Genomic DNA, 57671 nt, shown 5'->3' on the forward strand with positions numbered 1-57671 from the left:
TGTCGCCCCGGATTCCGCGACCGTCGTGCGCGACGGTCAGCAACAGGAGGTTCCTGCCGCGCAGGTGAGAATGGGCGAGATCGTGCTGGTCAAGAACGGCGCGAAGGTCCCCGTCGACGGGCAGGTCGTCTCGGGTACCGGCGCCATCGATGAGGCATCGATCACCGGCGAGTCGATCCCGGTGGAGAAATCCAAGGGCGGACAGGTCTTCGCCGGCACCGTCTCCCGCGGCGGTTTCCTGCAGGTGCTGGCCACCGGCATCGGTGCCGATACCACCCTAGCCCGGATCATTCACCGGGTCGAGGAGGCCCAGGACGCCAAGGCCCGCACCCAGGCGTTCATCGACCGCTTCTCCGGCTGGTACACCCCCGCGGTGATGGTGCTGGCCCTGGCGGCCGGACTGATCTCCGGCGACGTGGTGCTGGCCCTGACCCTGTTGGTCATCGGCTGTCCCGGCGCCCTGGTGATCTCCATCCCGGTCGCGATCGTGGCCGGCATCGGCCGCGCCGCCCGCAACGGCATCCTGATCAAGGGCGGCGAATTCCTGGAGACCTCGGCGAAGATCTCCGCGGTCGCCGTGGACAAGACCGGCACCCTGACCGAGGGACGCCCGCAGCTGACCGACGTCGTCGTCCTGGACTCGGCGTTGGAGCGCAGCGAGGTGCTGCGCTGGGCTGCCGCCGCTGAGGCCGGCTCCGAACACCCGCTGGCCCGTCCCATCCTGGACACCGCCCAGGCCGAGGGAGTAGGCCCGCACGGCATCCCCGGCACGGTCACCCCGGTCCCCGGCAAGGGCATCGTGTCCGATGTCGACGGTCGGCGGGTGCTGATCGGTAACCCGCCGCTACTACTCCAGTACGGCGTTGTCGATGACGGCAGCGCCGCCCAGGCGGCGGAATCGCTGGCCGCCGAGGGCAAGACGCCGATGATCGTGGCGGTCGATGACAAGGTGATCGGCGTCGTCGCCGTCGCCGATCAGGTCCGACAGGATGCACCCGAGATGGTCGCCCGCCTGCACCGGGCCGGCGTGGAGAAGGTGGTCATGCTCACCGGTGACACCCGGCTGGTGGCCGAGGCCATCGGGAAGGCGACCGGGATCGACGAGATCCACGCCTCCCTGCTTCCCGAGGACAAGCTGGACGTGGTCGCGCAGCTGCAGCAAGAGGGCCACACGATCGCCATGGTCGGCGACGGCGTCAACGACGCCCCGGCCCTGGCCACCGCGAACATCGGCGTGGCGATGGGGGCGGCCGGCTCGGCCGTAGCCGTGGAGACCGCGGACATCGCCCTGATGGGCGACAACCTGCTCAAGCTGCCGGAAGCTATCGGATTGGCCAAGCGGACCGTGTCTGTCATGCGGCAGAACATCGCGATCGCCCTGATCACCGTGGTGCTGCTGCTGGCCGGCGTCTTCGCCGGCGGAGTGACCATGTCGATCGGCATGCTCGTCCACGAAGCCTCCGTACTGGTGGTCATCGCCAACGCGATGCGACTACTGCGCAACGCCCGCGGCTCCACCACGATGCCGAAGAGCGAGAGGACCACCGGAACAGCGGCGCAACAGGTCAACGCCTGACATCGAACCCGCGTAAGCGGCAAACAGGTACCCAGCCGCTACCGCTCCCGGCGCGGGACACACCGACAAATTCACAACAACGACCCGAACATCGAAAACGAAAAACGCAACTGGAGGAGAGCAATCATGAACGGAAAGAACTTCACCCTGGGAGACAACGTCGAGCATTTCACCATCGCGGACGTGGCCCGGGACAACCCCGACTTCCGGAAGGTGCTGTGGACCGGTGAACACGCCCAGATCGTGGTGATGACCATCCCGCCCGGCGGCCAGATCGGCGACGAGGTCCACGAGCACACCGACCAGATCCTGACCTTCGTCTCCGGCACCGGCGAAGCCGATCTCAACGGCCACACCCACCCCATCGATGCCGGTGACCAATGCGCGGTACCGGCCGGAGCCCGGCACAACTTCCGCAACACCGGCGACGAGCCGCTGGTGCTCTACACCATCTACAGCCCACCGGAGCATGCTGCCGGCGCCGCCTTCGCGACCCGGGAGGAAGCCGACGCCGCCGAAGCCGCCGGTGAGGACGAACCCCCTCGGCTCTGACCCCCATCGTCACGTTATCTAGCCCCGGTCTTTCATGACGGTGCCGACGACGGCATCGCTGCGTGGGGTGAGTCGATGACGGTGCGCGGGTACGACGTTGGGCCGGCTGGCGCTGCCGGGCTGCGGTTCTCCGGGTCGTGATGTCGTGGGCGGACGGGGGGTCAGGCGGGTTGTGGGATCGCGGCGATGTTGGCGAAGACTGCGACGATCGCGGCCGCCCATGGCCACGACTCGGGTATCCGCAAGCGTCGTCGGCGGGCGCTGTGAGTCAGCCGGGCTGGGACGTGAAGGAAGCGGTAGCGCAGCGCTTTCGGCTCACACGCCGCCAGCGACTTCGCGTCTCCGGTCAGTGCGAGGAGCCGGGTCCATGCGGTCAGGTCGGCAGCGATCTGCACCAGCATCAGCCACACCCGGTTGATCTCGAACTCCCGCGACGGGAACCGCCCCAGCCCCGAGTCCTTGGCGTGCCGGATCCGGTCCTCGACCCGAGCGTGCGCCCGATGCCGGGCCTCGAGGAAAGCCAGTTGTCCGGTCGTGGTGTTGGTGACGAAGGCTTGGTAGCGCCAGCCGTCACGTTCCTCGAACAGCGACAGTTGGGCGCCGGGATGGGGTCGTTCGCGGCGCACGATGACGCGCATTCCGGTCGGCCAGCTGCTCAGGTCCAAGAGCCCGGTGAGCTCGGCGACGTCACCTCCTTCGCGGATCCCACCGTCGGCGTCCAGTGCCGGGGTCCAGACCTTCTTCGGGACCAGGTCGATGGCGTCGCGGATCTTCTCGGTGACCGCGAAACCCACGCTGGATCGCCCCGGGTTCAGTGGAGAGCGGGTTGTGCCGGGCCGGTGGTTGTCGGCGCGGTGGTCAGTTCAGCGTAGTAGATGCTCTCGAACTCGACGGGCGGGATGTCGCCGCAGTATGAGTGCAGGCGGGTGTTGTTGTACCAGTCGACCCATTCGAGGGTGGCGAGCTCGACGGCGTCCAGGCCGCTCCACGGTCCACGACGCCAGATCAGTTCCTTCTTGTACAGCTTGTTGAGCGCTTCGGCGGCAGCGTTGTCGTAGGAATCACTGAATCGCACTGGGTCTGATGGAGGCTCGGGCTATTGGATTCCGACCAGGAGTTGGTCGGTCCGTTTCGTAGCGTAGAACGTCGCCTCGAACTCCGCTGGTGGGACGTCGGCCAGGTAGCCGTGGAGTCGGTCGTGGTTGTGCCAGTGGACCCAGCTCAGGGTGGCGAGCTCGACGTCCTCGACGGTCCTCCACGGCCGTCTCTCGCGTGCGGGACCGCGGATGAGCTCGGCCTTGTAGTAGCCGTTCACGGTCTCGGCCAGGGCGTTGTCGTAGCTGTCGCCGACGGTGCCGATCGACGGCACGGCACCGATCTCTGCCAAGCGCTCGCCGTAGCGAATCGACGTAAATTGACTGCCCGCGTCGCTGTGACACCGCAGACCGGTGAGCTGGGTGCCGCGTGACCAACGGGCCATCTCGATGGCATCGAGGACCATCGTGGTCCGCATGTGGGATGCGACCCGCCACCCGACGATCGCGCGTGAGTAGGCGTCGATGATGAAGCAGACGTACGCGACGCCGGCCCAGGTCGGCACATAGGTCAGGTCGGTGACCCACAGCTGGTTCGGCGCGGAGGCGGTGAAGTCGCGGCCCACCAGGTCGGGGTGGCGAGGCACGTCCGGATCGGGCTTGGTGGTGCGGACCCCCTTGGTGCGCCCGACACCCTCAATGCCTGCGGTGCGCATCAGCCGGGCGACCTGGTCCCGGCCGATGTCGTGACCGCCACGCCGTGCAGCCTTCCAGACCTTCCGGGCGCCATAGACCCGATAGTTGTCGTCCCACAGCTGCCGCACGATCGGGCCCATCACCTCATCGCGCTGGGCGCGAGCCGACGGCCGGCGGTTCTTGAACTCGTAGTAGCTGCTCGGGGCCACCTGCAGCACGCTGCAGATGAGCTCGACCCCCAGACGCCGGCCCGCGACGACATCATCGCGGTTGACGTCGATGAACGCGGCTACCTCTTGTGCTGGCGGTCGAGCTCCGCCCCGAAGAAACTGGCTGCCCTCTTCAGGATCTCGTTGGCCCGCTTGAGCTCCCGGACCTCCTGCTCGAGGGCCTTCATCCGCGCGGCGTCGCTCGTGCTGACCCCCGGCACGTGGCCCTCGTCTATGTCGGCCTGGCGGACCCAGGACCGCACCGATTCGGTGCCGTACCCGAGCTGGGACGCGACGCGCTGGATCGTGCCGTGCTCGGTGCCCAGCTCAGCACGCAGTGTCCTGACCAGCCGCACCGCAGCTGCCTTCTCTTCAGGGCTGTAGCGACGCGTGGTCGGCTTCCCCGGGGTGGTGTCCTTCGGCATGAGTCCATCCTCGTTTCCAAACGATGGAGACTCCAACCAACCCAGTGCGATTCACACCGACGGAGCCGACCGAGGCCTCGATGCCTGCCTCGGCAAGGCGCTCGGTGTAGCGAATCGAGACGTATTGACATCCTTTGTCGGAATGGTGAATGAGTTGGGATAGGTCTGAATGTTCGCGTGACCGATTCCAGAGGCCGTGCTCGAGTGCGTCCAGGGCCAGATCGGTACGCAACGATGTGGATACCCGCCAGCCGACTATTCGCCTGGAGAACAGGTCCATGACGAAGGCGACATAAACGAACCCGGCCCAGGTCGAGACGTAGACATCCCACGCGAGTGAGGTGTCAACATCAGGCTCAGGCAGCCGCGGGCAGAGCGGCTCGTGGGTGCGCTGGCCAGGCGGTCGCGTCGTCCCATTCCTGCCCGTGGGTCAGGCACCACCAGAGCTTGCCGAGGAGCTTGTTCGCGAGGTTGCGCAGAGCGGCGTTGTGATGGTCGCCGGCGGCGCGGCGGGCGTCGTAGTGGGCTCGGGCTGCTGGCGAGCGGGTCAGGGTGGCGAAGGCCCACCAGTGGCAGGCGTCGCCCAGTCGCTTGTTCCGGACCTTGCGCGCCTTGACGTAGTGGGAGCGGCCGGAGGACCTGGTCACGGGTGCGGTGCCCGCGTAGCAGCGCAGCGCAGCAGCGGTGGGGAATCGGGTGGGGTCGTCGCCGATCTCGGCCAAGACGCGCGCGGCCAGGACTGGCCCCAGTCCTGGTGCGCTGGCCACGATCGCGGCCTGGGGGTGTTCGGCGAACGCTGCTGTCAGGGCGGCTTCGAGCTCGTCGACACCGGCGCTCATCGTCTTGGCCACAGCGATCAGCTGGGCGGCTGCTGTGCCGAGGGCAGCTTCGACGGCGGGTGGCTGGGCGAGGCCGTCTGCGTGTAGTGCCGTGAGGAGCTGGTCGACCAGGGGTGGGTCGTTGCGTCGGCCGCAGCGATGCAGCGCCGCGACGAGGCGTCGGCGGGTCAGCGTCCTGGCGCTGCTCGGGCTGGAGGCAAGGCCCAGGACCTCGATCGCGGCCTTGTGCTTGAGGTTCGGGAAGGCCAGGAGTGCTTGGGGGTAGTACTCCATCAGCAGCGATCGCAGCCGGTTGAGGACGTCGTGCCATGCCCAGATCGCTTCCTGGTGCTGGCGCGCCAACGCCTTCAGCGCCAGCCCTTGCTCGCTGATCGCGGGCATCGGGCGGTGCAGGTGACGGTCGGTGCGCAACACGTCGGCGAGCAGCGCGGCGTCGCGGGCGTCGGACTTTCGCCCGGACTGGGAGTGTCTCTCCCGGTAGCGGGCCACGGCGCGCGGGTTCAGCGGGTACACGGTGAACCCGGCAGCAACGAGCGCGACAACGAGCAGGTTCTTGTCGGTCTCGATGCCGACCGGGGTCTGCTCGGGCGTACCGCCGTGCTCGGCGATCAACGCGAGCAGCTCGGTGAAACCGGCGACGCCGGTGTCGATCCGGGTCTTGCCGACGACGGCGCCGGCCTCGTCCATGACAGCGACGTCGTGATGCCCCTCAGCCCAGTCGATGCCGACGGTGACAGGTGCCATCCACTTCTCCTCGTCCCTTCCACGCGGTCCGACGGTCGGACCGGTGATGAGCATCGGGACGAGCACGGCGACCTAATGGAAGCGCTCAATGGCGCGGCATCTCACAAGCCGATGATCTGGTCCCGGGCAACTGGCAGGGCCACCGTCTACGTTGAGAAACCTCGGCACGGCCGAGCCTTGGTGAAGCACAGGTGAGTGGACACCCGCCAGCAGCTCACCACCAGCATCGACCCTACGGGTCAGTGAAATCTCAGTGGCCCCTGCCAGGAGCCGCCACCCCGGGTGGCTCCACCATTAGGTGATGTCGGCGACCCATCGCCGATCCGGGGCCGGGGCGGTGAAGTCCCGCTCCAGGCGGTCACCCGGGCTCGCCTGCGCCGGATCTGACCTGGTGGTCCTGGCGGTGCGGGAGTTGGGGACTCCGGCCAGGCCCAGGGCCCGCATCCGTCGCTCGACGGTGCACCGCGCGACCGGCTCCTGGGGCCAGGCCCGGCTGTAGGCTTTCCACAGCTTTCTTACCCCATACACGCCAAGATTGTCCGCATGGAGAACCTGCAAACGTTCATCGATCTGGGCATCCATCACTGAACGCGCCGATGCTGGACGGGACTTACGCGCGTAGTATCCGCTCGGGGCGATCTGCACGCCGGACTCGGTGAGTTCGCGACAGATCGGCTCGACCCCATGTTCATCGCGGTGCGTATCGATGAAACCATCGATATCGGTCAGCGGCGGTCGAGCTCCGCCTGCGCGAAATACGCACTCGCTTGACGCAGAATCGTGTTCGCCCGGCGCAGTTCACGATTCTCTTTCTCCAACTCGGCGATCCGAGCTGCTTCCATGGGGCTTGACCCCGGTTCTTGGACACGCTGAATCCAGCACCTGCTGGGGAAGCGAGATGATCCAGGAATCATGGCCCGGAAGAACTACTCCGAGGAGTTCCGTCGTCAGGCCGTCGACTTGTACGAGTCCACCCCGGGCGCCACGGTCCGCGGCATCGCCGAGGATCTCGGCATCGTGCGCGGCACGCTGCGGCACTGGCTCGAGGTCTACGGGACCGGCAAGAAGACCGCCGCTGACGGGACATTGACCTCCAGCCCACTGCAGTCCAAGCCGTCGCCGACAAGCCCTACGGGTCCCGCCGGTGAGACGCCTGAGCAGAAGATCGCCCGGCTCGAGGCCCGGGTCAACGAGCTCGAGGTCGAGACGACGAAGCTCACCACCGAGCGGGAGATCCTCCAGCGGGCGGCCAAGTATTTCGCTGGGGAGACGGGCTGGTGAGTCGCTTCCAGTTCGTCGCCGACAACTCCGCCACCTTCGAGGTGAAGCGACTGTGTGAGCTCGTCGAGATCGAGCGCTCGTCCTACTACGCATGGCTCAAGGCTGCCCCGGCCCGAGAAGCCAGGGCAGCTGACGACGCGGCGCTGGCAGAGCGGATCAGGGCTGTCCATGCCGAGGACAACACCCAGGGTGCGCCACGGATCACCGCCGAGCTCAACGACAGCGCGCCTGCCGGTGAGCGGGTAAACCACAAGCGCGTCGCCAGGGTGATGCGGCTGCAAGGAATCCGGGGCTATGTGAAGAAGCGGCGGGTGCGGACCACGATCCCCGAACCGTCTGGCCAGAAGTACCCCGACCTGCTCAAGCGCGACTTCACCGCCCCGGCGCCAGGGCTGCGCTACGTCGGCGACATCACCTATCTGCCGATCGCCGACGGCACGAACCTCTACCTGGCGACCGTGATCGACTGCTACAGCCGTCGGCTTGTCGGGTGGGCCATCGCTGACCACATGCGTACCGAGCTCGTCGAGGACGCGTTGAAGGCCGCCGCCGCAACCCGGGGCACCCTCAAGGGCAGCGTATTTCACAGCGACCACGGGTCGGTCTACTGCTCGAAGGACTACGCCAAGCTCTGTCGCAAGCTCGGCGTCACCCAGTCCATGGGCGCCGTCGGGTCCAGCGCGGACAACGCGTTGGCCGAGTCGTTCAACGCCACCATGAAGCGCGAGGTTCTCCAAGACGCCGCCTGCTGGAGCAACGAACTGGTCTGCCGCCGGCAGGTCTTCAGGTGGCTCGTCCGCTACAACACCAAGCGACGCCATTCGTGGTGCCGCTACGTCCCGCCGGTCCTCTACGAGACCGGCAACACCGCTACGCTGCCGACGGCTGCGTAATCACACCCCGTGTCCAAGATCCGGGGGTAGGGCCCCATACTGGGCACGCCCGGGACCTCCCCGGCATCGACGCGTTCGCGCTTGACCCAATTCCGCAACGAGTCGCCATTGATCCCCAGCTGCTCACCGACCAACCGGCACGCTCGCGAGACCGGCAGGCCCGTGTGGTTCCCCCAGATCGTGGAGGGCTTGCGGTTACGCGGCGTCCGGGACAGACGCTGCGGTGGACTGCTCGTAGGCGACCGGTGACATCATGCCAGCCGCGCTGTGGCGGCGCTGGTGGTTGTAGAAGCCGTAGGCCCAGTCGATGACGACGGCTCTGGCCTGGGCGCGAGTGTCGAACTCGTGCCGGGACAGGACTTCCCACTCCAGGGAGGAGAAGAAGGCCTCCGCGGCGGCATTGTCGAAGCAGGACCCGACCTGGCCCATCGACTGGCGTAGCCCGAGCTCGGTGCACAACCGGGTGAACGAGGTCGCCGTGTAGGTCGAGCCCCTGTCGGTGTGGAAGATGACGCGCTCGGCCTCATCCTCGCGCCAGATGGCCTCCTTGCCGCCGCGGGCGGTCACCGCCATCCGGATTGCGGCGCACGCCAGCTCGGCGTCGGGGTGCTTGCTGGTGGCCGCGCCGAGCAGGCGACGGGAGTACAGGTCGATCACGGTGGCCAGGTACAGCTTGCCCTGGGCCGTGGGGATCTCGGTGATGTCGCCGACCCACTTGCGGTTCGGCGCCGGCGCGGTGAAGTCGCGGCGCACCAGGTCGGGGAACTTCGCTGCGGTCTTGTCCTGCCTGGTCAGGCCGCTGCGCCGCTTGATGACGCGGGCCACCAGGCCCTGGCGGCGCATCGAGTCAGCGACGGTCTTCCCACTGACCTGCCATCCCGCCTCGCGCAGGTCCTCGTGCAGGCGGGGCGATCCGTGCAGCCCTTTGGCCTTCGTGAACGCGACGGCCACGGCCCGGTCGACGCTGTCGCGGCGCCGATCGGCGTCGGTGAACAACCCACTGGCCGCGCCGGGCCCGTTCGCCCGGGCGATCCACTTGTAGAACCACGCCAGCGACACCCCGAGCAGGGCACAGACCAGCGTGTGTGGCACCTGATAGTTGGTCCTCTGGTCGGCGATGAAGCGTGCCACGCTCACTTCGTCGCCTCCTTCACCCACAGGACCACGGATCGCTTGAGGACATCACGCTCCATCCGCAGCTCAGCGACCTCGGCGCGGAGCCGCTTGAGCTCCTCGACGTCGTCTCTGGTCAGCTCGCCGTGTCCCTCGCGCGCGGCCCGGGCGCGTTGAACCCAGTTGCCCAACGTGCCTTCGTTCACGCCGAGATCGCGGGCGACCTGCGCGATCGGCTTGTTCGTCTCTTCGACGATCCGGACCGCTCCCTCACGGAACTCCCGGTCGTACTTCTTGCGCTTCTCTGGCATCTCGATCCTCATTGTGGATGCCTCCACGCTCCGGGGGAACCTCACCGGCTCGTCCGCGATGCGATCCCGGACCAGCCGGATCGCCCGCTCACGCAGCTCTTCGGGGTACTTCCTTGGTGCAGGCATGACTCCATCCTCCTGGGGAGATCAAGCCCTCCACACTTCCCGGGGCGATCCACCCCTACTACCAGGGCACCGTCACCTTCCGCGGCGTCACCTACGACGGCACCCACCAGCCCCTCGTCGACGCGGAGACGTGGCTGCGCGTCCAGACCAACCTGGACGCCAACAACGCCCGTGGCGAACGGCCACAGAAGTACGACCACTACCTCAAAGGCACCCTGTACTGCGCCTGCGGAGCCAAGCTCATGATCGAACGCCCCCGCGACAAGGCCGGGGACCGCTACGAGTACTTCACCTGCTCCGGACGACGCCGCAAGACCACCCAATGCACTCGCTCCGCGATCCTTGCCGAACGCGCCGAAGCCGAGATCGAACGCACCTACCAGCGCAACTCCCTGACCCAGACCCAGGCCGAGCACGTCCGGAAGGTCCTCAACGACGTATTCGACCAGCTCGAAGGATCCAGCGAGGACGAACGCAAGCTCCTGACCGCCCAGCGCAGCAAGCTCGAAGCCGAACGCCTCAAACTCGTCCAAGCTCACTACGCCGACGCGATCCCCCTCGACCTCCTCAAAAGCGAACAAGACCGCATCCGCGCCAGCCTCGACCAAATCACCACCCGGCTCGACAACCTCACCGACACCTACGCCGAGGCCCGAACAGGCTTGGACCAGCTCGCCGAACTCCTGGTCGACCTCGACGAGCTCTACAACAAGTGCGAACCAGCCGAACGACGCATCCTCAACCGCGCCCTGTTCACCCGCATCACCATCGACGACGAAGAGAACGCCACCTACACCCCCGAGCAGACCACCGCCAGCGTCCTCGCACACACCAGCATCGATGCCCCGGCCCACGTCACCGCAGAATCAAAACTGCCCCGCCATCAGGCGGGGCAAGTTTCGATTTTCTCATCTTACGTGGAGCCTAGGGGACTCGAACCCCTAACCCCCTGCTTGCAAAGCAGGTGCGCTACCAATTGCGCCAAGGCCCCGTGGACGACGGGAGTCGTCCGTGTCGGTGTCAGTGCGACCCGACGAGATCCTGCTGGGGTGTCGTCTGCGGTGTGGCGCTCTCGCGCGGCGACGGGTCGGTGATCTCCACCCACAGTGCCCGTTCGGCCTGCCGCGCCTGCCAGCGCTGACCCACGACGGCCGCGCCGGCGGTCGCGACGAGCAGTGCCACGATCCGCTTCATGCCTGCACACCCCACCCTTCGACGAACCAGGCCGACGATCCGGCGGCCTGCACCGATGATACCGGCCGAAGCGCCCTCGCCGGTACCGGCGCCCGCCCGCCGCGCCGGAGACGGCAAGCGAAAAGGCCGACCCACCAAGGGAGTCGGCCTCATCAGCGGTGGGCCTAACAGGACTTGAACCTGTGGCCTCTTCCTTATCAGGGAAGCGCTCTAACCGTCTGAGCTATAGGCCCGCTGTCGCCCGCCACACCCGGGAGCGTGGCGGCTACCCACGTTAGCGCACGCATCGGCCAACGACCAAAACGGCTCCGGGCGGGCGCCGATCGCGCCCCACCAGGCCATCTCAGACGTCGGTGAACGTCGCCGAGACGCCGCCGACGAGCGCTGCACAGATGTTGTAGATCACGGCCGACAGGGTGGCGATCGCCGTCACGAGGATGACGTCGGCCACGCCCAGGATGATCGCCAGCGACAGCACCCGGCCGAAGCTGAGGATCTCCAGCACGTTGATCTCGCCCGTGTTCGTCGTCGACTGGGCGAGCTCGTTGAGCGTGTTGTTCAGGGTCGAGAAGACGCCCATGCCCTGCAACATCATCCACAGCGCCGCGACGACCACCACACCGGCGATCGTCACCGCCACCGACAGCAGGAACGAGATCTTCATGACCGAGAACGGGTCGACCCGCGACAGCGTCAGCCGCACCTTGCGCGGCTCGTCGCCGCGGGAGGACGGAGACGGCCGGGATGAGGACTTCGGAGAGGTGGCCGTGGCCGTCCGACCCGGCGAGGACGGGGTGGTGTACCCGCTGTCGGAGGCGCCCGGCGTACCCGGGGCCGGACGCGCCGTCCGCTGGCCACCCGTCGTCGATCCCGCGGGTCGGGGTGCTGGGCTGCTCACTCGAGACCTCCGGGCTCCTCGTCGGTGTCCACCGGGCCAGGCTCGCCGGCCGCGTTCTCCGACGGTACTGCATCGACCGGAGACTCCACGTCAGCAGCGTCCGCGACGCTGACCTCGGTGCCTTCCGCGTCGGCCGCCTCGACGGCCTCCGCGACCTCCTCGGCCGCACGCTCAGGATTGCGGGCCACCTTGACGATCGAATCCTTGGCATCGGGCTTGGCGAACTGCACACCCATCGTGTTGCGTCCGGTGCGCCGCACCTCGTCCACCCGGGAGCGGACGACCTTGCCCTTCTCCATGACGACCATGACCTCGTCGCTCTCGTCGACGACCAGCGAGCCCACGAGGTCGCCGCCACGCTCACTGATCGCCGCGACACGCACACCCAGGCCCGCGCGTCCCTTGACCGGGTAGTCCGACGCGGGGGTGCGCTTGGCCAGGCCGTTCTCGAACACGACGAAGACGTCGGGGTTCTGGCCCTCGCGGATGAGGCTCATGGCCAGCAGGTCGTCGTCGGCACGGAACTTCATGCCCGTGACACCGCTGGTGGCGCGCCCCATCGGTCGCAGGATGTCGTCGCTGGCGTGGAAACGCACCGACTGCCCCTTGCGGGAGACCAGGAGGAGGTCGTCTGCCGCGGAACACACGCGCGCACCGACCAACTCGTCGCCGTCACGCAGGTTGACCGCGATGAGGCCGCCGCTGCGGGGGAGTCGAAGTCGGACAGACGGGTCTTCTTGACCAATCCGCGCCGGGTGGCGAGCACGAGGTAGGGCTCGACCTCGTAGTTCTCCAGGGCCAGGACGCCCGCAATGTGCTCGTCGGGCTGGAAGGCCATGAGGTTGGCGACGTGCTGGCCACGGCTGTCGCGCCCACTCTCGGGCAGCTCGTACGCCTTGGCCCGGTACACGCGCCCGAGGTTGGTGAAGAACAACAACCAGTGGTGGGTGGTCGTGACGAAGAACTGCTCGACGATGTCGTCGCCGCGCAACTGCGCGCCGCGCACACCCTTGCCGCCGCGACGCTGACTGCGGTACTCCTCGACGCGGGTGCGCTTGGCGTACCCACCGCGGGTGATGGTGATGACGACCGGCTCCCGCGGGATGAGGTCCTCCATCGAGACCTCACCGTCGTAGGGCACGACCTCGGTGCGCCGATCGTCGCCGTAGCGCGCGACGACGTCGTCCAGCTCCTCCTTGACGATCGCGCGCTGACGCTCCGGCTTGGCGAGGATGTCCTGGAAGTCGATGATCTGCGCCTCGAGGGCGTCGTGATCGTCGATGATCCTCTGCCGCTCCAGCGCCGCCAGGCGCCGCAACTGCAGGTCGAGGATGGCCCTGGCCTGCAACTCGTCGACGTCGAGGAGCTCCATCAGGCCGACGCGCGCCTCGTCCGCCGAGGGGAGCGCCGGATGAGCGCGATGACCTCGTCCAGCATGTCGAGCGCCTTGAGGTATCCGCGCAGCAGGTGGATCTGCTTCTCGGCCTCGGCGAGGCGGTACTCCGTGCGTCGCCGGATGACCTCGATCTGGTGGTCGACCCAGTGCCGCACGAACGCACTGATCGGCAGGGTGCGGGGCACGTCGTCGACGAGGGCGATCATGTTCGCCCCGAAACTCGTCTGCAGCGCCGTGTGCTTGTAGAGGTTGTTGAGCACGACCTTGGCCACGGCGTCACGCTTGAGCACGATGACCAGACGCTGCCCGGTACGCCCGGAGGTCTCGTCGTTGATGTCGGCGATGCCGGCGAGCCGGCCCTCCTTGGCGAGCTCGGCGATCTTGCGGGCGAGGGTGTCCGGGTTGACCTGGTAGGGCAGCTCGGTGACCACGAGGCAGGTGCGCCCGTTGATCTCCTCCACGCTGACCCGCGCCCGCATCGCGATCGAGCCGCGCCCGGTGCGGTAGGCGTCCTCGATGCCGCTGCGGCCCATGATGAGCCCCGCGGTCGGGAAGTCCGGCCCCTTGATGATCTGCAGGCACGCCTCGAGGCGCTCCTCGCGGGTGGCGTCGGGGTGGTCGAGCATCCACTGCGCGGCCTCGGCGACCTCGCGCAGGTTGTGCGGCGGGATCTGCGTCGCCATCCCGACGGCGATCCCGGCGCTGCCGTTGACCAGCAGGTTGGGGATCCGCGAGGGAAGGACGACCGGCTCCTTGTTCTTGCCGTCGTAGTTGTCCTTCCAGTCGACGGTCTCCTCGCGGATGTCGCGCACCATCTCCATGGCCAGCGGCATCATCTTGCACTCGGTGTACCGACTCGCCGCGGCGCCGTCGTCGCCGGCGTTGCCGAAGTTGCCCTGACCGTCGATGAGCGGGTACCGCATCGCCCACGGCTGGACCAGACGCACCAGCGCGTCGTAGATCGCCGAGTCGCCGTGCGGGTGGTACTGGGCCATGACGTCGCCGACCACGCGCGCGCACTTGTTGTACCCACGGTCGGGCCGGAACCCGCCGTCGTACATCGCGTACACGATGCGCCGGTGCACCGGCTTCAACCCGTCACGCACGTCCGGCAACGCACGGCTCACGATGACGCTCATCGCGTACTCGATGTAGCTGCGCTGCATCTCGGCGTTGAGGTCGACCGGTTCGATCCTGTCGGTCTCGGTCGGCGTCATATCGGTCACGAGGTCAGTCCTTCGTCGTCGTCAACAGTCGCCGCGGCGGGCGGGGTGATTCGCAAGGGTCAGGCATCCAGGAAGCGCACGTCACGGGCGTTCCTCTGGATGAACGACCTGCGCGAGTCCACGTCCTCGCCCATGAGCACGGAGAAGATCTCGTCGGCGGCCGCCGCGTCGTCCAGCGTGACCTGCAACAACACCCGGTGATCGGGGTCCATCGTGGTCTCCCACAGCTCGTTGGCGTTCATCTCGCCCAGACCCTTGTACCGCTGGATCCCGCTGTCCTTGGGCAGTCTCCAGCCGGCGGCCTGTCCGGCCCGCAACCTCTCGTCTCGCTCACGGTCGGAGAACACGAAATCGTGCTCGTGGTTGCTCCACTTGATTCGATACAACGGCGGCTGCGCGAGGTAGACGTAGCCCGCCTCGATGAGCGGGCGCATGAACCGGAACAACAACGTGAGCAGCAGCGTGCGGATGTGCATGCCGTCGACGTCGGCGTCGGCCATGAGGATGATCTTGTGATACCTCGCCTTGGCGAGGTCGAAGTCCTCACCCACTCCGGTTCCGAAACCGCTGATCAGGGCCTGCACCTCGAGGTTGGACAGCACCTTGTCGATGCGGGCCTTCTCGACGTTGAGGATCTTGCCGCGGATGGGCAGGATCGCCTGGTTGAACGGGTTGCGGCCGTCCTTGGCCGAACCGCCCGCGGAGTCACCCTCGACGATGTAGATCTCGCTGATCGAGGGGTCCTTGCTCTGGCAGTCACGCAACTTGCCGGGCAGACCACCGGACTCCATGAGCCCCTTGCGCCGGGTCGCCTCACGCGCCTTGCGAGCCGCGAGCCGCGCCGCCGCCGCGTTGATCGACTTGCGGACGATGTCGCGACCCTCGCCGGGGTGCGCGTCGAACCAGTCGCCGAGCATCTCGTTGATGGCGCCCTGCACGAAGCCCTTGACCTCGGAGTTGCCCAGCTTGGTCTTGGTCTGACCCTCGAACTGCGGTTCGCCGAGCTTGACCGAGACGACCGCCGTCAGCCCCTCACGGACGTCGTCGCCGGTGAGGTTCTCGTCCTTGTCCTTGAGCAGGTTCTGCTTGCGCGCGAACTCGTTGATCAACCGGGTCATCGCCGCACGGAAACCCTCTTCGTGCGTGCCGCCCTCGTGGGTGTTGATGTTGTTGGCGTAGGTGTGCACCGACTCCGAGAACGCGGTGGTCCACTGCATCGCCATCTCGAGCGTCATCTCGCGAGAGGTGTCCTCCAACTCGAAGGAGATGACCTCCTCGTGCACCTTCTCGCTGCGCTTGCTGGCGTTGAGGTGGGTGACGTAGTCGACCAGTCCGCCGTCGTAGCGGTAGACGACCCGGCGCCCCTTGGCACGGCCCGACTCGTCCTTGGCGACCTCCGCGCCGCGGGCCTTCTCGACGTCCTGCTCGGCGTCCCCGGCGCCCGACGTACCACCGACCGCCTTGGCGGCGTCGGCCTCCTCGGAGTCCTCCAGCTCGTCCTCGGCGGAGGCCACGGCCTGCTCACGCTCGTCGGTCAGGCTGATGGTCAGACCCTTGTTGAGGAACGCCGTCTGCTGGAACCGGGCCCGCAGGGTCTCGTAGTCGAACTCGATGGTGTCGAAGATGTCGGAGCTGGGCCAGAACGTGATCGTCGTTCCGGTCTCGTCGGTCTCCTCACCCTTCTCCAGAGGAGCGACGGGCACGCCACGCTCGAAGGCCATGCGGAAGACGTGGCCCTTCTGACGGACCTCGGCCTCCAGCCGCGAGGACAGGGCGTTGACCACGGAGGAGCCCACGCCGTGCAGACCGCCGGAGACCTTGTACCCGCCGCCGCCGAACTTGCCACCCGCGTGCAACTGGGTGAGCACGAGCTCGACCGCCGACACACCCTCGGTCGCGTGGATGTCGGTGGGGATACCGCGGCCGTCGTCGCGCACCCGCACGCCACCGTCGGCCAGCAACGTCACGTCGATGTGGTCGGCGTGACCGGCCAAGGCCTCGTCGACCGAGTTGTCGACGATCTCCCAGACCAGGTGGTGCAGACCCCGCTCACCCGTGGAACCGATGTACATGCCCGGACGCTTGCGGACCGCGTCGAGACCCTCCAGCACCGTGATCGCCGTGGCGTCGTAGACCGGCGAAGTCGGATCGCTGACGGCCGGCGCAGGCGGGATCGGCTCGCCGGGAACGTCTGGGGTCTCGTTCGTAGGCGGTGTCGACACGCTTCTCCTCGTCGCGGGGGGACCGGGTCGGACGCCTCCGCACACACCGGCTGCGAGCCGAGTATCACGCGCGGACGGGGTCGGAACGACACCGGAATCTGAATGACGGCTCAGTCTACCGTCCCGCACCGACAGACCCACCCACGACGCCCCCGAACCGCCGATGAGAGCCTCGCACCCCATGTTCTGGTGTCGGGGTACGTGACCGGGTCGTTCTCGCGCGAGCGGACGGTAGAGACGAGCAGCGCCCCCGGGTGCCGCAGCTCCCGCCCACGACGGCGTCGGCCACGCACGGATATCACCGCGGGAGCGGGCCGGCCGAGCCGCTCAGCCGTAGGTGTCGCGCGGACCCTGACCCCGTGCCCGACGCAGACCTCGGCTCCACGACGGTGCCGACGGACCGGTGATCTTCACCTCCGTGACGACCCCGACGCCGGCCTCGGCCGCGCACCGCTCGAGGATCGCCGGGAGCATGAGGCGCAACTGCGTCGCCCACGCGGTCGAATCGGCGCGCACCGTGAGGATGCCGTCCTCGAAGGTCACCGGCGCGCAGTGCTGAGCGACGTCCGGTCCGACGATGACCGGCCACCGACCCATGACCGACCCCGCCGCCACGTCGACCTTCCACCCCCGGTCCAGCAGCAACCGGTCCATCTGGTCACCCAGAGCCCGGGGATCACGGGCGTCGTCCGAGGTGCCGCTGAACACGGCCTCGGTGCGCCGGCGTCGGCGCGGAGCCGGCCGCGATCCCGGACGCAGACCCTTGGCCCGCGCCGCCTCCCGCGCCCGAGCCAGAGCACTCGCGGCCGCGCGGGTCAGGGCGTCCTCGTCCGCGAGATCGGCGGCGCGGGCGCCGTCGGGACGGGTCTCGGCAGGCTCGAGGCCGTCACGGCCCTCTGGAGGCAGGTCGGCGCTCATGCGGACTCCTCGACCGGGTGCGCGTCGTGGGATTCGGCGTCCTCATCGGCGTCCTCGTGATCCGTGTCCTGAGCTGCGTCGTCATCCTCAGAGGCGTCGTCGACATCATCGTCGGCGTCGTCGTCGAGGTCCGGGGGATCGAACTCGGCGTCGTCGGGACCGGTCTCGCCCACGAACACCTGCCCGGGTCGCACCCCGAACCGTGCCCCGCGCAGGGCGTCGGGGACGTCCTCGCCGACGGCCGCGGTGATGAGCACCTGCTCCCCGTCGGCGACCAGCCCGGCCAGGCGCTCCCGGCGTCCGCTGTCGAGCTCGGCGAACACGTCGTCGAGGATGAGCACCGGATCGTCCCCGAGGTCGTGTCGCAGCAGGTGGTAGGCCCCGAGCTTGAGCGCGAGCGCGAACGACCAGGACTCCCCGTGCGAGGCGTATCCCTTGGCCGGCAGGTCGCCGAGGGACAGCACGAGTTCGTCCCGATGCGGGCCGAACAGACTCACGCCGCGATCGATCTCGGCGGCGCGCCGCAGCCCCATGGTGGCCACGAGCCGATCCCGCAGCTCCTCGGGGAGAACACCTCGCCGGCCTCGATCTCGGCCGCCGTGTCGTCGTCGAGGGACGAGCGGTAGGTGGCGTTCGCCGTGCTCACACCGGCGCTGACCTGGCCGTACGCCTCGGTGAGAAGAGGTCGGAGGTCGCGCAGCAGGCGCAGCCGGGCGTAGAGGAGCTGCCCGCCGACGAGCGCGAGGTGGTCGTCCCAGACCTCGAGGGTCTCCGGGGTGGGTGCCGGCCCGCGCTCACGCCGCCGGCCGGGACCGCGGGTGGGGGAGGCGGCCCGCAACAGGGCGTTGCGCTGCTTGAGGATCTTGTCGTAGTCCGAGCGCACGCCCGCCCATCGCGGCTGCCGCGAGACCAGCAGGTCGTCGAGGAACCGGCGGCGATCCGAGGGGTCACCCTTGACGAGCGCCAGATCCTCCGGCGCGAACAGGACCGTGCGCAGCGAGCCCAACACCTCGCGGGGACGTACCGCAGCCCGGTTGAGCCGCGCCCGGTTGGCCCGTCCCGGGACGATCTCCAGCTCGACCAGCGTCTCGCGAGCGTCCCGGATGACGGCTCCCCGCACGATCGCGCGCTCGGCTCCGAACCGCACCAGCGGCGCGTCCTGGGCCACCCGATGCGAGGCCAGGGAGGCCAGATACCCCACGGCCTCGACCAGATTGGTCTTGCCCACGCCGTTGAGACCGACGAGGGTGCTCACGCCCGGCTCGAGAGCGACCTCCGCGGTGGGATAGCTACGGAAGTCACCCAGGGTCAGGTGACGCAGGTGCACCGCGACCGCTTCGAGTGGTGCCGGATCAACCCGGCAGGCGGACCGGCATGAGCACGTACCGGTAGGAGAGGTCGGGTTCGCCGTCCAGCTCGGCCTGCCCGGAGATGACCGCCGGGCGGCTGCTCTGTGTGAACGCGAGACGGGTGTAGGCCGTGCCGAGCACGTGCAGGCCGTCGAGCAGGTAGTGCGGGTTGAACGCGATCTCGAGCTCCGGGCCGGTGAGCGTGCACTCCACGGCCTCGCTGGCCTGCGCGTCGTCACCCGTGCCGGCGTCGATGGCGACCTGACCGTCCATGAACCGCAGGCGGACCGGGGTGTTGCGCTCGGCCACCAGCGACACGCGCTTGACGGCCTCGATGAGCGCGGCCGTCTCGACGACCGCCTCGGAATCGACCGAGCTGGGCGGGATCGAGGAGACCTTGGGGTACTCACCGTCGAGGAGCCTGGTGGTCGTGCGTCGGCGGCCGGCCTCGAAGCCGATGAGCCCGTCGCCGCCGGCCGCGCCGCCGAGGGCCACCTCGACCGAGGCCGCGGCACCCAGTGCCTTGGCGGTGTCGGAGAGGGTGCGGGCCGGCACGAGGACGACGGTCTCGATGTCGTCGGTGGCCGGGTTCCACGTCAGATCGCGCATGGCCAGGCGGTACCGGTCGGTGGCGAGCAACGCGATCTTGTCGCCCGTGACCTCCATGCGCACACCGGTGAGGATGGGCAGGGTGTCGCTGCGGTCGGCGGCGATGCTCACCTGCGCGACGGCCTGGGTGAACACGTCTCCCGCGATCGTGCCGCTCGGCTCGGGCGAGGTCGGCAGCGTCGGGTACTCCTCACCCGGCATCTGCAGCAGGCTGAACCGGCTGGAACCACAGGTGAGTTGGACCTTGTTGCCCTCGGTGCTCACCGCGATCGGGCGGTTGGGCAGGTTGCGCGAGATGTCGGCCAGCAGTCGACCGAGCACCAGCACCTGACCACCCTCGCTGACGTCGGCCGCCACCGTGATGCGCGCGGAGACCTCGTAGTCGAACGCCGAGAGGGTGAGCGTGCCACTGGGGTCGGCATCGATGAGGACACCTGCCAGGACCGGGACCGGCGGCCGGGTGGGAAGTCCGCGGGCGGTCCACGTCACGGCCTCGGCAAGCACATCGCGCTCGACTCGGAACTTCACGGGTACCGCCCCTTCGTCACGGACACGGCCGACCCGGCTGCGCCCCCTGGTGATCCATCGACGACCGGTCCTCTCCAGGACAGTCGGAGCCGACTCTAGTCGCCAGCTCCGAGCAGACCAATCCATGCCTCGCGAATCGCCGAGTGATGTGGGTCCGTGTCTCACGTCGGGACGTCCTCGCGAAAATCTGCGTCGTTCGCTCAGGTGCCGTCCTCATGTGCCGATAGGACACCGCAGAGACCTGGCATGTGGGTCCACACCGTACGTGGGGCGAGAGGATCCAGATTGAGGGACTCATCGTTGTCATAGGTCGTGTGGATCCTGTGGATCACGCGCGTCTTCGCAGGTCGGGACCGGTATCTCGATGTGGAGTGATCGTGGACGACGGTCGTGGACGACGGGCGTCCGATGTGGACGCACGACGGTCGTACACAGGCGTCGGCAGTTATCCACCGGCGGCCCACAGATGACACCGTTGTGGTTCCCGAGGAGCGCTCTCCGCTGCCCACAGGGGGCTGGGGACTACCTTCATCCACAGGCTTTTCCCCACCTGTGGAGGCATCGCCGCACGTCAGTGCGGTGATGCAGGTCTGCCGTCCCAGACATCCGTCAATTCTCCACAGGTGTGGACAGGTTTGTGGACATCCGTCCTGAACACCGTTGCGACACGGGCGAATCCGACAAGACGCGCTGGTGGCCGGTGTGGACGTCGATGCGGGTCAGGTCGCCTGCGAGCGGATGCGCGTCGTGAGTTCGGTGACCTGGTTGTAGACCGAGCGCCGCTCGGCCATGAGCGTGCGGATCTTGCGATCGGCGTGCATCACCGTCGTGTGATCCCGTCCACCGAACTGCTGGCCGATCTTGGGCAGGGAGAGTTCGGTCAGCTCGCGGCACAGGTACATCGCGATCTGGCGGGCCGTGACCAGCCCGCGGGATCGCGACGCGCCGCAGAGGTCGTCGATGGACAGCCCGAAGTAGGCGGCCGTCTGACCCATGATCATGCTGGCCGTGATCTGGCTGCTCTCCTTGTCGGGGATGAGGTCCTTGAGGACGATCTCGGCCAGGCTCAGTTCGACCGGCTGTCGATTGAGGTTGGCGAACGCCGTCACGCGGATCAGCGCGCCCTCGAGCTCACGGATGTTCGTCGAGATGCGGCTCGCGATGAACTCGAGCACCTCATCGGGCAGGGACAAGCGCTCCTGGACGGCCTTCTTGCGCAGGATCGCGATGCGCGTCTCGAGATCGGGCGGCTGCACGTCGGTCAGCAGGCCCCACTCGAACCGGCTGCGCATCCGCTCCTCGAACCCGGACAACTGCTTGGGCGGCACGTCGGAGGTGATGACGACCTGCTTGTTGGAGTTGTGCAGCGTGTTGAACGTGTGGAAGAACTCCTCCTGGGTCTGCATCTTGCCCTGGAGGAACTGGATGTCGTCGATGAGCAACACGTCGATGTCGCGGTAACGCCGCTGGAATCCGGCGGCCTTGTCGTCGCGGATGCTGTTGATGAAGTCGTTGGTGAACTCCTCGGAGTTGACGTACTTCACCTTGACGTGGGGGTACAGATTGCGGGCGTAGTGCCCGATCGCGTGCAGCAGGTGCGTCTTGCCCAGCCCCGAGTCGCCGTAGACGAACAGCGGGTTGTAGGCCTTGGCGGGCGCCTCCGCCACGGCCACGGCCGCAGCGTGGGCGAAGCGGTTGCTCGCCCCGATGACGAACGTGTCGAACGTGTACTTGGGGTTGAGCTGGGAGGACTCCTCGCGTCGACCCGTCGCAGCCGGACGCGGGCGGCGCTCGCCCACGGGGGTGGGGGCGACGTCGACGGGCGCCGGCTCCGGCTCGCGATCCGCCGCTTCCTGCTCGGGATAGCCCTCGAGAACCGGCTGCTCGGCCGGAGCGATCTGTTCTCGCAAGGAGGCGTCGACCGTGACGGCGAGGCGGACCTCACGTCCCACCTGTTCGGTGAGGGCACGCACGAGATAGTCGCGCGCACGTGATTCGACGATCTCCTTGGTGAAGTCGTCGGGTACGGCGATCAGAGCCGTGGTGTCGAGCACACCCACCAGCGTCGCCTGACGCAGGAAAGCCCGCTGGGGTGCGGGGATTCCTGCGCGATCGAGGGCCCGGAGCGTGGCGCCCCAGATGCGTCCGGAGTCGTCGCCGGCAGGGTTGGACACGGGCTCACCAGTTCCGGACATGGGCCACAGCCTACGCATCGGTGAGCCGGGTCGAGTGGGTGCCGGCGGATCTATCCACAGATATATGCACAGGGTGTGGAAATAGGGTTCACACGTCGCCCGGCCGAGGGCGGAAAGTGAACGGACTCCGTATACGAATGTGCAGGCAGGCCACGCGAGGGTGAAGACGCGCACCTGTTCGCGCCAGAACGCTCATTCCGATCCACGGACCGCAGATCGCGAACCGCTGCCGGATGACCATCTGACGCGAAGGTGTCGAAACCGTAACAACCGAGTTCCGTCGGCCGCAAGCGAATCGCCGCAACCTGGGTGATGAACTCCGTGTTCGTGCTCCGAACCTCCCCACCATGATCCGCGGAACGAGGCCCGTGTAGGTGACGAGCCGGTGAACGACGCGTCAGGAGTCCCTCTGCAGAACCGCAACGGCACGGATCGAACGGAGCCACCGCCGCAGAACTCGGCGTGGCTCTCGCGAACACGCGCCCGCGTGTTGTAGGGCCGGTTTGACCCGCACGGCTGCCGCTGCGTACCGTTGTCCTCTGGCCCATCTTCCACGCGCACTTCATCATGCCCACTCCGCCCCACGACCCATGGTCGTGACCAGGACGGATCGCCGCAGGTGAGGCGAGCGTGAGGAGTCCGACGGCGCCACTGCCCAGAGTCGTGGACGACCTGACCAGGCGTGCCCGAAGACCCATCAGTCACACCGCGCGAGCCCTCGCGCAGTAACGGAGAGCATCGTGAGCAAGCGCACCTTCCAGCCGAACAACCGTCGCCGCGCCAAGACGCACGGCTTCCGCCTGCGCATGTCGACGCGCGCCGGTCGCTCGATCATCGCGTCGCGTCGCCTCAAGGGTCGCAAGAAGCTCACGGCCTGACGACTCCTCGATGCTGCCTGCCCCACACCGGCTCCGGCGGAGCGAGGACTTCGCACGCGCGGTTCGCGGTGGTCGGCACGGCAGCCGGCTCGTCGTCGTCCACGTGCGTCCCTCGCAGCCCACCGTGCCCGAGTGCAGGGTGGGCTTCGTCGTGTCCAAGGCCGTGGGCAACGCCGTGACGAGAAACCGGGTCAAGCGGCGCATGCGGGCCGCCATGGCGGAGTTGCTGCCGCAGCTACCCGGCGGCCACGACCTCGTGGTGCGGGCCAACCCCGCCGCCGCTGAGAGCACCTACGGGCAACTGCGGGCCGAGCTGGAACGGGTCGCCGTGACGGCCGTGGCCAAGGTCGAGGTGCGAGCATGAGCACCGTGGGCGACGAGCGCCCGCAGACGGGCCTGGGCCGCGTCATCCGCGCGCCGTTCCTGCTGGCCGTGCGCTTCTACCAGGTGTGCATCTCGCCCCTGACCCCACCGAGCTGCCGGTTCTACCCCAGCTGTTCGGCCTACACCTTCACCGCGATCGAGCGCTTCGGCCCGATCCGGGGGATCTGGCTCGGGATCTGCCGACTGTACCGCTGCCACCCGTGGAACCCCGGCGGCGTCGACTACGTTCCGCAGCGGGGCGAGGACGGACGTCCGATACGGAACAATGGAGCGGGGCCCGCGGGCGAGCGGGATCGCGGGCAGAGTCCCGCCTCCCACACCGAAGACTGAACGCGTGACCCGCGGCGCGTGAGCGCCTGAGGAAGGAAGACATGGAACGAGGTTTCTGGGGCACCCTGATGTGGCCGCTCGAGTGGGCGGTCGAATGGGTGCTCGTGGCCTTCCACGCCCTGAACACGTCTCTGGGCATGCCCGAGGCGTCGGGGTGGAACTGGGCCCTGGCCATCGCCGGCCTCGTGGTGGTCGTCCGGATGCTGCTGATCCCGCTGTTCGTCAAGCAGATCCAGTCCTCACGGCGGATGCAGCTCATCCAACCCGAGCTGCAGAAGATCCAGAAGAAGTACAAGGGCAAGAAGGACCCCGAGTCCCAGCAGGCCATGACGGCCGAGACGATGGACCTGTACAAGCGCACCGGGACCAACCCGCTGAGCTCGTGCATGCCGATCCTGCTGCAGATGCCGATCTTCTTCGCGCTGTTCTACGTGCTCAACGGCCTCTCGCAGGTGGCGGCGGGCGGTCGCAGCCCCGCAGGCCCCCTCGGTCGCGAATTGGCCTCCCAGGCGGAACGGTCGACGCTGTTCGGTGCGCCGTTGTCGGCCACGTTCATGTCGTCCGGGGATCTCAACACGAAGATCCTCACGGTCATCCTCATCCTGCTGATGTCGGTGTCGACCTTCGTCACCCAGCACCAGCTGATGCGCCGGAACATGCCCGAATCCGCGCTGAACAACCCCTTCGCGCAGCAGCAGAAGATCATGCTGTACCTGTTCCCGATCATCTTCGCGGTGACCGGTGTGAACTTCCCGATCGGCGTGCTCATCTACTGGCTCGTGACGAACGTGTGGACGCTGGGCCAGCAGTTCTACGTCATCAACCGCATGCCGGCGCCGGGTTCCCCCGCGGAGAAGGCGCTGCAGGCGCGCCGCCAGAAGCGCGGCAAGGAGCACAAGGCCTTCACCGTGCCCGGGTTGGCGAAGGACGCCCCGGCGACCGAGGCGGAGACCGACGAGGAGAACCAGGGCCCCATCCGAAATTCGGGGCAGAGGCAGCAGCCCAGGCGGCGTAAGCGCAAGCGCTGAACGGCCGGGCACGGACCACCACGAAACAGGAGTAGCGCATGAGCGACACCGAGACCGAGAGCATCGTCGAGGACCCGGCGAAGGGCGTGACGGGCGACGCGGGGGCGGACGCGGTAGGTGAGGAGACCGAGCGCGGAGGCGACAGGCCGGCCCGCTCGGGCGGCCGCATCGCCCAGTTGGAGCGCGAGGGTGAGGTCGCGGCCGACTTCCTCGAGCGACTCCTGGACATCGCCGACCTCGACGGTGACATCGACGTCGACATCGAGGGTGACCGGGCCGTCATCGCGATCGTGGACTCCGAGGAGGGCCGCGTGCCGCGGCGTCTGGTGGGTCCCGACGGCAAGGTGCTCGAAGCCCTGCAGGAGCTGACCCGGCTGGCGGTGCAGACCGAGACCGGTGAGCACACGCGTCTCATGCTCGACGTGGCCGGACACCGCGCCGAGCGTCGCCGGGCCGTCATCGACATCGCCCGGGCTGCCGTCGCCCGATGCCGGGAGACCGGCGAGCCGCAGCCCCTGGAGCCGATGAGCGCGTTCGAGCGCAAGGTCGCCCACGACGAGGTGCTGCGCTCGGGGCTCCACTCCGAGTCCGAGGGTGTCGAGCCGCGTCGTCACGTCGTGGTCCACCCCGCCTGAGTCGTCGCCGTCCTCGATGACGAACTCCGAGAACATCTCCGGCGCCGCGTCCCCCGACGGGGGCGCGGCGCCTGCGGCATCTGACGGTCTGCGCACCGCCCCCGCACCTCCCGACTCCGCGCTCACCGTGTACGGACCGCGGTTGCCGGTGGCCATTCGGTACGCCGGCATCCTGGCCGATACCGGCGTGTCACATGGGCTGATCGGGCCACGTGAAGTCGAACGTGTGTGGGAACGACACGTGCTCAACTGTGCCGTCGTGGAGTCCCTGATTCCCGAGGGTGCCACCGTGGTCGACGTCGGCTCGGGTGCCGGGTTGCCGGGGCTGGCCATCGCCATCGCCCGCCCCGATCTGACGATCCACCTCGTGGAGCCGATGGCACGTCGGGTGGCGTGGCTGGACGATGCCGTGGCGATGCTCGACTTGACCGGGGTGTTCGTGCACCGCGGTCGGGCCGACGAGGTCGACGTCACCGGATCCGTGGTGACCGCCCGTGCGGTGTCCAAGCTGTCGACCCTGGCCGGGTGGATGGCTCCTCTGGCCGAGGACGGAGCCCTCATGCTGGCGCTCAAGGGCGCCTCGGCCGCCGATGAACTCACCCGGGATCGTGCCGCCGCCACCCGCGCGGGGTGGACCGACTTCGAGGTCGTGATGGCCGGCGACGAGGTGCTCGACCAACCGACCACCGTCATCCGGGCACGGCGTCACGTGCGTCCCGTGCGCAGCCGTGGCAGGGATCGACGCGGCCCGCGACGGGGCTGACCTGCTCGTCCGCACGGTGATTCGGCGCGTCTCGACCGCAGAGGCGCGGTCCTCCTCCCTGCTTCTGCCGGACGGTGATCCGGGGTCACGGCGTGTTTCTCGGTGGTCGTCCGCGGCGGCACTCGTGTGCTGTGGACCGATGCGGGTGTCGGTGCTCGGAGCGACTAGCGTGGGGGCCGCACGGTGACGACGGAAGGATCTGTGGGTGATCGACGGAATGAGCGCGCTCGGCTGGCCGAGTGAAGGTGCGACGACGTCACCGAGAACTGTGGGCTGGCCTGTCGACGGCGGTCATGTTTCACGTGAAACGAAACCAGCGGGAGTCGATCCCGACGCGTCTGTCCCCGTCGACACCGCTCCGGACGTGCGCGACGGGAGCATGACGGCGTCGTCCGAGCAGACTGGCCCGGACCGTGCTCCAGAGGCACCGGACATGCCGGAGTTGGCCGCCCACGCAGGCGCCGACCCAGAGCAGACGGTCCCCGAGGGAATGAACGTCGACGGCGCCACCGAGGCCGCCGAGAGTGTGCGCGAGGTCGCCGCGACTCGCCCCAGCGTCCCCCCGCCGCCGGGGGCGCCGTTCCCCGCCCGTCGCACACCCGGATCTTCACCATCGCCAATCAGAAGGGCGGGGTGGGCAAGACGACGACCGCGGTGAATCTCGCGGCCGCGCTGGCGGCCGGCGGTTCGACGGTTCTCGTCATCGACACCGACCCTCAGGGCAACGCCAGTACCGCGCTCGGCGTCGACCATCGCGCCGGCATCCCGAGCGTGTACGACGTGCTGGTCGAGGATGCGCCCCTGGCCGATGTGGTGCATGAATGCCCCGACATCCCCGGGCTCACGTGCGTGCCGGCGACGATCGACCTCGCGGGCGCCGAGATCGAGCTGGTCTCTTTCGTCGCCCGGGAGATGCGTCTGCAGAGAGCGGTCAACGCCTTCGTCGCGCAGTCGGAGAATCCGCCGGACTACATCCTCATCGACTGCCCCCGAGCCTCGGGCTGCTCACCATCAACGCCTTCGTGGCCGGCCGTGAGGTCCTCATCCCGATCCAGTGCGAGTACTACGCGCTCGAGGGTCTCTCGATGCTCTTGAAGAACATCGAGATGATCCGTCGCCACCTCAACCCCGACATCGACGTGACGACGATCCTGCTCACCATGTACGACGCGCGCACTCGCCTGTCGTCGCAGGTGGCGGACGAGGTCCGCAGCCACTTCCCCGATCAGGTCCTCCGCGCCACCGTGCCCCGTTCGGTGCGCGTGTCGGAGGCGCCGAGTCACGGGCAGACCGTGATCTCCTATGACCCTGCGAGTACGGGTGCGCTGGCGTACTGCCGAGCGGCCGCCGAGTTGGCTGCGCGCGGGGCATGACAACGATGATGGACACGAGAGGAACCGACGGTGGCTGAACGCAGGCGTGGATTGGGTCGAGGGCTGGGGGCACTGATCCCGGATGCTCCGGATCCGACGACCCGCCCGAGGGACATGTTCTTCACCCAGGCTGTTTCACGTGAAACAGATGCGTCCGCTGCGCCGGAGGGTCGGAACAGTGGCGACACCGACGTCACGACCGAATCTGCGTCGACGGCAGGTTTGGAGTCGGTTCCCGGGGCGACGTTCGCTCATGTCGGTGTCGATGACATCGCCCCCAACTCCCGTCAGCCACGCGAGGTGTTCGACGAGGACGACCTCGCCGAACTCGTCGACAGCATTCGCCAGATCGGTGTGCTGCAGCCGATCGTCGTCCGTCCGATCCGAGAGCCGGCCACGGACGGCCCCCACTACGAACTCGTCATGGGCGAGCGTCGGTGGCGGGCCACGCGCCAGGCCGGTCAGAGTGCCATCCCCGCGATCATCCGATCGACGACCGACGACGACATGCTGCGCGATGCGCTCCTGGAGAACCTGCACCGCAGCCAGCTCAACCCGCTGGAGGAGGCGGCCGCCTACCAGCAGCTGCTCGAGGACTTCGGGTGCACGCACGAGGACCTGGCGAGCCGATTGGCGCGATCGCGTCCGCAGATCACGAACACGCTGCGTCTGCTGCGACTTCCGCCTCTGGTGGCCCGGCGCCTCGCGGCGGGTGTCCTGACCGCCGGTCACGCTCGGGCTTTGTTGGCGCTGGAGGACCCGGCGGCCATGGAACGCCTCGCTCAGCGGATCGTGGCCGAGGGGCTGTCGGTGCGCAGCGTCGAGGAGATCATCGCGATGGGTGAGGCTGGAGCGCCGGCACGCAAGCGGACGGTCCGGCCACGTGAGGCGCACCCGGAACTCGACAGCGTGGCCGATGCGCTGGCCGATCGGCTCGACACCCGCGTCTCGATCAACATGGGACGTCAGCGGGGAAAGCTCACCGTCGAGTTCGCCTCGGTCGAAGACCTCGGCCGTATCCTCGACGTGCTCGGCACTCCGGAGAACATCGGGAGCGCCGGCGCCTGACGTCGTGACGCAACAGAAGGGGGTGCCGGTGAGAATCCGGCACCCTTTCGCCGTTCGGTGAGGACGTCTGATCGTTCGCGGGAGTGCGGTGGGGAAGCCGGCCACTGCGGTGACCCGGCACCCTTGCCCGCGCCCGCGTGAACGTCAGTCGCGTGAGGCCTGATCGATGGCCTCCTTGGCCTCGCGCAGGCCGGATCCGGTGCGTTCACGGTGGTGTTTGATCGCCATGATCGCCTTGCCCTCGGCGATGAGCCGGCGTTCCTCGTCGTCGACCCGGGCGACGAGGTCGAGTTCTCCGGGATCGATCCCCGCGCGATCACAGAGTTGTTCCCCCACGGCCTGCTGAGTACGGACCGTCTGCTCCAGACGGTCGATCCGCCGACGCATCTCCGTAATGCCGAGCATGGGGTTCTCCTTCTGGTGTCGTTGTCGTCGTCGTTGTTGCGGATGTCGACCTCGAGGGTGTCATCCCGCGCGAAATGACGAACCGCCCCACACCGACGGGCGGTGGGGGCGGTTCGATGACGCGGTGGCTCAGCCGATGAAGGGCTCGAGCTCGCGCATGAGCTTGGGCTTGGGCTGTGCGCCGACGATGCTCTTGACGAGCTCGCCGCCCTGGTAGACGTTGAGCGCCGGGATGCCGGTGATGCCGTAGCGGGCGGTGATCGCCGGGTTCTCGTCGGTGTTGAGCTTGACGATCGTGAGCTTCTCACCGTGCTCGGCGGCGATCTCCTCGAGGATCGGGGCGATGGCCTTGCAGGGACCGCACCACGGTGCCCAGAAGTCGACGAGCACGGGCTTGTCGCTCTTGAGGACGTCGGCGTCGAACGAGGCGTCGGTGGTCGAGTTGATGGAGGCCATGGAGGGTCCTTTCGTCGGGAGGCGGTGTGGAGATCGTCGGGTGTGGCTGATCAGGGAGTCGGCGCGACCGTCTCGGCGTCGAGGTCGGCGAGATACCTCTCGGCGTCCAAGGATGCCGCACATCCGCTGCCCGCGGCGGTGACGGCCTGCCGGTAGGTGTGGTCGACGAGATCGCCACAGGCGAAGACTCCGGGCAGGTTGGTCTTGGTGGTGCGCCCCTCGACGAGGACGTAGCCCTCGGAGTCGACGTGCACCTGGTCGCGGACGAGTTCGCTACGCGGGTCGTGGCCGATGGCGACGAAGACGCCGGTGACATCCAGCCGACGCTCCGCGCCGGTGATCGTGTCGGTCAGGGTGACGCCCTCGACCTTGGCGTCGCCGTGGATGGCGCTGACGGCCGAGTTCCACGCGAAGCTGATCTTGGGGTCGTCCTTGGCACGCTCGGCCATGATCTTGGAGGCGCGCAGCTCCTCACGGCGGTGGACGACCGTGACCGAGCGGGCGAAGCGGGTGAGGAAGGTGGCCTCCTCCATCGCCGAGTCGCCGCCACCCACGACGACGATGTCCTGGTCGCGGAAGAAGAAGCCGTCGCAGGTGGCGCACCAGCTGACGCCGTGGCCGGAGAGGCGCTTCTCGTTGTCGATGCCGAGCTCGCGGTAGGCAGAGCCGGTCGCGAGGATGACCGTGCGTCCGCGGTAGGTGCGGCCCGAGCCGTCGACGACGGTCTTGATCTCGCCGTCCAAGGACATCTCGACGACGTCGTCGGCGATGAGCTGCGCTCGAACCGCTCGGCCTGCGCCTTCATGTTGTCCATGAGGTCGGGGCCCATGATGCCGTCGGGAAAACCGGGGAAGTTCTCGACGTCGGTGGTGTTGATGAGGGCACCGCCGGCGGTGATGGAACCGGTGAGGACGACGGGAGACAGACCTGCGCGGGCCGCGTAGACGGCGGCGGTGTAGCCGGCGGGGCCGGAGCCGACGATGAGGACGTCGTGCAGTTCCGTGTTCTCGGAGCTCACAGGGGATTCCCTTCGTACGTGTCAGGTGGTGTTCGCGGCTCGATCGCAGCGCTGGGGAGCCGTGCCGAAGGTGTCAACCACGCCGATCTCCCGGATGTTCCACCGCGCGCGGGGCCGGTCAGCGGAATCGGTAGGGCCCGGCGAGGGGGTCGGTGGACTTGCGACCGCAGGTGTCGGGCACGACGGCGAGGGTGCGCGTCGTGCTGCCCTCCACGGGTCCGCCGACGAGGATGAGTGCGGACCGGCCGTTGTAGGTGGCGACGTCGACGGTCGCGGTGGAGCCGAGCAGGGAGAGTTCGCGCAGACAGTTCTCGATGCTCTCGCGCGACGTGCCACGCGGCAGAGCCGTCTTCGTGGCGTCGGCACCACCGGTGCTGCTGCCCATGAGGGTCTGGGCCTGCTCGGTGAGGTGGCCGCGACGGTAGTCGGTGCCGGAGCTGATGATCGTCAGGCCCGCCGCCGGCGCTCCCGCCTGCGCGGAGGGCGTCCGTCCGCCTGGCGCTGCCGGGGACGGCGCCACGACACCGAGCGGGGCTGCGGCGCCGTCGGTCACGGTCGCCGTGGGTTCTACGGCGGCGAGTTCGGCCCGGGCCAATCCGAGACCCGCCTCGGCCTGCCGGGCGACGACGGAGGCCACGCCGGGGACGATCGTGGCGACGACCGCGACCGTCGCGACGACGGTGACCACCGCGACCATGGCCAGACGGCGGGGAAGGACGCTGCGGCGGGGTCGTCCGAGGGCGGGATCGAAGCGGCAGAGGTCGTCGTCGCGGCGGTGACGGCGTTCCTCCTCCAGACTGGCCGAGATGCGCGAGACGAGATCGTCGGACATCGGGTGTGGATCCGACATGCCGGACAACAGACGGCGGATGTCCGTCGGGTCCTCGTCCTTGCGTTCTGAGGTCACATCGGTCCTCGTGGTCGGCCTGTAGGAGTGGTCGGGGCGTGCTGCACGGCCCCACGCACGATCAGACGAGTGAGGACGGGAGGAAAGTTCCCTCCGATGACGTGCCCTCGGCCCCGTTCGGCGCCACGGCGAACCGGGGAGCGCGCCGGTGGAGCCGCAGATCAGCGTGCCGTGACCTCGGAGACGATGGCACGGAAGCGGTTGTCGTTCTCCTGCATGGCCTTGGTGACCCACACGATGACGTAGCGCGCACTCTCACGCGCGTCCTCGGGCACCTCGGCCTCCTGGCTGCCGGTGGCGCCGGTGTACTTGCCGACCTCGGTCGCGTCGTCGATGGACCGGTTGGCCGAGACGTAGACGGTGGCGTCCTGCGCCCGCTCGCCCAATACGACCGAGATCGTCGAGGGCTTGGTGTTCTCCGGGAGTTCGAGGGCGATGCCGACGCCGCTCTTCTGCCCCTGGAAGTCGGCGGCCTTGTACCCCTCGGACTGCCAGTAGGTGGACGTGTCACCGTCGTAGGCCCGGTCCGCGGCGCCGTCGTTCTCGCGTCCGTCGCCCTCGGGGTCGAGGGTGCGGGCGCCGACGAAGGCGATGGCCTCGGAGGCGGGGCTCTGGGCCGTCCCGCTCTGCGCCGGGGCCGTGGTCTCACCGCGGGGCGTGCCGGTCGGTGCCGGGGTGCGGGTGGCGGTGGGCGTGACGGCGGTGTTCATGTCGCGGACGGCGCCCATGAGCTGGTTGAACGCGAAGACCGAGGCGACGAGGACGAGGGCTGCGACCACGGCGAGCACGATCTTGGCGTACCGCCCCTCCTTCTCCACGGGTGCGGCGACCAGGGGTGCCGGTGGCTCGAGCGGCCCTGATGAGCTCTCGAGCGCCTCGGGCACGTCGAGGAAGCCGGGGTCGCGACGGCGTGCGGCGATCTCGCGGCGTTCCTCCGCGGCCTGCGCGGCCTTGTTGTGGGCGCGCTGTTCGCGATGGCTCGGCTTGTGGGGCTGGGGGCGGGTGGGTCGAGGCGCGCGAGGAGGCGCGGCCGCAGCGGAAGAGGCTCCGGCGCCCGCCGCGGCAGCCGTCGCCCCGGGGCGGACCCGCGGGATCTGCTCGGTGGGAGGTGCGGCCGCCGCCTTGGGCGCGACGTGCCTGACCAGCGTGTGTGACCACGGGCCGAGGCGGCCGGCGACCTCACCGGGGGTCGTCGGTGCCGACGAGCGGGTGGAGGGCCGCGAGAAGGTGTCGGTGCACAGGGTGTCGAGGTCGGGCAGGACCGCCACCGCGATCTCCGAGGGCGGGACGACGGCTCCCGCGACGCGCGGTGCGGCCTCCAGCCCGGGGACGGCCGAGCGCAGGGGCCAGCGGGTCGTCATCGTGGCGTAGAGCAGCGCGACCACCCCGAGGGCGTCGATGCGCTGGGCTTCGGCGCTGTCGGGGACGGGGGTGCCCTCCACGGCGGCAGCGGTGGACAGGCCGGCGATCTTGATGAGCCCCGCCTTGGTGCGGCGCACGGCGTGGGGGGTGATGTGCAGGTGGTGCAGGCCCTCGCGGGCGGCGACGTCGAGGGCGCTCGCGACCTCACCGGCGATGCGCCGGGCCTCCTCGGGCGGCAGCGGCCCGGTGGTGAGCAGGTCGGTGATGCTCGTGGACTCCGACAGCGACTCCTCGACGACCCACGCGATCTCACCGCGGGATCCGACGTCGAGGACCCGCACGAGGCGGTGGTCGTTGACCGAGGCCGTGAGGCGCGCCGCCTCCAGCAACGGGTCGGCGTGGGGGTCCGAGACCGGCAGGACCGTGACGGAGACCTCACGGCCGAGGGTGCTGTCGGTGGCGGCCCAGACCTCGATGGCTCCGAGCGTCGCACGTCGCTGACGCAGGGCATACCGGCTCGCCACGAGCCGACCGGTTCCGACCCCCTGCACGCGAACTCCCCTCTCCAGACGACGGTTTCGGACCGAAGTCTTCGAGGTCCCGGTCCGATCGTGGGCGCCTGCCGATCGGGTGTGATCGAGCGCCCGGCTCTGAAGAAGTCTAAGCGTCGGAGCGTGAACCGGGTGACACGCCGCGCAGGCGACGGAGGATCGGACCCGTGAACTCCTCGACCTCGGAGATGCGCATCCGTCGGGAGGCGAGCAGGTAGAGGGCGACGAAGATGCCCCCACCGACGACCAGCGCGAGCCAGGATCCGAGATACATCCCGCCGGAAGGGCCGGGCAGGTACGGGCCGAGGAGGTGCCGCAGCGGGAGGGCGACGGCGGCCGTGACGGCGGCGGCGGGCAGGGTGGCGACGAAGGACCGCACCCACGTGCGCACCGCCACGTGCAGGTCGAGACCGCCGAGCCGGCCACGGAGCCAGGCGACGGCGATCCCGGCGGCGACGATGTTGCTCACGGCCTGGGCTCCGGCGACGGCGACCGCCCGGTACTCCGAGGTGATGAGGTAGGAGGCGAGCCCCAGGACGACGAACACGCCGGAGTTGACGATCTGCAGCCAGAACGGGGTCTTGGCGTCCTCGTAGGCGTAGAAGGCCCGCTGCGCGACGTAGAACGCGCCGTAGGCGGGGAGACCGACGAGCATCGCCATCGTCACGTACCCCAGGGCGTTGGCCGTCTCGATGGAGGTTCCGAGGAAGATCGCCGTGGTCAGCGAGGTGCCGAGGACGAGGCCGCCGACCATGACCGGGATGACGGTGGCGCCGACGATGCCGAGACCGTGCTCGACGTCGCCCCGCACGGCGGGCGTGTCGTCGCCGGCCGCGGCCCGGGACATCGAGGTGAACAGGGCGGTGACCACGGAGACCGTGATGAGGCCGTGCGGGGTCATGAACAGCATGAACGCACTGTCGTAGGCGAGCTTGCCGCTGTCGCCGTTGTCGACCGAGGTGAGCACCCGCGACTGGATGACGAGCGCCACCTGGGAGACGACGAGGGCGGCGAAGGTCCACATGGCCACCCGGCTCGCGCTGCCGAGTCCGACTCCGCGCCAGCCGAATCGCGGGCGGTAGCGGAAGCCACCACGCCACAGCGGGACGAGAAGCACGAGCGCCTGGAGCGCCACACCGACCGTGAGGGAGCCGGCGAGCAGCGCGATCATCGGCGGCGTGAACTGGGCGGGATCGCCCAGACGGCTGCCGTACATGCCGATGAACGAGCCCAGCCCGACGATCCACACGACGTTGCACAGCACCGGCGCCCACGAATACCAACCGAAGGCCTCGCGGGCGTTGAGGACCTGGCCGAGGATCGCGTAGAGGCCGTAGAAGAAGACGGCCGGCATGGCGATGAACGCGAAGGCGACGGCGAGATCGTGACCGCTGCGGGGGAATCCGCCGTCGGAGAAGACGCGGACGAGCACCGGCACGAGCGGGACGCAGACGGCCGTGATGACCCCGAGACCGACCAGCGCGAGGGTCAGCAGGCGGTCGATGAAGTCGGAGCCGCCGTCCTCGTGTCGCATGGCCTTGGAGATCTGGGGCACGAGGACGGCGTTGATGGCGCCACCGGCCAGGAGCAGGAAGACCGTGTTGGGCAGGGTGTTCGCCACACTCCACGCGTCGCCGGCGATGGAGCGCCCGAAGATCAGGACGATGAGGGCCTGTCGGACGACGCCGAGGATGCGGGAGACGAAGCTCCCGGCGGCCATGACCGCGCTGTTGCGCGCCAGGCTGCGGGTGGTGGTCATCGGGGGTCCCGTCTTGTCGAGGTGCCGACCGGCCGGTCGCTGGTCATCGTAGTGACCGGCTCCGGTGTGCGGTGGCCCGTGTCGCACTGTCGGGCGGGTCAGTTGAGGTCCAGGCCGCGCAGATCGGAGTCGGCCACGCGTCGTTCACCCATCCGGATGGCGCGGAAGAGGCCGAAGAGGAACACCAGGCCGACGACCCCGCCTGCGGCCAAGAGGATCCATCCGTTGGTGGGCTGCACGCGCACGCTCACGGTGGCGTCCTCGCCGAGGGGGCGCCGGCGGCGGTGCGCAGCGAGGTCGTCAGGGGGACGACGCCGGCGGCGATGGCCTCGACGTCCAGGCGCACGGTGGCGCGGCTGCGGGGTCGGATCGTCAGCGGCTCGGGGGTACCGAGGATGTGCAGGCGGGAGGGGCGTCCGGCGACGTCGGCGGTGAGCCGGATGTCGCGCACCTCGACGTCGAGGTCGTTGACGACGGTGATCTGCAGGGCTCCGTGTTCGGCGAAGAAGTTGACCATGCTCGGCACGATGCGCACCCCCTCGCTGTAGGAGCGCATCCGGTCGGCGAGGGTGTCGTGCGCCTTGGTCCACACGCCTGCGCGTCCGCGCCAGCGGGCGGAGGTCAGCACCTGTTCGACATCGGGGGGATGAGTCCGTCACCGATCGACGGTCGCAGGCCCGAGGCGAGTCCGGCGGTGGCGAGCACCTCGCCGACGTTCTCACCGGTCAGCGGCGAGGCGGGGGCCTCCGGACTGGTCCCGGGGTCGGTGACGGGTTCGCGCGTCGCCGGGGCGGCGACGATGTCCTTGGTGGGGACCCCACTGATCCACGGGGCCGCCTGCAGGGTGCGCACGACCTGGACGATCCCGGCCGTGTCGGGGTCGAGCCCCCGCTCGGGCAGGAGCAGGAACGACCGATCGAGCCCGGGGGACTCGGCGAGCAGGGCGACGCTGTCGGCGAGGGCGCGCTGGGCGATCGCCGGGGCGGTTTCCTCGGTGACCTCCGTGAGATCGGTCGAGAGCCGGTCGTCGGCCACGACGATGCGTCGCCCGGCGTCGTCGCGGCGCGAGGCGGTGCCCGTGCGCTCCGTGTCGGCATCGGAGAGGGATTCGCGCATGAGGACGGCGCCGGGTGAGGACGCGTCAGTGATCGCGCTGCGGATGCGAGAGGTGGAGGAACCCGCAGGCCAGGCCACCGACAGTGCGGCCCGGTCGGTGCCTGGCACGGTCGTGGGGGTGACGGGTGGCCGGGGCAGGGTCGGCGCCGCGGAGGCCAGGGCGGAGACGTCGGGATCACCCGGTGGGAGGAACCACACGTCGTTGCCGGTCTCGGCCACTCGGGCGGCGAACGCCGTGCGGGGGTCGGTCTCGGCGGGTGTCGGTGAGGGAGTGGGCGTCGGGGTCGCCGTCGCGTCGGTCGCCGCCGGAGAGGCTCCGAGCAGACTCGGGTCGGCGACCAGCGTGGCTCCGGTGGCCTCCGCGGCGCGCACGGTGCGTTCGGCACGCGAATCCGGCCCGAGCATCCGGGTCCAGGCCTGGGTGCGGGCCTGTGCGTCGCCGGTCAGCAGCGCCGGGTCGGGGTCGGCCGTCAGCGGCAGGGCCACACCGAGGCGCAGCGGCTCGTACTCCTTGATCACCTGGTAGGGCAGAAAGGTGGCCATCCGGCCGGTCGGCCCGAGACCGGAGACGGACACCGTGAGCGGCAGGACGCCGTAGGGCCGGGGGAGCCGGAGCTGCTCGGCCGGCAGGGTGACGGCGACGGTGGCGGTGGCGTCGGGAGCGAGCGCGGTGCCGGTCGTGCGGGCGCGTTCGGGCAGGTCATCGGGCCGAGAGGCGTGGCGAGCGACGTCCTCACGGGTGGCGAGCCGGCCGCCGACCCCGACGGAGACGGTGGGTGTGGCGACGTCGTCGGTGGTGTTGCGGACGGTGACGCGCACCGTGACGTCCGTGTCGGGCGCGGCGACGGTCGGTGTGACGTCGGCGAGCGCGAGGGTGGGCCGCGCGGCTGCCGTGGCGTGGCCGGTGGCGCTCGCACCGAAGGCATCTCCGTGCCGCCCGGAGGGGACGCCGGCCGTGGAGGGTGCCGCGTGCGCCACCGTCGACGACGCCGGCATCGAGTGGGTCACGCCGCTCGTCACGGCCCCGGCCGATCCCGGCGTGAGGACGGCGCAGGCCGCGAACCCCCAGGCGAGGGCTCGTCGCACCCGCGTCCTGACGCGTGCGTGCGAGGTCATCCCTCCCCGGCCAGCCTCTCCCACGCCAGACGCGCGATGCGGCGCTCGTTGGGAAACGTCAGGTGGTTGTGGACCTCGTCGAGGTGGATCCAGGCCACGTCGATGGCCTCCTGGTCGGGATCGTTCTCGATGGTGAGATCACCGCCGGTGGCCTCGAGCAGGTAGTGGTGGACGATCTTGTGCACCCGCCGGTCGTGCGTGGAGAACCAGTAGTCGATCGTGCCGAGGGTCACCAGGACCCGCCCTTCGATGCCCGTCTCCTCGGCCACTTCGCGCTCGGCGGTCTCCACGAGGGTCTCGTCGGCCTCCTGATGACCCTTGGGCAGACACCACTCGACACGCCCGGCGCGGTTGCGGCGGGCGATGACCGCGATGCGCGCGCGCCCGTCGACGACATCGACGACGATGCCACCCGCAGAGGTCTCCAACACCGCAGGCAGCCGCCGCGCAGGGCGGCTGGGGCGCGGTGAGATGGTCATTACGACACTGTAATGGGGTGACCTACCGCCCGCTCCGACCCGCGCCGACGGTGGGGCGGATCGCGGCGAGCCTCGCGTGTGCTCGTCCCGGCGGCGCCGAGGAGTCCACGGACGTAGGCTCGGGCGCATGAGCGACACCACGCCCGGCACCGAGCGCGACGACACCGACGAGCCCCGCCTCGAGGACGCACCGACCGAGGAGGTCCCGGCCGCTGCGGGTGGCCACGACGACTCCGCCCCGGAACAGGGTGAAGGGCAGCAGGACTCGCACTGACGACGCGTCACGCGGTCGTCAGGCGACGGGACGCGGCTCGAGATCCAGGTCGCGGACCTCCTGTGCCTTCGAGGTCGGGCGCAGGAGCTTGCCGCCACCGCGTGCCTGTGGGTCGGGCACGAACAGCGCCTCCTCAAGCGTCGACCGCGCGCTCCCAGCGGTGGTCCTCCTCGTGGAGGGCATCGACGAAGTGGATGCCGAGTTCGTCGGAGATCCGCTCGTAGGCGAGTTGTCCGCGGACGCTCGTGCCGTGCTCGTCCAGGCGTGGCCCGAACGTGCCGATGCCGCCGCGTCCCGGCACGACGCCGAGGATGCCGCCGCCGACGCCGCTCTTGGCGGGGATGCCCACCTCGGAGACCCAGTCACCGGCGGAGTCGTACATCCCGCACGTCATCATCACGCTGAGGGCCTGCCGCACGACCTGGCGGGAGAACACCTGCTCCCCGGTCACGGGGTTGCGTCCCCCGGCCGCCAGCCCGGCGCCCATGCGAGCGAGATCGGCCGTGGTGACGGTGATGGCGCACTGACGCAGGTAGCCGCGGACGACGTCACGCGGTTCGTCCGGAAGGACGTCCAGGGCCCGCAGCATGTGGGCGATCGCCAGGTTGCGGTCGGCCGAGGCGAACTCGTGCTCGAAGCCCTCCTCGTCCACCTCGAGCCGCCGACCGGCCAGGGCGGAGAACACGTCGAGGATGCGGTCGTCGCGCTCGTCGGCGTGGGCGTCGGGGCCGCCGATCAGCGCATGGATCGTCATGGCGCCGGCGTTGATCATCGGGTTGTCGGGGCGACCGGTGCCGTCCTCGACCGAGATCGAGTCGTAGCTCTCGCCGGAGGGTTCGATGTCGACGATGTTCTCGACCGCCTCGAACCCGTGCTCCTCCAGCGCCATCGCGTAGGTGATGGCCTTGCTGATCGACTGCAGCGGGAACGGGGTGTCGGTGTCACCGGCCGTGAAGAGGGCTCCTCGACCGTCGCGACGGCGATCCCGAACGGTTGGGCGTCGTCGTCGGCCCGGGGGTGCGGCACCGGGGCGTAGTCGCCCGAGTCGGTCTTCAGTGCCTCGGCGACGATGGCGTCGAGGTGGTCCTGCATCGAATATGGCATGTCGCGACGCTAACGGCACACCTGTCAGGGCGTCGAACGGCCGTCGATCGGCGCCTCCGTGCGCGCGTGTTTCACGGGAAACATCGTCGGCGCACTGCCCCCGCTCTCGGCACCGGGCACCTCGAGAACGGCCGACCCTGCGGCCCGGGCGTTTCGGGCAGTTCCGGCGACCCGGGCTCGATCAGGCGCTGAACCGGGCGGCCGAGCGGGCCTTGGCCTTGGCGGCCTCCTCCTCGCGGTCCTTCGGCGGTGCGGTCGTGACGAGCTCCCCGAGGAGGCGGTCGACGACGGCAGCGATGTCGGTCACCGCCCGGTCGTAGGCGGTCTCGTTCTTCTTGCTGGGCGCTCCACCTGCGACTTTGCGGACGAACTGCAGGCAGGCCGCGTCGATCTCCTCACGGGTGGCCGGAGGCTCGAAGTTGTGGAGCTGACGGATGTTGCGGCACATGAGCGTGTCCCTTCGGGCGGAGCCGTTCCTTCGAAACGTCCCCGCGAGCGTCCCGCTCACCCGTTGTCGCGGTCAACCCCCGACGGCGTCGATCGCCTCCCGCAGGATCGCCGCGAGCTGAGGCCGGTGCGTGATGGGCGCGAGGTGCGTGGCGCGCGGAATGACGCGGACACGGGCGTCGACGCAGGCACGGGCGTACCGGCGGGTGTCGATGCCGAGCTGGTCGAATCGGCCCGAGACGAGGAACACCGGGCACGTGAGGTCCGCCAGCTGCCTCGCGCTGGCCTCGGCCGCGGTCGTCGCCCAGGCTGTCGGGAGCACGTCGTACCCCGTCGTTCCCGGCAGGTCGGCGTCGGCGGCCCCCAGACGACGAAGGACCCTGTTCGTCGCCCTGGCCATGCGATCGGGCCCGACGACACCCAGCGTGCGGGCGAACCCGGAGTAGAGGTGACGCAGGATCGGGTGCCGCGTGGGGTCGGCCGCGGCGCCGATGAGGACCAGGGCGTCGATGAGGTCGGGGTGATGTTCGGCGACGGTCGTCGCGACGTACCCGCCGAGGCTGTGCCCGGCCAGCACGACCGGCGGACGCGGTACTCGGGCCGCGACCTCCTCCAAGACGTCGGTCACGGCGGCGACCGCAGCCGCACTGGAGTACTCGGCGCCCGCCCGTTCGCCGTGGCCGGGAAGATCGACGGTCACGAGGTCGGCCTCGGGGATCAGGTCGGCGTATCCGTCCCACTGCCGAGCATCGAAGCGGGTGCCGTGCACGAGGACGAGAACAGGTCGAACGGCCATGGCCCCAGTGTCTTCGACACGTCGCCCCACACCCAGGGCGCGCAGGGCCCCTCACGCGGGGCGCCTCGGTCGGGCCGGGGCAGAATACCGACATGACGACGCAGCGAGTACGCCCCGACCGTGTCGAGCTCTACTACCGGCTGGTGGACGCGGACGACATCGACGGTCTCGTGGAGCTGTTCGCCCCGGACACCGTCTACCGGCGGCCGGGGTACGAGCCGCTCGAGGGGCACGCGGCGTTGCGTGCCTTCTACGAGGGTGAGCGCGTCATCGACAGCGGCGCCCACACGGTCGACCACATGGTCGTCGGTGAGGAGTCCGTCGCCGTCCACGGGCGGTTCGAGGGCACGCTCCGCGACGGGTCCGCCGCCTCGCTGCGGTTCGCCGACTTCTACACCTTCGACGAGCAGGGGCGATTCGCCACCCGCGACACGTTCTTCTTCGCGCCGCTGGTCTGACCGCCCCGCAGTCTCCGCCTGCCGTCAGCCTCGGGCCTCGGCCAACCGGCGCCGGCCTCGGGCGAGCGCCGCGTCGACGAGGCTGCCGCCGTATTCGCGTGACTCCTCGACGAGTTCGAGCACCCGGTCACCGATGGCGTCGACCGCCTCGGCGAGTTGCTCGTCGGACCACCCCATGGCTCGGGCGTGTTCGTGGATGACCCCGCCGCCGTTGGCGACGAAGTCCGGCACGAAGGTGATGCCGCTGCCGAGCAGGTCGGAATCGACGGCCGGGCGGTCGAGGGTGTCGTTGGCGGCGCCGGCGATGAGGCAGCAGCTCATCCTCGGGACGATCTCGCGAGTGACGACGCGGGCGAGTGCCGCGGGGGCGAAGACGTCGCACTGGGTGGTGACGATCTTCTTGACGTCGACGACCCGGCCACCGGTCTCCTCGGCGATCTGCTCGGCCCGCGCGGTGTCGACGTCGGCGACGATCACGTCGGCGCCGTCGGCCGCCACGAGCCGGGCGAGTTCGCCGCCGACGGACCCGACGCCCTGGACGGCGACGGTGAGTCCGTCGAGGGTGGGGCTGCCGAGGACGCCCTGCACGCCCGCCCGCATCGCGGCGTAGACCCCGCGGGCGGTCCAGGGCGAGGGGTCGGCCTCGGCGCAGTACGCCGCGGCCCCGCGCTCGCGGATGACGGCCATGTCGGCCGGTGTCGTGAACATGTCGACGCCGGGGATGTACGACCCGCCGAGGTCGGCGACGGCGTCACCGAAGGCCTCGAACAGCGCCCGGCGTGCGTCGGTGTCGAGTCGCTGCTCGCCCGTGACGATGACCGATTTCGCGCCGCCGTAGGGCAGGTCGGCGAGGGCGTGCTTGTACGTCATGGCCCGCGCGAGCCGCGCGGCCTCCTCCATCGCGGCGGCCGCCGAGGGGTAGGGCCGCATCCTCACCCCACCGAATCCCGGTCCGAGAGTGAGGTCGTCCATGGCGATGACCGCTTTCAGCCCCGCCGTCGCATCACTCACCAGGACGATCTTCTCGGAGGCCCAGGGATCGAATGTGTCGCTCACGCGAGCCACCGTAGGCGACTGCTCCGCGGTGGTGGACGGTACGTCCCGCTCTCCTTCGTGAGTCACATCGCTTCGCCGCCCCTCCCGGCCCCGACTCCGGCGACCACACCGGCTCGCCCACGTCCTCCCCGGCGTGCCCCGGTCGCCTCCACACGACCCGCGCGGGCGCACCTGCCGCGGGGGTCGTGGTGCCGGGCCACGATGTCGACCTACGCTTGGGCACCGTGTCGTCCAGTCTCGAAGTCCTCCTGCGTCAGGCCACCGGCCGCCTCGCGCCCATCCTCCCGTTGTTGACCGAGTTGGGCAGGGCGTTCGGTGAGGACGGTCACGCCCTCGCGTTGGTCGGTGGTCCGGTGCGCGATGCGTTCCTGGGCCGCGAGAGCCTCGACCTGGACCTGACGACCTCGGCGCGTCCGGACGACACCGAACGCCTCCTGGCGGCCTGGGGCGACGCGACGTGGGACATGGGTCGCGAGTTCGGCACGATCGGCGCCCGTCGCGGCAGCACGATCGTCGAGGTCACCACCTACCGCGCCGATGCCTACGACGGCGTGACCCGCAAGCCGGTCGTGGCGTTCGGTGACGACCTGTCCGACGACCTGATCCGCCGCGACTTCACCATCAACGCGATGGCGCTGCGCCTGCCCGACCTGGACTTCGTGGACCCCCACGGCGGTCTGGCGGATCTCGCGGCCCGGCGTCTGCGCACGCCCGGTCCGGCCGAGGTGTCCTTCGGCGACGATCCGCTGCGGATGATGCGCGCCTGCCGGTTCGCGGGGCAGCTCGGGTTCGACGTCGCCGACGATGCGCGCACGGCGATGACCGAGATGGCCGCCTCGCTGGAGATCGTCTCGGCCGAGCGGGTGCGCGAGGAGTTCAGCAAGTTGATGCTGGCGCCCGATCCGGTGCCGGGTCTGCGGCTGCTGGTCGAGACCGGGCTGGCCGACGTCATGCTGCCGGAGGTCTCCGGCATGCGACTGACCGTCGATGAGCACAAGCGCCACAAGGACGTCTACGAGCACTCGTTGACGGTGTTGCAGCAGGCCATCGCCCTGGAGGGGCCGCCGAACGGACCGGTCGACTCGGTGCCCGGCCCCGACCTCGTCCTGCGTCTCGCGGCCCTGCTGCACGACATCGGCAAGCCCTCCACGCGACGGTTCGACTCCGGCGGCGGGGTGACCTTCCATCATCACGAGGTCGTCGGCGCCAAGATGACGACCAAGCGTCTGCGGGCGTTGCGGTACGACAAGGAGACCGTCAAGGCCGTGAGCCGGCTCGTGGAGCTGCACCTGCGCTTCCACGGGTACGGCACCGGTGAGTGGACCGATTCGGCCGTCCGTCGCTACGTCACCGACGCCGGTGACCTCCTGCAGCGTCTGCACCGCCTGACCCGCGCCGACTGCACCACGCGCAACCGGCGCAAGGCCGAGCGGCTCAGCCGCACGTACGACTCGCTCGAGGAGCGCATCGAGACCCTCATGGAGGCCGAGGAGCTCAAGAAGGTCCGTCCCGAGCTCGACGGCAACGAGATCGGCGAGATCCTGGGGATCCGGCCCGGTCCGGTGCTCGGGCGCGCCTACAAGCACCTGCTCGCCGTGCGTCTCGATCAGGGCGTCATCGGCCCCGACGCCGCGCGGGCGGAGTTGCTGCGCTGGTGGTCCGAGCAGCCGGAGTCCGAGGACGCAGCCGCCCTCGACGAGGCCCCGGGCAGCCCGCCGCAGGAGTGATGCCCGACCCGCGATGGTCACGCGAAGGCCCCCGCGACCGATGAGACGAGGGGATGAATGCGTCGTCCCGGGCGTTCAGACATGGGCGTCATAGTGTTGCGGGAATCGGACCGAGCAGGAAGAGGATCGACGTGAGTTCACCGACGAGGCGGGTGCGCGTGGTGGCGAAACCACGCCGACGGGGCTGGCGTCGCCTGTTCTCGCCGAAGCTGTGGCTCCTTGTCGTCAGCCTGTGCGTGCTGCTCGGTGCGGGCCTGGCTGCCGCCGCGTACACCGTGGTCGACATTCCCGACCCCAACGAGGCGGCGCAGACGCAGACGTCGATCATCTACTTCTCCGACGGTCAGACGGAGATGGCGCGGATCAGTGCCGTCGATCGTGAATCGGTGCCGCTCGACCAGGTCTCCAAGCCCATGCAGCGCGCGATCCTCGCGGCCGAGGACCGGAGTTTCTACGAGAACCCGGGAATCTCGATCGTCGGCATCGGACGCGCCGTGTGGGCCGCGCTCTCCGGCGGTCCGACCCAGGGTGGGTCGACGATCACCCAGCAGTACGTGAAGAACTACTTCCTCACCCAGGATCAGACCCTGACGCGCAAGGGTCGCGAACTGGTCATCTCGCTCAAGATCGAACAGGAACAGTCCAAGGACGAGATCCTGCGCGATTACCTCAACACGATCTACTTCGGGCGCGGCGCTCACGGCATCCAGGCTGCCGCCCGCGCCTACTTCGGCAAGGAGGCCTCCGAGCTCGACGTGTCCGAGAGCGCCTTCCTCGCTTCCGTCATCCGGGGTCCGTCGCTGTACGACCCGGCGTTGGGCGACAAGCAGCGCAAGAACGTCGAATCGCGGATGGAGTACGTCCTCGACGGCATGGTGGAGCAGGGCTGGCTCACTGAGGCCGACCGCAGGAAGGCCGCCTTCCCCGAGGTGATCGAACCCAAGGAGCGCTCGCAGAAGTCGGGCCCCAACGGCTACCTCGTGCAGTTGGTCAAGGACGAACTGGTCGCCAAGGTCGGGCTCACCTCCGACCAGGTCGACATGGGTGGTCTGCGCATCACCACGACGATCGACAAGGACAAGCAGACATCGGCGATCAAGGCGGTGGAGAACAATCTGCCGACCTCCAAGGTGCGCACCGGACTGGTCTCGCTCAAGCCGGGCGACGGGGCGATCCTCGCCCTCTACGGTGGTGCAAACTTCCGAGACCAGCCGTACAACGCGGCGACGCAGGCGCAGTTGCAGGGCGGATCCACGTTCAAGGTCTTCACGTTGGTGGCGGCGCTGGAGAAGGGCATCAGTACGCGGACGTCGTTCGACGCGAGCTCGCCCCGGTACTTCGAGGAGTTCCGCGGCGGGGGCAATTCGCGTGGCCGGGTGCAGAACTACGGCGGGGCCAGCCTCGGGTGGATGGACCTGCGCTCGGCGACGGCGCGTTCGGCCAACACGCCGTACGCGGAGCTCAACATCGACGTCGGGCCGGCGAGGACGCGCGATGTGGCGATCAAGATGGGCCTGCCCCAGGACACGCTCGGGCTCGACGAGAACCCGGCCAACGTGTTCGGCACCGCCTCGCCGCGCGTGATCGACATGGCCCGCGCCTACGCGACGCTGGCCGCCGAGGGCGTCCGCTCCGACCCCTACATCATCTCGGAGGTCCGCGGGGTCGACGCGCGCTTCGACGGCTACCGGGCCTCCCCGGTGACGCAGCCGGTCCTGGAGAAGGACGTCGCGGCCGACGCGGTCGACGCGATGCGGCAGGTGGTCACCCGCGGAACGGCGCAGCGTGCGCAGCGGATCGGTCGACCGGCCGCGGGCAAGACGGGAACGACGGACGAGAACCGCGCGGTGTGGTTCGACGGGTTCACGCCCGACATCGTCACCGCCGTCGGCATGTACCTGCCGGATGCGCAGGGCAACGCCACCCCGATGCGGGGTGCCGGGCTCGGCAACGGTGTCACCGGTGGGTCGTATCCGGTCGACGTGTGGACGGCCTACATGCGTGAGGCCGTCGAGGGGACCGAGTACAAGGACTTCCCGGAGCGCTCCGGCGTGGGTGACGGCGACGTCCGGCGCAGCGAGCCTCAGCCCCCGCCGCAGCCCGAGCAGACCCGCCAGTGGGAGACGCCCACGGAGACGCCCGAACCGACGACGAGCTCGGAGCCGACGGCCACCTGGACGCCCACCGACGTCCCGCAGGGCCAGCCCCGCACCGAGACCGCGACGCCAGGTGATGGCAACGGCAATGGCAACGGGAACGGCAATGAGGGTCAACAGAATTCGCCGGACGAGCAGCCCGGGCGCGGCAACGACCGACGGCGGGGTTCCGACGAGTCTCCCGAGGACGCGCAAGGGGACGCCGCGGCGGCCGGTCGCGCCCCGGCAGCGGTCCGTCCCTCGCCCCGCGGCACGTAGTCTGCAGAGCATGCCGTCGTCGACCGCGAGTGCGCCCTCCGATCGGCGCGAGGACCACGACCGGATCGCCGAGCTCGCCACCCGCGTCTTGGGTGGGGGGATGGGCCGGTTCGCCGCCCGCCCGCCCGATCGTGTGCGGGCCGCGCTCGGCGCAGGGGTGTTGGGTCTCATCGCCTGCCTGACGCTCGCGCTGGGCTTCCTGCAGAAGAGCTACTGCGTGCGGTACGGCTGGGGTGTTCCGGAGGTCTACTGGAAGGCCTGCTATTCGGACCTGCCCGGGATCGCGGCCAACCATCCTCTCGACCGGGGCCTGCCGTACGGGGCGGGTTCGGTCGTGTCCGAACCCGTGGGCGTGGGGATGCTGCTGCGGCTGCTCGGCGCGTTCATCCCGGCCGAGGGGCACGCTCGTCTGCAGGGGATGTTCGTCGCGTGGGCCGTCGCCGCGGCGCTGCTGTTGGTCGTCACCGTCGCCGCGACCGTGTGGACGTGCCGCAGACACCCCGAGTGGGCCGCCCACGTGGCACTGAGTCCGCTGGTCGTCACGGTGGCGCTGGTGTCGACGGATCTGCTGGGGGTGGCGCTGACCTCGGTCGCGCTGCTGCTGTGGAGCCGGGATCGACCCACGGCTGCCGGCGTCGTCTTCGGGCTGGCCATCGCCTCGCGCACCTACCCGATCCTCGTGCTCCTGGCGATCGGGATCCTGGCGCTCCGCTCGGGCACGTTGCGGTCCTGGGCGGCCACCGCCGGCGCGGCGCTGGTCACGACTGTCGTGCTCATCGGCGGTGTGGCCCTGTTCTACGGAACCGCCACCCTGACCGCCTACCAGTCGTGGGCGACGGGCACCGCGCAGCTCGGGTCGCCCTGGTACCTGGGCAACCTCTCCGAGCGGCCGGTGCAGATGGGGACGCTGACCCTGCTGACGGTGCTGGGGTGGCTGCTCGCGGTGGCCGTGGCGGGGTTGATCGCCCTCGGTGCCGACGTCCGTCCCCGCGTGGCGGAGATCGCGATCATCGTGGTCGTGATCGTGCTCGTGACCGGCAAGGCGCTGCCCGTGCAGGCCTCGCTGTGGCTGGTGCCGCTGGTGGCACTGGCGGGTGTGAAGTGGCGTGACCATCTCATCTGGGCCACGACGGAGGTCCTCGCGTTCGTCGCCGTGTGGCTCTACCTCGGAGATCTCTCGGTGCCGGCGGCCGCTCTGCCCAAGGAGTGGTACGCCGTCCTCCTCGTCCTGCGTCTGGCCGGGCTGTGCTGGCTGGCCGTCGCGGCCGGCCACCAGGCGTGGACACGCCGGGCGCCTGTGGTCGAGCACGACGACGTGGCGGGGCCGATGGCGGATCGCCCGGACGCGGTCGTCGTGCGTTACGAACGCTGACTGTGGACGGATTGGGCGGGAGAACCACCCGCCCGGTAGTCTGAGGGCATCTCTGGGCGCGCGACGTCCGGTCGTGTCGTGGCTCATCTCGAGGTCCGCGCCGCAGTTCGAGACCGCCACGGTCTCGAGGTCGGTGGGCCAACGCCTGAGTGCGCAGCGCCGGATCGCCTCCCTTGCGTCGATGACCACGGGTGGCATCGCGTGCCGGAGACGCAGCAACCCTCCTGTCACGGAGAGACCGTGACCGCCAAGACCGAAGGAGGTGGGTTACGCGCATGCGTCAGTACGAGATCATGATCATCATCGACCCCGAGGTGGATGACCGCCAGGTCGCTCCCATGCTCGAGAAGTTCCTCGCCGTCATCAAGAACGACAAGGGCACCGTCGAGAACCTCGACCTCATGGGCCGCCGCCGGTTGGCCTATGAGATCAAGAAGAAGTCCGAGGGCGTCTACGTCGTCGTCGACTTCACGGCCGAGCCGGCCACCGCCAAGGAACTCGACCGTCAGCTGGGGCTCAACGAGCAGGTGCTCCGCACCAAGCTCCTGCGCCCCGACGCGGCCTGAGTCGGCACCGGATTCATCCGCCGAACCCGTAGCTCGATCGGAGAGGACCCCTCATGGCAGGCGAGACCGTCATCACCGTCGTCGGCAACCTCGTTGCCGACCCGGAGCTCCGCTTCACCCCCTCGGGTGCCGCGGTCGCCAACTTCCGGATCGCGTCGACCCCCCGCACGTTCGATCGTCAGACGAACGAGTGGAAGGACGGCGAGGCGCTGTTCCTCTCGTGCTCCGCGTGGCGTGACATGGCCGAGAACGTGGCCGAGTCGCTGCAGCGTGGCGCCCGGGTGGTCGTGCAGGGCCGTCTGAAGTCTCGTTCGTATGAGACCAAGGAGGGCGAGAAGCGCACGGTCATGGAGCTCGACGTCGACGAGATCGGCCCCTCCCTCAAGTACGCCTCGGCCAAGGTCACCAAGACCTCCCGTGGCGGTGGCGGTGGCGGCGGCTTCTCCGGCGGCGGCCAGGGCGGCCAGGGTGGCGGCTACGGCGGAGGCCAGCCTCAGGGTGGGTTCTCCGGTGGCGGCCAGCAGGGCGGCCGGCCCGACTCCGACCCGTGGGCCCAGCAGGGTCCCAGCGGTGGCGGTGGCGGTGGCGGCCAGCAGGGCAACTCCGGGTGGGGTTCGGCCCCGTCCTACGACGAGCCCCCTTCTGATCCGACGGTTCCGGCCGACGAGTTCACGGTCGACGATTTCGCGAGACGGCGCCTCGGCGCCGGGCTCGCCTCCCGGTGGGAGCGGTGTTCCCGGCTCTCTCACCCACATTCACGAGTAAGACCCCATCCCGGAGCACACCTCCGGGCTCTCACGAGAGGAGAGCACCACGATGGCGAAGCCCGTTGTGCGCAAGCCCAAGAAGAAGGCCAACCCGCTCAAGGCCGCGAAGGTCGAGAACATCGACTACAAGGACACGACCCTGCTGCGGAAGTTCATCTCCGACCGCGGCAAGATCCGTGCCCGTCGCGTCACCGGGGTGTCGGTTCAGGAGCAACGTCTCATCGCGAAGGCCGTGAAGAACGCCCGCGAGATGGCTCTGCTTCCCTACTCCAGCTCGGCTCGCTGAGTCCGAACCGACGAGAAGGAGACACATCATGAAGCTGATCCTCACCAACGAGGTGACCGGTCTCGGTTCGGCAGGTGACCTCGTGGAGGTCAAGGACGGTTACGGCCGTAACTACCTGTTGCCGCGCGGTCTGGCGACGCAGTGGACCCGCGGTGGTCAGAAGCAGGTCGACGCGCTGCGCAAGGCCCGCGAGGCCCGCGTCATCGCCTCGCTCGAGGACGCCAAGGGCGTCAAGGGCCAGCTCGAGGCCCGCACGCTGACGATCACGGCGCAGGCCGGCGGCTCCGGTCGTCTGTTCGGTGCCGTCACGCAGAGCGAGGTCGCCGAGGCCGCCAAGGCCGAGGGCGTGACGATCGACCGTCGTACGGTCGAGTTCACGGCCCCGATCAAGTCGACCGGCGAGCACACCGCTCAGGTCCGCCTCCACCCGGAGGTCCTGGCCACGGTCAAGCTGTCGGTCGTCGCCCGCTGACGTACCGCGTCCAGAAACACCACCAGAGCCCGCGCCGATGTCGGCGCGGGCTCTCGTGCGTCCGCCCACCGACGTCCGTGCGCAAGAAGCGAGGCATCGACCGAGGCCGAAAGCGTGCCACGGACCTCACTCCTCACGTAAGAATGTCTTGTCATAGTCATCATCGAGGAGGACACATGAGGATCGGGATCGCGGGCGCCGGACGGATCGGCGCCTATCACGCCGCCACGCTGAAGGGCCTTCCCGTCGTCGACGAGGTCGTCCTCGCCGACGCCCTGCCCGAGGCGGCCTCGCGGGTCGCGGGCGAGTTGAGACTCGAGGCGGTCCCCGACGTCGAGGCGCTGCTCGACGCGGGTCTCGACGGCCTCGTCATCGCGAGCCCGACGACGACGCACGACGCGATGATCCGTGCCGGGGTCGCCGCCGGGGTCCCGACGTTCTGCGAGAAGCCGGTGGCGGCGGAGCTCTCCTCGGCGCTGGCACTGGCGCAGCTCGAGCGGAGCACCAGCGTCCCCATCCACATCGGGTTCCAGCGCCGCTTCGACGCGGGCTACATGCGCGCTCGGCAGGCCGTGGTGGACGGTGAGCTGGGCTTCGTCCACACCGTGCGGGCGACGACGCTCGACACCGCGCCGCCTCCGGAGGAGTACATCAAGGTCTCCGGTGGGTTGTTCCGCGACTGCTCGATCCACGACTTCGACATCATCCGGTTCGTCACCGGCAGCGAGGTGCGCACGGCCTACGCGGTCGGCGCCAACAAGGGCGAGCCGTACATCGGAGGCGCCGGCGACATCGACACGGGCTCAGGAGTGTTCGTCCTCGAGGACGACACGGTCGTGACCTTCTCGGCGACCCGCCACAACGCCTACGGCCACGACGTGCGCATGGAGGTCCACGGCTCGACCGGGGACATCGCGGTCGGTCTCGACGACACACTGGCGCTGGTCTCGGCCGAGCCGGGGGTGGCGTTCCCGGCGGGGCCGACCGTGCGCAGCTTCATGGACCGGTTCCTGCCGGCCTATCAGCGTGAGCTGGCCACGTTCGTCGAGGTGGTGCGCGGTGAGCGACCGAGCCCGTGCACCGTGTACGACGGCCTGCAGGCGCAGCGCATGGCGGAGGCGTGCGACCTCTCCCGGCGCGAGGGGCGCGTCGTGCCGCTGGCCGAGATCCCCGACGTGGAGCCGGCGTCGTGACCCTGCCGGTCTCCCGCCGGCCCGGGGCCGATGCGGTGCCGGCGTTGCGGTGGGGCGTCCTGGGCACCGGGTGGATCGCCGAGCAGTTCTGCGGTGCGCTGCACCCGCACACCTCGCAGCGGGTCGCGGCGGTCGGCTCACGGTCGCCGGAGTCGGCGCAGCGAGCGGCCGCGCGCCTCGGGGCCGAGAGCGCCTACGGCTCGTACGCCGAGCTCGTGGCGGCGCCGGAGGTCGACGTCGTCTACGTCGCCACCCCACACCCGATGCACGTCGACAACGCCCTGCTGGCGATCGAGGCGGGCAAGCACGTCCTCGTCGAGAAGCCGTTCGCGGTGAACGCCGAGCAGGGCCGTCGCCTCGCCGAGGCGGCGGAGGCGGCCGGCGTGTTCTGCGCCGAGGCGATGTGGACGGTGTTCCTGCCGAAGTTCGACGTCATCCGGCAACTCCTGGACGACGGCGCGCTCGGTGAGCTGACGACGGTGGTCGCCGACATGGGTGAGTGGTTCGACCCCGGCCATCGCATCTTCGATCCCGGCTTGGCGGGCGGGGCGATGCTCGACCTGGGCACGTACCCGGTGACCCTCGCCACCTGGGCGTTCGGCGACGCGACCCTGCAGACGGTCACCGGTGCGGGTACGCGCAGCGGTTCGGGTGTCATGGGGCAGTTCTCGGCCGGCCTCGACTTCGGCGGCGGGCGGCTGGCGTCGCTGTCGGCCTCCATCGAGGCGGACCTCCCGACGAGGGCGACCATCGCGGGGAGTCGCGGGCGTCTCGACATCGACCGGCACTTCTACCGGCCGGGGAGCTTCACCCTCGTGCGCCGGGACGGCTCGCAGGAGCGGTACACCGAGGAGGCCGTCGCTCACGCCGGGCTGTTCCACGAGGCGCTGGAGGTGGCGCGCTGCATCGGTGAGGGACTGGCGCAGACGCCGCTGCGGCCCCTCGCGGCGACCGTCGACACGCTGTCGGTCATGGACGCGATCCGCGCCACCCACGGGGACGAGTTCGCCTGCGAGTAGCGAGATCCCGTCGATGTGGTGGAGCGCGACCGTGCTCAGCGCATGCCCGTGACGAGCCAGGCGTCGCTGCGTGCGCGGTAGGCGAGGGTGGCGGCGCGCAGGGTCATGAAGACGAGGAAGCCGCCCCAGATGGCGGCCAGCGCCACGCCGTCGCCGGCGGCGGAGATGGGACCGGAGGCCGCCGTGAGGACGGCCACGACGGGCACGTAGGCGACCAGGAGTGCCGTGCCCGCCAGGGCCAGCCAGCGCGCGTCTCCGGCGCCGATGAGGACTCCGTCGAGCAGGAACGCGTAGGCGGCGGCGGGCTGTCCGGCGGCGACGACGAGCAGGCCCAGGGTCAGGGCGGCCCGGACGGCGGGGTCGGTGGTGAACAGCACCGGCAGGACGGGCGCCAGCAGCGCGATGACGAGGGCGAGGCCGATGCCGAAGAGGACCGACCAGCGCGTCATCAGGGCCGTGAGGTCTCTGGTGCGTGCGACGTCGGAGGCGCCGAGGGCCTTGCCGATGAGGGCCTGACCGGCGATGGCGAGGGCGTCGAGGGCGAAGACGAGGAAAGTCCAGACGGTCCAGGCCACCTGGTGCGCTGCGAGGGTGACCTCGCCGTACTGGGCGGCGACCCAGGTCGTCATGAGGATGACGCCGCGCAGGGCCACCGTGCGGACCAGCAGCGGAACGCCGCCCCGCGCGGCGAGGACGATCGCCCGGGGATGGGGTCGCAGACTCGCCCCGTGGTGGCGGGCGCCGCGGATCACGACGGTCGCGAGGCCGAGCGCCATCCCCGTCTGGGCGATGACCGTTCCCCACGCGGCGCCGGCGATGCCGAGCCCGACGCCGTACACGAGGGCGACGTTGAGAACGATGTTGGCGCCGAAGCCGAGGACGGCGGCGATCAGGGGGTGCGGGTGTCCTGCAGTCCGCGGAGCACGCCGGTGAGGGCGAGGACGGCCAGCATGGGAGGGATGCCGAGGGCGGAGATCTGCAGGTAGACCACGGCCTGGGTGCTGACGTCGGGGCCGGATCCGAAGAGGCCCACGATCGGTCGCGCCCCGAATCCCAGGACGGCGGCCACGACCGCCCCCAGCACGAGGGACAGCCACAGGCCGTCGAGCCCGGCGGCCAGGGCGGCCCCGTGGGCGCCGGCACCCAGACGGCGTGCGACGAGGGCGGTGGTGGCGTAGGCGAGGAACACGAAGAGGCCGACGGCGGTGCCGAGCACGGTGGCCGCGACGCCGAGGCCGGCGAGGGGGCCGGTGCCGAGGTGGCCGATGATCGCCGTGTCGGCCAGGAGGAACAGGGGCTCGGCGATGAGGGCGAAGAAGGCGGGGACGGCGAGCCGCAGGACCTCCGAGCGGGTGGCAGCGGAGTCGAGCGGCTCGTGCTCAGACCCTGGGGTGGCGGCGGCGCTCATCGGCGGCCAGGCGGGTGTCGATGGCCTCCGCGAGTGCTGCCGGCATCTGGCTGCTCCACGACTCGAGGGTCGCATGCAGGTCTGCGGCGGCGTCCTCGGGGCAGGTCCGCAGGTAGGCGGTCAAGGCCTCGGGGATCGCTTCGCGGACGATGTCGAGTCGTTCGAGGAGGTTGGCGCCGATGCTGGAACGCAGCAGGTCGGGGTCGGTGCGGTGGAACCTGCGGGCCTGGCAGAGAATGGCCGCGCGGCGCATCCAGGGGGATCCGACGACGGCCCAGGAGCGGACGACGCGGCCCTCGGTCACGGGGGCGGCGTTGAGCGGCAGGGGGAGGCTGAGGACGGCGACGGCGTCGGCGGTGTCGCGGGTCGGGGTGTCGGTGATGAGGTCGCGGTAGAGGTTGGTGGACAACGGGGACGCGGCGAGCGCGCGGTAGCGGGGATGGCGCGTGAGCACGACGGCGGCGTAACGGGATTCGCGGGTGACGTCGCCGGTCCAGAGGCCTCGTACGGCGGCCTGCCACGCCTGTCGGTCCGGGAGTCTGAGGGCGGGGTCGTCGACGTGGTCGCGGGTGATCCGGACGAGGGTGTGCCGGGGGACGCCGAGGAAGGGGATGTCGCCCTTGTGCCGCCGGCCCAGGCGGCGTGCCTCCACGTGATCGGTGTGGCGGTGAAGGTCCTGTCGCACGGCCCGAACCAGGGCTTCGGCGACGGGAGACATGGAGTCGAGCGTACCCACCGTCGAATCTTCGGCGACCACGATGGCAGAAGCTCGTCCATCATCCGGACCGTCCGCGGCTTTGACGAAGTCTTGGAGATCGACGCGGACGATGGGCGCCTCTCAGGGGACGCGTGTCTGAAGTGTCCGGTTCATCCCCGGTGGGTGGACCCTGGAGGACGCGGAGTAGCAGCTGAGCCACACCTGTGGGTAAACCTGTGGTCAAGACGGAGTCTGGTGCAGGTCTTCGTCGTCTCGCCTGACGGTCGTCGGGTGGATCACTTTCTTTCCGGAGTGTTGTCCACGGTCGTCCCTGCTGCTCAGGGCGAGGGCGGTGGACAACTATGTCCTCTGTCCCCAGGGTGGTCCACAGGATGTGGAAGTTGTCCACCGGGTCGTCCACACCCTGTCCCCAACCCGTGTCGAGCACTCGTTTGTGACGGACGTCCGAGCGCCCTAGCGTTGTGCCTCCGGTCCCCCCTTCGACCGGTCACGGACACCCGTGGACGCTGCTGGGGGGCGCCGGGATTCAAGGGTTGTCGGTGGTGGCGGGCACAGTGGTCGCCACCGGTCGCCCGGCCGGGTGTTCGCTGTCGATAGGGGGTCGCATGTCGCTGGCGCGAGTGGATCGATCGGACTTCGAGGGCGGACTTCAGGCCGTGTCCGGGGGCGGCGAGGATCGTGTGCCGCCGCAGGACGTCGGGGCCGAGCAGAGCGTGCTGGGCAGCATGTTGCTGTCCAAGGACGCGATCGCCGATTCCATCGAGGTCCTGCGGGGCGTCGACTTCTACCGGCCTGCCCACGAGCTGGTCTTCGAGGCGATCCTCGACCTGTACGGCCGCGGTGAGCCGGCCGATGCGATCACCGTGGCCGACGAGCTGACCAAGCGTGGCGAGTTGTCGCGGGTGGGCGGGCAGTCGTACCTGCACCAGCTCATCGCGGGTGTGCCGACGGCGGCGAATGCCGGGTACTACGCGCAGATCGTGGCCGAGCGGGCGGTGTTGCGCCGGCTGGTCGACGCGGGCACGCGCATCGTGCAGTTGGGCTACGGCACCGACGGCGGCGACGTGGAGGAGATCGTCAACTCGGCGCAGGCCGAGGTGTACGCGGTGGCCGACAAGCGCGGCGGCGAGGACTACCACGTGCTCGGCGAGCTGCTCGAGGCCACGGCCGACGAGATCGAGCAGGCCTCGGGGTCGACGGGCGAGATGGTCGGTGTGCCCACGGGATTCACTGATCTCGACGACCTCACCAACGGCCTGCACTCGGGGCAGATGATCGTCATCGCGGCGAGGCCGGCGATGGGCAAATCGACACTGGCCTTGGATTTTGCACGTGCGGCCGCAATCCACAACAACATGACCACCGTCGTCTTCTCGCTCGAGATGAGCCGCAACGAGATCACGATGCGTCTGTTGTCGGCCGAGGCCTCCATCCAGTTGCAGCACATGCGTAAGGGCACGATGCGCGACGAGGACTGGAGCAAGCTGGCCCGCACGATGGGTGAGGTCAGCGAGGCGCCGCTGTTCATCGACGACTCGCCCAACATGTCGCTCATGGAGATCCGGGCCAAGTGCCGCCGGCTCAAGCAGCGCCACAACCTCAAGATGGTGATCATCGACTACCTGCAGCTGATGAGTTCGGGCAAGAAGGTCGAGTCCCGCCAGCAGGAGGTCTCGGAGTTCTCTCGTGCCTTGAAGTTGCTCGCGAAGGAGATCGAAGTGCCCGTTATCGCGCTGTCGCAGTTGAACCGTGGACCCGAGCAGCGCACCGACAAGAAACCGCAGGTGAGCGACCTGCGTGAGTCGGGGTGCCTGACCGCGGAGACGAGGATCCTGCGGGCCGACACCGGCGCGGAGGTCGCGATCGGTGAGCTGGCGGCGTCGGGGGAGACCGACGTGCCGGTGTGGGCGCTGGACGAGTCGCTGCGGTACGTGCGGCGGCCGTTGACGCACGCGTTCGCGACGGGCACCAAGCCGGTGTACCGGTTGACGTTGGCGTCGGGAAAGACGGTGCGGGCCACGGAGAACCACCCGTTCCTCACCTACGACGGCTGGGTGCCGCTCGGCGAGATCACCTGCGGTACACGGGTGGCCGCGCCGCGGCACGTGGCGGGGCCGATCCGGCTGGACGAGGACTGGGCCGACGAAGACGTGCGCACCGCGGCGTTGTTGTGCGCGGAGCACCCGGCGGCCACGATCCCCTCGGTCGTGCCCTCGCTGCCCAAGGCGCAGATCGCGCTCTTCGTGCGGGCGTTCTTCTCCGCCTCGGGTGGGGTCATGCTGTCTTCGGACCGTCCGGGCGGGGAGATCTTCTGCTTCGCTGACGGGCGGGAGCGGCTCGACAAGCTGTCGCGGCTGCTGCTGCGGTTCGGCATCTCGTGTGCGATCACCGGGGATGACTCCGGATGGGTGCTCGACGTCGTCGACGTGGACTCCCAGCGCCGGTTCCTGCAGGAGATCGGCATCGACGGCCCGGCGGCCTCCGATGCGGTGCGCCTGCTCGAGATCGTGCGTGAGGTCACCGCCGCACCCCTGCCGGGTGAGGGGCAGCTCCCGTTGTGGCAGAACGTCGCGGAGGCGTTGAGCCCGGTCACCGAGTCGGCCGGCGAGGTCGAGCCCGAGGGGCCCGAGGCGGTGGGCACGCTGCGCCAGGTGGCGACCCTGCTCGAGCGCGACGAGGCCGACCTCGAGGCGATCAACGACGTCGAGTGGGAGGTCGTGGTCGGCGTCGAGTTCGACGGCATCGAGGAGGTGTACGACGCGACCGTCCTCGGCACGCACAACTTCATCGCCGACGGCATCGCCGTGCACAACTCCATCGAGCAGGACGCCGACATGGTCATGCTCCTCCACCGCGAATCGGTGTACGAGCCCGACTCACCCCGCGAGGGTGAGGCCGACATCATCGTCGCCAAGCACCGAAACGGCCCCACCCGCACCATCACCGTCGCCTTCCAGGGCCACTACTCCAGGTTCACGAACATGGCGGCGAACTACTGACCGATGTTGTCGAGACGGGGCCTTGTTTGCACGAACCTGTTGTCGAGATGCAGCCAATCTTGCGCAGCGACTGTCCGTATGTAACATTCCTGCCGCTTATCAATGAGCTCTGGAAAGCAAAGATTTGGTTATGAATGGTCAGGTCGCCGGAGCGTCGGGCAACCGCGTGGCCTACCCCGAGAGCCCGGCAGCTGTCAGTGGTGGCTGTCAGGATGGGCCCGCCCGCAGAGACGGGTCCTTGTCCACAAGAAGAAGCGGGGCGAGCGCTTGCAACGCTCGCCCCGCCGGAGGTCATCTAGACAACCTCGATGTAGCAATCGCCAAGTCTAGAGGCCTCCCGAACCCGGCCCAACTTGGGCCGCGAAGGAGGTGGCGATGTCTCCACATCGCTGTCACGTCAAACTGGTGGGTCGAGCGTGCGAGCACGACCTCTGTGTCACCCTGACCCGAGGGGTCCCGCCGGAGCTGCGCTGCGAGGAGGCGGCTCCTGACGGCTACGGTCGTGGCGGGGGTCCTCGTGCGGCTGCCAGGTCCCACCACACGTCGAGGATGTTGTCGCTCGCGAGCTGAGGGACAACCTTGATGAGAGCCGCCGCCGAGGCTTCGTGCTGATCCGGGCGGCCTGACCCTCGG

52 protein-coding genes, 2 tRNA genes, 6 pseudogenes and 2 other annotated features (1 of these 62 running past the window's edge) are annotated in these 57671 nt (G+C 69.4%); of the genes and pseudogenes, 24 read left to right on the forward strand and 36 right to left on the reverse strand.

All coding sequences use genetic code 11. From position 1 onward, the window contains the following. On the forward strand, positions 1–1576 hold the 3' portion of the coding sequence (locus QQK49_RS18735) for a heavy metal translocating P-type ATPase (protein WP_284305304.1). Its footprint begins 425 nt before the window's first position; only the last 1576 of its 2001 coding nucleotides appear in the window; the start codon falls outside the window, past its left edge; it ends in the stop codon at positions 1574–1576. Between the two features lie 126 nt (positions 1577–1702). Further along, positions 1703–2128: a cupin domain-containing protein gene (locus QQK49_RS18740; protein ID WP_123575383.1), complete on the forward strand. Its 426-nt coding sequence runs from the start codon at positions 1703–1705 to the stop codon at positions 2126–2128. A 161-nt stretch (positions 2129–2289) separates the two neighbouring features. On the opposite strand, the gene QQK49_RS18745 is transcribed toward QQK49_RS18740, so the two are convergent. From QQK49_RS18745 to QQK49_RS18770, 6 genes and pseudogenes are all read right to left on the reverse strand, one after another. Continuing rightward, positions 2290–2922, reverse strand: a complete 633-nt coding sequence (locus tag QQK49_RS18745; RefSeq protein ID WP_431310551.1) for a transposase — start codon at positions 2920–2922, stop codon at positions 2290–2292. 17 nt (positions 2923–2939) lie between these two features. Continuing rightward, complete coding sequence (locus QQK49_RS18750) at positions 2940–3203, reverse strand: integrase core domain-containing protein (protein WP_431310552.1); 264 nt, start codon at positions 3201–3203, stop codon at positions 2940–2942. Between the two features lie 21 nt (positions 3204–3224). Beyond that, a protein-coding gene (locus QQK49_RS18755) for an IS3 family transposase (RefSeq protein ID WP_284303543.1) occupies positions 3225–4492 on the reverse strand; the annotation gives its coding sequence in 2 pieces (ribosomal slippage) (positions 3225–4189 and positions 4189–4492; 1269 coding nt in all). Next, positions 4059–4193 (reverse strand) — a sequence feature (AL1L pseudoknot). (Overlaps the previous gene by 135 nt.) 55 nt (positions 4493–4547) lie before the next feature. After that, positions 4548–4814: pseudogene (locus QQK49_RS18760) on the reverse strand (DDE-type integrase/transposase/recombinase); the annotation flags it as partial. A 34-nt stretch (positions 4815–4848) separates the two neighbouring features. Continuing rightward, complete coding sequence (locus tag QQK49_RS18765) at positions 4849–6075, reverse strand: IS110 family RNA-guided transposase (protein ID WP_284305305.1); 1227 nt, start codon at positions 6073–6075, stop codon at positions 4849–4851. Between the two features lie 294 nt (positions 6076–6369). Further along, positions 6370–6657 (reverse strand): IS3 family transposase, encoded by a 288-nt coding sequence (locus tag QQK49_RS18770; RefSeq protein ID WP_284305306.1) that lies wholly within the window; start codon positions 6655–6657, stop codon positions 6370–6372. Positions 6658–6705: 48 nt separating this feature from the next. After that, positions 6706–6837, reverse strand: a sequence feature (AL1L pseudoknot). A gap of 150 nt (positions 6838–6987) precedes the next feature. On the opposite strand from QQK49_RS18770, the gene QQK49_RS18775 reads away from it, so the two are divergent. Next, positions 6988–8249 (forward strand): IS3 family transposase gene (locus QQK49_RS18775; protein ID WP_094449642.1). Its coding sequence is split into 2 segments (ribosomal slippage): positions 6988–7339 and positions 7339–8249, totalling 1263 coding nucleotides; the frame shifts between segments, so codons are not numbered across the junction. A gap of 195 nt (positions 8250–8444) precedes the next feature. On the opposite strand, the gene QQK49_RS18780 is transcribed toward QQK49_RS18775, so the two are convergent. After that, positions 8445–9407 (reverse strand): IS3 family transposase, encoded by a 963-nt coding sequence (locus QQK49_RS18780; protein ID WP_431310553.1) that lies wholly within the window; start codon positions 9405–9407, stop codon positions 8445–8447. Further along, the gene (locus QQK49_RS18785; protein WP_284304458.1) at positions 9383–9673 is read right to left on the reverse strand and encodes a transposase; all 291 of its coding nucleotides are present in this window, start codon (positions 9671–9673) and stop codon (positions 9383–9385) included. The genes QQK49_RS18780 and QQK49_RS18785 overlap by 25 nt, the downstream gene beginning before the upstream one ends. A 368-nt stretch (positions 9674–10041) precedes the next feature. Here QQK49_RS18785 and QQK49_RS23405 point away from each other — a divergent pair. Beyond that, positions 10042–10116: pseudogene (locus QQK49_RS23405) on the forward strand (hypothetical protein); the annotation flags it as partial. A gap of 601 nt (positions 10117–10717) precedes the next feature. Here QQK49_RS23405 and QQK49_RS18795 read toward each other — a convergent pair. The 11 genes and pseudogenes from QQK49_RS18795 to dnaA form a co-directional block, all read right to left on the reverse strand. Continuing rightward, positions 10718–10790 (reverse strand) — tRNA-Ala (locus QQK49_RS18795). 29 nt (positions 10791–10819) lie between these two features. Then, positions 10820–10993: a DLW-39 family protein gene (locus tag QQK49_RS18800; RefSeq protein ID WP_284305308.1), complete on the reverse strand. Its 174-nt coding sequence runs from the start codon at positions 10991–10993 to the stop codon at positions 10820–10822. 159 nt (positions 10994–11152) lie between these two features. After that, a tRNA-Ile gene (locus QQK49_RS18805) sits at positions 11153–11226 on the reverse strand. A 110-nt stretch (positions 11227–11336) separates the two neighbouring features. Then, on the reverse strand, positions 11337–11891 hold the full coding sequence (locus tag QQK49_RS18810) for a DUF3566 domain-containing protein (RefSeq protein ID WP_284305309.1): 555 nt from the start codon (positions 11889–11891) through the stop codon (positions 11337–11339). After that, positions 11888–14504: pseudogene (gene gyrA, locus QQK49_RS18815) on the reverse strand (DNA gyrase subunit A). Before gyrA ends, QQK49_RS18810 begins: the two are co-directional and overlap by 4 nt. Before the next feature lie 68 nt (positions 14505–14572). Continuing rightward, complete coding sequence (gene gyrB / locus QQK49_RS18820) at positions 14573–16687, reverse strand: DNA topoisomerase (ATP-hydrolyzing) subunit B (protein ID WP_284305954.1); 2115 nt, start codon at positions 16685–16687, stop codon at positions 14573–14575. 375 nt (positions 16688–17062) lie between these two features. Further along, a complete protein-coding gene (locus QQK49_RS18825; protein ID WP_284305310.1) occupies positions 17063–17653 on the reverse strand; it encodes a DciA family protein in 591 nt (196 codons plus the stop codon). Then, positions 17650–18195, reverse strand: a complete 546-nt coding sequence (locus QQK49_RS23410) for a DNA replication/repair protein RecF (RefSeq protein ID WP_431310554.1) — start codon at positions 18193–18195, stop codon at positions 17650–17652. The genes QQK49_RS18825 and QQK49_RS23410 overlap by 4 nt, the downstream gene beginning before the upstream one ends. After that, positions 18147–18908 carry a DNA replication/repair protein RecF gene (locus tag QQK49_RS23415; RefSeq protein ID WP_431310555.1) on the reverse strand — a complete coding sequence of 254 codons (762 nt, stop codon included), beginning with the start codon at positions 18906–18908 and terminating at the stop codon, positions 18147–18149. Before QQK49_RS23415 ends, QQK49_RS23410 begins: the two co-directional genes overlap by 49 nt. 97 nt (positions 18909–19005) lie before the next feature. Then, a complete protein-coding gene (dnaN, locus tag QQK49_RS18835) occupies positions 19006–20139 on the reverse strand; it encodes a DNA polymerase III subunit beta (protein WP_284305311.1) in 1134 nt (377 codons plus the stop codon). A 719-nt stretch (positions 20140–20858) separates the two neighbouring features. Continuing rightward, on the reverse strand, positions 20859–22334 hold the full coding sequence (gene dnaA / locus QQK49_RS18840; RefSeq protein ID WP_284305312.1) for a chromosomal replication initiator protein DnaA: 1476 nt from the start codon (positions 22332–22334) through the stop codon (positions 20859–20861). Positions 22335–23074: 740 nt separating this feature from the next. On the opposite strand from dnaA, the gene rpmH reads away from it, so the two are divergent. The 8 genes and pseudogenes from rpmH (at position 23075) to QQK49_RS18880 (ending at position 28793) form a co-directional block, all read left to right on the forward strand. Then, a complete protein-coding gene (rpmH, locus tag QQK49_RS18845; protein ID WP_009482735.1) occupies positions 23075–23212 on the forward strand; it encodes a 50S ribosomal protein L34 in 138 nt (45 codons plus the stop codon). 10 nt (positions 23213–23222) lie between these two features. Further along, positions 23223–23576, forward strand: coding sequence for a ribonuclease P protein component (gene rnpA, locus QQK49_RS18850; RefSeq protein ID WP_284305313.1), 354 nt, complete (start codon positions 23223–23225; stop codon positions 23574–23576). Further along, positions 23573–23926 (forward strand): membrane protein insertion efficiency factor YidD, encoded by a 354-nt coding sequence (gene yidD, locus QQK49_RS18855; RefSeq protein WP_284305314.1) that lies wholly within the window; start codon positions 23573–23575, stop codon positions 23924–23926. Before rnpA ends, yidD begins: the two co-directional genes overlap by 4 nt. A gap of 41 nt (positions 23927–23967) precedes the next feature. Further along, positions 23968–24954: a membrane protein insertase YidC gene (yidC, locus tag QQK49_RS18860; RefSeq protein ID WP_284305315.1), complete on the forward strand. Its 987-nt coding sequence runs from the start codon at positions 23968–23970 to the stop codon at positions 24952–24954. A gap of 38 nt (positions 24955–24992) precedes the next feature. Next, the gene (locus tag QQK49_RS18865; RefSeq protein WP_284305316.1) at positions 24993–25589 is read left to right on the forward strand and encodes a Jag family protein; all 597 of its coding nucleotides are present in this window, start codon (positions 24993–24995) and stop codon (positions 25587–25589) included. Between the two features lie 16 nt (positions 25590–25605). Next, positions 25606–26352, forward strand: coding sequence for a 16S rRNA (guanine(527)-N(7))-methyltransferase RsmG (gene rsmG, locus QQK49_RS18870; RefSeq protein ID WP_284305318.1), 747 nt, complete (start codon positions 25606–25608; stop codon positions 26350–26352). Between the two features lie 603 nt (positions 26353–26955). Beyond that, a pseudogene (locus tag QQK49_RS18875) lies at positions 26956–27725 on the forward strand (ParA family protein). 30 nt (positions 27726–27755) lie between these two features. After that, positions 27756–28793, forward strand: coding sequence for a ParB/RepB/Spo0J family partition protein (locus tag QQK49_RS18880; RefSeq protein ID WP_284305319.1), 1038 nt, complete (start codon positions 27756–27758; stop codon positions 28791–28793). A 144-nt stretch (positions 28794–28937) separates the two neighbouring features. On the opposite strand, the gene QQK49_RS18885 is transcribed toward QQK49_RS18880, so the two are convergent. The 10 genes and pseudogenes from QQK49_RS18885 to QQK49_RS18930 all read right to left on the reverse strand — a co-directional run bounded on the left by QQK49_RS18885 (position 28938) and on the right by QQK49_RS18930 (position 37962). Continuing rightward, a complete protein-coding gene (locus QQK49_RS18885; protein WP_284305320.1) occupies positions 28938–29198 on the reverse strand; it encodes a hypothetical protein in 261 nt (86 codons plus the stop codon). A 129-nt stretch (positions 29199–29327) separates the two neighbouring features. Beyond that, positions 29328–29654 (reverse strand): thioredoxin, encoded by a 327-nt coding sequence (gene trxA, locus QQK49_RS18890; RefSeq protein WP_284305321.1) that lies wholly within the window; start codon positions 29652–29654, stop codon positions 29328–29330. Between the two features lie 50 nt (positions 29655–29704). Beyond that, positions 29705–30672 (reverse strand): annotated as a pseudogene (trxB, locus tag QQK49_RS18895) (thioredoxin-disulfide reductase). 118 nt (positions 30673–30790) lie between these two features. Then, on the reverse strand, positions 30791–31579 hold the full coding sequence (locus tag QQK49_RS18900; RefSeq protein ID WP_284305322.1) for a hypothetical protein: 789 nt from the start codon (positions 31577–31579) through the stop codon (positions 30791–30793). Positions 31580–31740: 161 nt separating this feature from the next. Further along, the gene (locus tag QQK49_RS18905) at positions 31741–33492 is read right to left on the reverse strand and encodes a protein kinase family protein (RefSeq protein WP_284305323.1); all 1752 of its coding nucleotides are present in this window, start codon (positions 33490–33492) and stop codon (positions 31741–31743) included. A 109-nt stretch (positions 33493–33601) separates the two neighbouring features. Beyond that, a complete protein-coding gene (gene murJ / locus QQK49_RS18910) occupies positions 33602–35251 on the reverse strand; it encodes a murein biosynthesis integral membrane protein MurJ (protein ID WP_284305324.1) in 1650 nt (549 codons plus the stop codon). A 98-nt stretch (positions 35252–35349) separates the two neighbouring features. Next, positions 35350–35502 (reverse strand): hypothetical protein, encoded by a 153-nt coding sequence (locus QQK49_RS18915; RefSeq protein ID WP_284305325.1) that lies wholly within the window; start codon positions 35500–35502, stop codon positions 35350–35352. Next, on the reverse strand, positions 35499–35879 hold the full coding sequence (locus QQK49_RS18920; protein WP_284305326.1) for a DUF6049 family protein: 381 nt from the start codon (positions 35877–35879) through the stop codon (positions 35499–35501). Before QQK49_RS18920 ends, QQK49_RS18915 begins: the two co-directional genes overlap by 4 nt. Next, a complete protein-coding gene (locus QQK49_RS18925) occupies positions 35873–37483 on the reverse strand; it encodes a DUF6049 family protein (RefSeq protein WP_284305327.1) in 1611 nt (536 codons plus the stop codon). Before QQK49_RS18925 ends, QQK49_RS18920 begins: the two co-directional genes overlap by 7 nt. Continuing rightward, positions 37480–37962, reverse strand: coding sequence for an NUDIX hydrolase (locus tag QQK49_RS18930; protein ID WP_284305328.1), 483 nt, complete (start codon positions 37960–37962; stop codon positions 37480–37482). Before QQK49_RS18930 ends, QQK49_RS18925 begins: the two co-directional genes overlap by 4 nt. A 127-nt stretch (positions 37963–38089) precedes the next feature. Between QQK49_RS18930 and QQK49_RS18935 the strand changes: the two genes are divergently transcribed. Continuing rightward, entirely contained in the window at positions 38090–38236 is a 147-nt protein-coding gene (locus QQK49_RS18935) for a hypothetical protein (protein ID WP_284305329.1), read from the forward strand. A gap of 133 nt (positions 38237–38369) precedes the next feature. On the opposite strand, the gene glsA is transcribed toward QQK49_RS18935, so the two are convergent. The 3 genes from glsA to QQK49_RS18950 all read right to left on the reverse strand — a co-directional run bounded on the left by glsA (position 38370) and on the right by QQK49_RS18950 (position 40583). After that, on the reverse strand, positions 38370–39359 hold the full coding sequence (gene glsA / locus QQK49_RS18940) for a glutaminase A (RefSeq protein WP_284305330.1): 990 nt from the start codon (positions 39357–39359) through the stop codon (positions 38370–38372). Between the two features lie 162 nt (positions 39360–39521). Then, positions 39522–39788, reverse strand: coding sequence for a DUF2277 domain-containing protein (locus tag QQK49_RS18945; protein ID WP_284305331.1), 267 nt, complete (start codon positions 39786–39788; stop codon positions 39522–39524). Positions 39789–39860: 72 nt separating this feature from the next. Continuing rightward, positions 39861–40583, reverse strand: coding sequence for an alpha/beta fold hydrolase (locus QQK49_RS18950; RefSeq protein ID WP_284305332.1), 723 nt, complete (start codon positions 40581–40583; stop codon positions 39861–39863). Between the two features lie 92 nt (positions 40584–40675). Between QQK49_RS18950 and QQK49_RS18955 the strand changes: the two genes are divergently transcribed. Then, positions 40676–41041: a nuclear transport factor 2 family protein gene (locus QQK49_RS18955; protein ID WP_284305333.1), complete on the forward strand. Its 366-nt coding sequence runs from the start codon at positions 40676–40678 to the stop codon at positions 41039–41041. A 24-nt stretch (positions 41042–41065) separates the two neighbouring features. Here the strand turns inward: QQK49_RS18955 and QQK49_RS18960 are convergent, their stop codons facing one another. Further along, complete coding sequence (locus tag QQK49_RS18960; protein ID WP_284305334.1) at positions 41066–42097, reverse strand: Glu/Leu/Phe/Val dehydrogenase family protein; 1032 nt, start codon at positions 42095–42097, stop codon at positions 41066–41068. Between the two features lie 224 nt (positions 42098–42321). Between QQK49_RS18960 and QQK49_RS18965 the strand changes: the two genes are divergently transcribed. The 9 genes and pseudogenes from QQK49_RS18965 (at position 42322) to QQK49_RS19005 (ending at position 51913) form a co-directional block, all read left to right on the forward strand. Next, positions 42322–43824, forward strand: a complete 1503-nt coding sequence (locus QQK49_RS18965; RefSeq protein ID WP_284305335.1) for a CCA tRNA nucleotidyltransferase — start codon at positions 42322–42324, stop codon at positions 43822–43824. Positions 43825–43955: 131 nt separating this feature from the next. Then, positions 43956–46238, forward strand: a complete 2283-nt coding sequence (locus QQK49_RS18970; RefSeq protein WP_284305336.1) for a transglycosylase domain-containing protein — start codon at positions 43956–43958, stop codon at positions 46236–46238. Positions 46239–46248: 10 nt separating this feature from the next. Then, entirely contained in the window at positions 46249–47610 is a 1362-nt protein-coding gene (locus QQK49_RS18975) for a glycosyltransferase 87 family protein (RefSeq protein WP_284305338.1), read from the forward strand. A gap of 275 nt (positions 47611–47885) precedes the next feature. After that, a complete protein-coding gene (rpsF, locus tag QQK49_RS18980; RefSeq protein ID WP_284305339.1) occupies positions 47886–48176 on the forward strand; it encodes a 30S ribosomal protein S6 in 291 nt (96 codons plus the stop codon). Positions 48177–48229: 53 nt separating this feature from the next. Then, a pseudogene (locus QQK49_RS18985) lies at positions 48230–48817 on the forward strand (single-stranded DNA-binding protein); the annotation flags it as partial. Positions 48818–48992: 175 nt separating this feature from the next. Beyond that, positions 48993–49229, forward strand: a complete 237-nt coding sequence (gene rpsR / locus QQK49_RS18990; protein ID WP_284305340.1) for a 30S ribosomal protein S18 — start codon at positions 48993–48995, stop codon at positions 49227–49229. 28 nt (positions 49230–49257) lie between these two features. Beyond that, positions 49258–49701, forward strand: a complete 444-nt coding sequence (gene rplI, locus QQK49_RS18995; protein ID WP_284305341.1) for a 50S ribosomal protein L9 — start codon at positions 49258–49260, stop codon at positions 49699–49701. 176 nt (positions 49702–49877) lie between these two features. Next, complete coding sequence (locus QQK49_RS19000) at positions 49878–50894, forward strand: Gfo/Idh/MocA family oxidoreductase (protein WP_284305342.1); 1017 nt, start codon at positions 49878–49880, stop codon at positions 50892–50894. Further along, positions 50891–51913: a Gfo/Idh/MocA family protein gene (locus tag QQK49_RS19005; RefSeq protein WP_284305343.1), complete on the forward strand. Its 1023-nt coding sequence runs from the start codon at positions 50891–50893 to the stop codon at positions 51911–51913. The genes QQK49_RS19000 and QQK49_RS19005 overlap by 4 nt, the downstream gene beginning before the upstream one ends. 35 nt (positions 51914–51948) lie before the next feature. On the opposite strand, the gene QQK49_RS22990 is transcribed toward QQK49_RS19005, so the two are convergent. From QQK49_RS22990 to QQK49_RS19015, 3 genes are read right to left on the reverse strand one after another with little or no spacing between them, the layout of a single operon-like run. Next, positions 51949–52752 carry an MATE family efflux transporter gene (locus QQK49_RS22990; protein ID WP_348536235.1) on the reverse strand — a complete coding sequence of 268 codons (804 nt, stop codon included), beginning with the start codon at positions 52750–52752 and terminating at the stop codon, positions 51949–51951. 50 nt (positions 52753–52802) lie between these two features. Beyond that, positions 52803–53321, reverse strand: a complete 519-nt coding sequence (locus QQK49_RS22995) for an MATE family efflux transporter (RefSeq protein ID WP_348536236.1) — start codon at positions 53319–53321, stop codon at positions 52803–52805. Further along, the gene (locus QQK49_RS19015) at positions 53293–54039 is read right to left on the reverse strand and encodes a DNA alkylation repair protein (protein WP_284305344.1); all 747 of its coding nucleotides are present in this window, start codon (positions 54037–54039) and stop codon (positions 53293–53295) included. The genes QQK49_RS22995 and QQK49_RS19015 overlap by 29 nt, the downstream gene beginning before the upstream one ends. Before the next feature lie 605 nt (positions 54040–54644). On the opposite strand from QQK49_RS19015, the gene dnaB reads away from it, so the two are divergent. Then, on the forward strand, positions 54645–57038 hold the full coding sequence (gene dnaB / locus QQK49_RS19020) for a replicative DNA helicase (RefSeq protein ID WP_284305345.1): 2394 nt from the start codon (positions 54645–54647) through the stop codon (positions 57036–57038). The last annotated feature ends 633 nt before the right edge of the window (positions 57039–57671 follow it).

The sequence above is a fragment of the Mobilicoccus caccae genome (assembly GCF_030161635.1).
GTDB classification, from domain to species: Bacteria; Actinomycetota; Actinomycetes; order Actinomycetales; family Dermatophilaceae; genus Mobilicoccus; species Mobilicoccus caccae.

What these genes read in the sequence shown, in the direction of transcription:
- QQK49_RS18740 (WP_123575383.1), top strand. Translation starts at nt 1,703, where the DNA reads ATGAACGGAAAGAACTTCACCCTGGGAGACAACGTCGAGCATTTCACC.
- QQK49_RS18765 (WP_284305305.1), bottom strand. Translation starts at nt 6,075, where the DNA reads ATGGCACCTGTCACCGTCGGCATCGACTGGGCTGAGGGGCATCACGAC.
- QQK49_RS18770 (WP_284305306.1), bottom strand. Translation starts at nt 6,657, where the DNA reads ATGGATGCCCAGATCGATGAACGTTTGCAGGTTCTCCATGCGGACAAT.
- QQK49_RS18785 (WP_284304458.1), bottom strand. Translation starts at nt 9,673, where the DNA reads ATGCCAGAGAAGCGCAAGAAGTACGACCGGGAGTTCCGTGAGGGAGCG.
- QQK49_RS18800 (WP_284305308.1), bottom strand. Translation starts at nt 10,993, where the DNA reads ATGAAGCGGATCGTGGCACTGCTCGTCGCGACCGCCGGCGCGGCCGTC.
- QQK49_RS18825 (WP_284305310.1), bottom strand. Translation starts at nt 17,653, where the DNA reads ATGAGCGCCGACCTGCCTCCAGAGGGCCGTGACGGCCTCGAGCCTGCC.
- dnaA (WP_284305312.1), bottom strand. Translation starts at nt 22,334, where the DNA reads ATGTCCGGAACTGGTGAGCCCGTGTCCAACCCTGCCGGCGACGACTCC.
- rnpA (WP_284305313.1), top strand. Translation starts at nt 23,223, where the DNA reads ATGCTGCCTGCCCCACACCGGCTCCGGCGGAGCGAGGACTTCGCACGC.
- yidD (WP_284305314.1), top strand. Translation starts at nt 23,573, where the DNA reads ATGAGCACCGTGGGCGACGAGCGCCCGCAGACGGGCCTGGGCCGCGTC.
- yidC (WP_284305315.1), top strand. Translation starts at nt 23,968, where the DNA reads ATGGAACGAGGTTTCTGGGGCACCCTGATGTGGCCGCTCGAGTGGGCG.
- QQK49_RS18865 (WP_284305316.1), top strand. Translation starts at nt 24,993, where the DNA reads ATGAGCGACACCGAGACCGAGAGCATCGTCGAGGACCCGGCGAAGGGC.
- rsmG (WP_284305318.1), top strand. Translation starts at nt 25,606, where the DNA reads ATGACGAACTCCGAGAACATCTCCGGCGCCGCGTCCCCCGACGGGGGC.
- QQK49_RS18885 (WP_284305320.1), bottom strand. Translation starts at nt 29,198, where the DNA reads ATGCTCGGCATTACGGAGATGCGTCGGCGGATCGACCGTCTGGAGCAG.
- trxA (WP_284305321.1), bottom strand. Translation starts at nt 29,654, where the DNA reads ATGGCCTCCATCAACTCGACCACCGACGCCTCGTTCGACGCCGACGTC.
- murJ (WP_284305324.1), bottom strand. Translation starts at nt 35,251, where the DNA reads ATGACCACCACCCGCAGCCTGGCGCGCAACAGCGCGGTCATGGCCGCC.
- QQK49_RS18925 (WP_284305327.1), bottom strand. Translation starts at nt 37,483, where the DNA reads ATGACCTCGCACGCACGCGTCAGGACGCGGGTGCGACGAGCCCTCGCC.
- QQK49_RS18930 (WP_284305328.1), bottom strand. Translation starts at nt 37,962, where the DNA reads ATGACCATCTCACCGCGCCCCAGCCGCCCTGCGCGGCGGCTGCCTGCG.
- QQK49_RS18935 (WP_284305329.1), top strand. Translation starts at nt 38,090, where the DNA reads ATGAGCGACACCACGCCCGGCACCGAGCGCGACGACACCGACGAGCCC.
- QQK49_RS18945 (WP_284305331.1), bottom strand. Translation starts at nt 39,788, where the DNA reads ATGTGCCGCAACATCCGTCAGCTCCACAACTTCGAGCCTCCGGCCACC.
- QQK49_RS18950 (WP_284305332.1), bottom strand. Translation starts at nt 40,583, where the DNA reads ATGGCCGTTCGACCTGTTCTCGTCCTCGTGCACGGCACCCGCTTCGAT.
- QQK49_RS18955 (WP_284305333.1), top strand. Translation starts at nt 40,676, where the DNA reads ATGACGACGCAGCGAGTACGCCCCGACCGTGTCGAGCTCTACTACCGG.
- QQK49_RS18975 (WP_284305338.1), top strand. Translation starts at nt 46,249, where the DNA reads ATGCCGTCGTCGACCGCGAGTGCGCCCTCCGATCGGCGCGAGGACCAC.
- rpsF (WP_284305339.1), top strand. Translation starts at nt 47,886, where the DNA reads ATGCGTCAGTACGAGATCATGATCATCATCGACCCCGAGGTGGATGAC.
- rpsR (WP_284305340.1), top strand. Translation starts at nt 48,993, where the DNA reads ATGGCGAAGCCCGTTGTGCGCAAGCCCAAGAAGAAGGCCAACCCGCTC.
- rplI (WP_284305341.1), top strand. Translation starts at nt 49,258, where the DNA reads ATGAAGCTGATCCTCACCAACGAGGTGACCGGTCTCGGTTCGGCAGGT.
- QQK49_RS19000 (WP_284305342.1), top strand. Translation starts at nt 49,878, where the DNA reads ATGAGGATCGGGATCGCGGGCGCCGGACGGATCGGCGCCTATCACGCC.
- QQK49_RS22995 (WP_348536236.1), bottom strand. Translation starts at nt 53,321, where the DNA reads ATGAGCGCCGCCGCCACCCCAGGGTCTGAGCACGAGCCGCTCGACTCC.
- QQK49_RS19015 (WP_284305344.1), bottom strand. Translation starts at nt 54,039, where the DNA reads ATGTCTCCCGTCGCCGAAGCCCTGGTTCGGGCCGTGCGACAGGACCTT.
- dnaB (WP_284305345.1), top strand. Translation starts at nt 54,645, where the DNA reads ATGTCGCTGGCGCGAGTGGATCGATCGGACTTCGAGGGCGGACTTCAG.